General features: G+C 68.8%; 56 protein-coding genes and 2 tRNA genes (2 of these 58 only partly in view). 22 read left to right on the top strand and 36 right to left on the bottom strand.

Annotated features, from left to right (window positions below):
* The 5 genes from leuS to OL599_RS03540 all read right to left on the bottom strand — a co-directional run.
* Positions 1-1,898 carry the 5' portion of a leucine--tRNA ligase gene (leuS, locus tag OL599_RS03560; protein WP_264712224.1) on the bottom strand. Its footprint begins 796 nt before the window's first position, so 1,898 of the gene's 2,694 nt are visible here — the first part of the coding sequence; the start codon lies at positions 1,896-1,898; the stop codon falls past the left edge of the window.
* 165 nt (positions 1,899-2,063) lie between these two features.
* On the bottom strand, positions 2,064-2,582 hold the full coding sequence (locus tag OL599_RS03555) for a DUF3576 domain-containing protein (protein WP_264712223.1): 519 nt from the start codon (positions 2,580-2,582) through the stop codon (positions 2,064-2,066).
* Between the two features lie 179 nt (positions 2,583-2,761).
* Entirely contained in the window at positions 2,762-4,027 is a 1,266-nt protein-coding gene (locus tag OL599_RS03550) for a porin (protein WP_264712222.1), read from the bottom strand.
* A 457-nt stretch (positions 4,028-4,484) separates the two neighbouring features.
* A complete protein-coding gene (locus OL599_RS03545) occupies positions 4,485-5,756 on the bottom strand; it encodes a porin (protein WP_264712221.1) in 1,272 nt (423 codons plus the stop codon).
* A gap of 550 nt (positions 5,757-6,306) precedes the next feature.
* Positions 6,307-6,921: a thiamine phosphate synthase gene (locus OL599_RS03540; protein ID WP_264712220.1), complete on the bottom strand. Its 615-nt coding sequence runs from the start codon at positions 6,919-6,921 to the stop codon at positions 6,307-6,309.
* Here OL599_RS03540 and OL599_RS03535 point away from each other — a divergent pair.
* From OL599_RS03535 to OL599_RS03525, 3 genes are all read left to right on the top strand, one after another.
* Complete coding sequence (locus tag OL599_RS03535; RefSeq protein WP_264712219.1) at positions 6,920-7,639, top strand: YggS family pyridoxal phosphate-dependent enzyme; 720 nt, start codon at positions 6,920-6,922, stop codon at positions 7,637-7,639. The two genes, OL599_RS03540 and OL599_RS03535, sit on opposite strands and share 2 nt — an antisense overlap.
* 193 nt (positions 7,640-7,832) lie before the next feature.
* A complete protein-coding gene (locus tag OL599_RS03530) occupies positions 7,833-9,728 on the top strand; it encodes a potassium transporter Kup (protein WP_264712218.1) in 1,896 nt (631 codons plus the stop codon).
* A 13-nt stretch (positions 9,729-9,741) separates the two neighbouring features.
* The gene (locus OL599_RS03525; RefSeq protein WP_264712217.1) at positions 9,742-10,086 is read left to right on the top strand and encodes a hypothetical protein; all 345 of its coding nucleotides are present in this window, start codon (positions 9,742-9,744) and stop codon (positions 10,084-10,086) included.
* Positions 10,087-10,302: 216 nt separating this feature from the next.
* Here OL599_RS03525 and OL599_RS03520 read toward each other — a convergent pair whose 3' ends face one another.
* From OL599_RS03520 to OL599_RS03500, 5 genes are all read right to left on the bottom strand, one after another.
* Positions 10,303-10,788, bottom strand: a complete 486-nt coding sequence (locus tag OL599_RS03520; RefSeq protein ID WP_264712216.1) for a copper chaperone PCu(A)C — start codon at positions 10,786-10,788, stop codon at positions 10,303-10,305.
* 21 nt (positions 10,789-10,809) lie between these two features.
* Positions 10,810-12,606, bottom strand: coding sequence for a CopD family protein (locus OL599_RS03515; protein WP_264712215.1), 1,797 nt, complete (start codon positions 12,604-12,606; stop codon positions 10,810-10,812).
* Between the two features lie 20 nt (positions 12,607-12,626).
* On the bottom strand, positions 12,627-13,001 hold the full coding sequence (gene copC / locus OL599_RS03510; protein ID WP_264712214.1) for a copper homeostasis periplasmic binding protein CopC: 375 nt from the start codon (positions 12,999-13,001) through the stop codon (positions 12,627-12,629).
* Positions 13,002-13,083: 82 nt separating this feature from the next.
* Complete coding sequence (locus OL599_RS03505) at positions 13,084-13,461, bottom strand: DUF2946 family protein (protein WP_264712213.1); 378 nt, start codon at positions 13,459-13,461, stop codon at positions 13,084-13,086.
* A gap of 36 nt (positions 13,462-13,497) precedes the next feature.
* A tRNA-Ala gene (locus OL599_RS03500) sits at positions 13,498-13,573 on the bottom strand.
* Between the two features lie 93 nt (positions 13,574-13,666).
* On the opposite strand from OL599_RS03500, the gene OL599_RS03495 reads away from it, so the two are divergent.
* Positions 13,667-14,242, top strand: coding sequence for a hypothetical protein (locus OL599_RS03495; protein ID WP_264712212.1), 576 nt, complete (start codon positions 13,667-13,669; stop codon positions 14,240-14,242).
* Here OL599_RS03495 and OL599_RS03490 read toward each other — a convergent pair.
* From OL599_RS03490 to hemE, 10 genes are all read right to left on the bottom strand, one after another.
* Positions 14,208-14,864 carry a CoA transferase subunit B gene (locus OL599_RS03490; protein ID WP_264712211.1) on the bottom strand — a complete coding sequence of 219 codons (657 nt, stop codon included), beginning with the start codon at positions 14,862-14,864 and terminating at the stop codon, positions 14,208-14,210. The genes OL599_RS03495 and OL599_RS03490 overlap by 35 nt on opposite strands.
* A 15-nt stretch (positions 14,865-14,879) precedes the next feature.
* Positions 14,880-15,593, bottom strand: a complete 714-nt coding sequence (locus OL599_RS03485; protein WP_283949518.1) for a CoA transferase subunit A — start codon at positions 15,591-15,593, stop codon at positions 14,880-14,882.
* Between the two features lie 337 nt (positions 15,594-15,930).
* Positions 15,931-16,164: a hypothetical protein gene (locus OL599_RS03480; RefSeq protein WP_264712210.1), complete on the bottom strand. Its 234-nt coding sequence runs from the start codon at positions 16,162-16,164 to the stop codon at positions 15,931-15,933.
* A 196-nt stretch (positions 16,165-16,360) separates the two neighbouring features.
* On the bottom strand, positions 16,361-17,668 hold the full coding sequence (gene ahcY / locus OL599_RS03475; RefSeq protein WP_264712209.1) for an adenosylhomocysteinase: 1,308 nt from the start codon (positions 17,666-17,668) through the stop codon (positions 16,361-16,363).
* Between the two features lie 166 nt (positions 17,669-17,834).
* Positions 17,835-19,109, bottom strand: coding sequence for a transcription termination factor Rho (gene rho / locus OL599_RS03470; protein ID WP_264712208.1), 1,275 nt, complete (start codon positions 19,107-19,109; stop codon positions 17,835-17,837).
* Between the two features lie 278 nt (positions 19,110-19,387).
* Positions 19,388-19,846 carry a GNAT family N-acetyltransferase gene (locus tag OL599_RS03465; RefSeq protein ID WP_264712207.1) on the bottom strand — a complete coding sequence of 153 codons (459 nt, stop codon included), beginning with the start codon at positions 19,844-19,846 and terminating at the stop codon, positions 19,388-19,390.
* Positions 19,846-20,298: a protoporphyrinogen oxidase HemJ gene (hemJ, locus tag OL599_RS03460; RefSeq protein WP_264712205.1), complete on the bottom strand. Its 453-nt coding sequence runs from the start codon at positions 20,296-20,298 to the stop codon at positions 19,846-19,848. Before hemJ ends, OL599_RS03465 begins: the two co-directional genes overlap by 1 nt.
* On the bottom strand, positions 20,295-20,993 hold the full coding sequence (locus tag OL599_RS03455; RefSeq protein ID WP_264712204.1) for an HAD family hydrolase: 699 nt from the start codon (positions 20,991-20,993) through the stop codon (positions 20,295-20,297). The genes hemJ and OL599_RS03455 overlap by 4 nt, the downstream gene beginning before the upstream one ends.
* Positions 20,990-22,099 (bottom strand): ferrochelatase, encoded by a 1,110-nt coding sequence (hemH, locus tag OL599_RS03450; RefSeq protein ID WP_264712203.1) that lies wholly within the window; start codon positions 22,097-22,099, stop codon positions 20,990-20,992. The genes OL599_RS03455 and hemH overlap by 4 nt, the downstream gene beginning before the upstream one ends.
* Before the next feature lie 31 nt (positions 22,100-22,130).
* Positions 22,131-23,153: a uroporphyrinogen decarboxylase gene (gene hemE / locus OL599_RS03445; protein WP_264712202.1), complete on the bottom strand. Its 1,023-nt coding sequence runs from the start codon at positions 23,151-23,153 to the stop codon at positions 22,131-22,133.
* Positions 23,154-23,476: 323 nt separating this feature from the next.
* On the opposite strand from hemE, the gene OL599_RS03440 reads away from it, so the two are divergent.
* The 3 genes from OL599_RS03440 (at position 23,477) to OL599_RS03430 (ending at position 25,658) form a co-directional block, all read left to right on the top strand.
* The gene (locus OL599_RS03440; RefSeq protein ID WP_264712200.1) at positions 23,477-24,337 is read left to right on the top strand and encodes a pyruvate, water dikinase regulatory protein; all 861 of its coding nucleotides are present in this window, start codon (positions 23,477-23,479) and stop codon (positions 24,335-24,337) included.
* Entirely contained in the window at positions 24,334-24,948 is a 615-nt protein-coding gene (locus OL599_RS03435) for a Maf family protein (RefSeq protein WP_456306675.1), read from the top strand. The genes OL599_RS03440 and OL599_RS03435 overlap by 4 nt, the downstream gene beginning before the upstream one ends.
* 74 nt (positions 24,949-25,022) lie before the next feature.
* Complete coding sequence (locus OL599_RS03430) at positions 25,023-25,658, top strand: pyridoxamine 5'-phosphate oxidase family protein (protein ID WP_264712199.1); 636 nt, start codon at positions 25,023-25,025, stop codon at positions 25,656-25,658.
* Positions 25,659-25,668: 10 nt separating this feature from the next.
* Here the strand turns inward: OL599_RS03430 and chrA are convergent, their stop codons facing one another.
* The 9 genes from chrA to OL599_RS03385 form a co-directional block, all read right to left on the bottom strand.
* Positions 25,669-26,871 carry a chromate efflux transporter gene (gene chrA, locus OL599_RS03425; RefSeq protein WP_264712197.1) on the bottom strand — a complete coding sequence of 401 codons (1,203 nt, stop codon included), beginning with the start codon at positions 26,869-26,871 and terminating at the stop codon, positions 25,669-25,671.
* Between the two features lie 158 nt (positions 26,872-27,029).
* Entirely contained in the window at positions 27,030-27,431 is a 402-nt protein-coding gene (locus tag OL599_RS03420) for a helix-turn-helix domain-containing protein (RefSeq protein ID WP_264712196.1), read from the bottom strand.
* A complete protein-coding gene (locus OL599_RS03415; protein ID WP_264712195.1) occupies positions 27,428-27,988 on the bottom strand; it encodes a Smr/MutS family protein in 561 nt (186 codons plus the stop codon). Before OL599_RS03415 ends, OL599_RS03420 begins: the two co-directional genes overlap by 4 nt.
* Positions 27,969-28,667, bottom strand: coding sequence for a LutC/YkgG family protein (locus OL599_RS03410; RefSeq protein WP_264712194.1), 699 nt, complete (start codon positions 28,665-28,667; stop codon positions 27,969-27,971). Before OL599_RS03410 ends, OL599_RS03415 begins: the two co-directional genes overlap by 20 nt.
* 22 nt (positions 28,668-28,689) lie before the next feature.
* Positions 28,690-30,117: a LutB/LldF family L-lactate oxidation iron-sulfur protein gene (locus OL599_RS03405; protein ID WP_264712193.1), complete on the bottom strand. Its 1,428-nt coding sequence runs from the start codon at positions 30,115-30,117 to the stop codon at positions 28,690-28,692.
* Between the two features lie 46 nt (positions 30,118-30,163).
* The gene (locus OL599_RS03400) at positions 30,164-30,946 is read right to left on the bottom strand and encodes a (Fe-S)-binding protein (RefSeq protein ID WP_264712192.1); all 783 of its coding nucleotides are present in this window, start codon (positions 30,944-30,946) and stop codon (positions 30,164-30,166) included.
* Between the two features lie 4 nt (positions 30,947-30,950).
* Positions 30,951-31,784: a DNA-methyltransferase gene (locus OL599_RS03395; protein WP_264712191.1), complete on the bottom strand. Its 834-nt coding sequence runs from the start codon at positions 31,782-31,784 to the stop codon at positions 30,951-30,953.
* Complete coding sequence (gene mltA, locus OL599_RS03390; RefSeq protein WP_264712190.1) at positions 31,784-32,935, bottom strand: murein transglycosylase A; 1,152 nt, start codon at positions 32,933-32,935, stop codon at positions 31,784-31,786. Before mltA ends, OL599_RS03395 begins: the two co-directional genes overlap by 1 nt.
* A 56-nt stretch (positions 32,936-32,991) precedes the next feature.
* Complete coding sequence (locus tag OL599_RS03385) at positions 32,992-33,681, bottom strand: Tim44/TimA family putative adaptor protein (protein ID WP_264712189.1); 690 nt, start codon at positions 33,679-33,681, stop codon at positions 32,992-32,994.
* Between the two features lie 150 nt (positions 33,682-33,831).
* Between OL599_RS03385 and OL599_RS03380 the strand changes: the two genes are divergently transcribed.
* Positions 33,832-34,386, top strand: coding sequence for a histidine phosphatase family protein (locus OL599_RS03380; RefSeq protein WP_264712188.1), 555 nt, complete (start codon positions 33,832-33,834; stop codon positions 34,384-34,386).
* 84 nt (positions 34,387-34,470) lie between these two features.
* On the top strand, positions 34,471-34,968 hold the full coding sequence (secB, locus tag OL599_RS03375; RefSeq protein ID WP_264712187.1) for a protein-export chaperone SecB: 498 nt from the start codon (positions 34,471-34,473) through the stop codon (positions 34,966-34,968).
* 160 nt (positions 34,969-35,128) lie between these two features.
* On the opposite strand, the gene OL599_RS03370 is transcribed toward secB, so the two are convergent.
* Together OL599_RS03370 and OL599_RS03365 are read right to left on the bottom strand one after the other, a co-directional pair.
* Positions 35,129-36,016: a Kdo hydroxylase family protein gene (locus OL599_RS03370; RefSeq protein ID WP_264712186.1), complete on the bottom strand. Its 888-nt coding sequence runs from the start codon at positions 36,014-36,016 to the stop codon at positions 35,129-35,131.
* A gap of 14 nt (positions 36,017-36,030) precedes the next feature.
* Positions 36,031-36,693 carry a beta-lactamase hydrolase domain-containing protein gene (locus OL599_RS03365; RefSeq protein ID WP_264712327.1) on the bottom strand — a complete coding sequence of 221 codons (663 nt, stop codon included), beginning with the start codon at positions 36,691-36,693 and terminating at the stop codon, positions 36,031-36,033.
* Between the two features lie 209 nt (positions 36,694-36,902).
* Between OL599_RS03365 and OL599_RS03360 the strand changes: the two genes are divergently transcribed.
* Positions 36,903-37,397: a CBS domain-containing protein gene (locus OL599_RS03360; RefSeq protein ID WP_264712185.1), complete on the top strand. Its 495-nt coding sequence runs from the start codon at positions 36,903-36,905 to the stop codon at positions 37,395-37,397.
* A 24-nt stretch (positions 37,398-37,421) separates the two neighbouring features.
* On the opposite strand, the gene polA is transcribed toward OL599_RS03360, so the two are convergent.
* Positions 37,422-40,229, bottom strand: a complete 2,808-nt coding sequence (polA, locus tag OL599_RS03355) for a DNA polymerase I (RefSeq protein WP_264712184.1) — start codon at positions 40,227-40,229, stop codon at positions 37,422-37,424.
* 1 nt (position 40,230) lies between these two features.
* Positions 40,231-40,437, bottom strand: coding sequence for a zinc-finger domain-containing protein (locus OL599_RS03350; RefSeq protein WP_264712183.1), 207 nt, complete (start codon positions 40,435-40,437; stop codon positions 40,231-40,233).
* 63 nt (positions 40,438-40,500) lie between these two features.
* Between OL599_RS03350 and OL599_RS03345 the strand changes: the two genes are divergently transcribed.
* The 6 genes from OL599_RS03345 (at position 40,501) to OL599_RS03320 (ending at position 45,155) form a co-directional block, all read left to right on the top strand.
* Positions 40,501-41,532: a lysophospholipase gene (locus tag OL599_RS03345; RefSeq protein WP_264712182.1), complete on the top strand. Its 1,032-nt coding sequence runs from the start codon at positions 40,501-40,503 to the stop codon at positions 41,530-41,532.
* Positions 41,533-41,579: 47 nt separating this feature from the next.
* Positions 41,580-41,656, top strand: a tRNA-Arg gene (locus OL599_RS03340).
* Positions 41,657-42,042: 386 nt separating this feature from the next.
* Positions 42,043-42,321, top strand: a complete 279-nt coding sequence (locus OL599_RS03335; RefSeq protein ID WP_264712181.1) for a hypothetical protein — start codon at positions 42,043-42,045, stop codon at positions 42,319-42,321.
* 1 nt (position 42,322) lies between these two features.
* The gene (locus OL599_RS03330; RefSeq protein ID WP_264712180.1) at positions 42,323-43,132 is read left to right on the top strand and encodes an ABC transporter ATP-binding protein/permease; all 810 of its coding nucleotides are present in this window, start codon (positions 42,323-42,325) and stop codon (positions 43,130-43,132) included.
* A gap of 158 nt (positions 43,133-43,290) precedes the next feature.
* Positions 43,291-44,295 (top strand): ABC transporter permease, encoded by a 1,005-nt coding sequence (locus tag OL599_RS03325; protein ID WP_264712179.1) that lies wholly within the window; start codon positions 43,291-43,293, stop codon positions 44,293-44,295.
* Positions 44,292-45,155, top strand: coding sequence for an ABC transporter permease (locus OL599_RS03320; protein WP_264712178.1), 864 nt, complete (start codon positions 44,292-44,294; stop codon positions 45,153-45,155). Before OL599_RS03325 ends, OL599_RS03320 begins: the two co-directional genes overlap by 4 nt.
* 61 nt (positions 45,156-45,216) lie before the next feature.
* On the opposite strand, the gene OL599_RS03315 is transcribed toward OL599_RS03320, so the two are convergent.
* Both OL599_RS03315 and OL599_RS03310 read right to left on the bottom strand, forming a co-directional pair.
* Positions 45,217-46,782, bottom strand: a complete 1,566-nt coding sequence (locus tag OL599_RS03315; RefSeq protein ID WP_264712177.1) for an ABC transporter substrate-binding protein — start codon at positions 46,780-46,782, stop codon at positions 45,217-45,219.
* A gap of 198 nt (positions 46,783-46,980) precedes the next feature.
* Positions 46,981-48,309 carry an NAD(P)/FAD-dependent oxidoreductase gene (locus tag OL599_RS03310; RefSeq protein WP_264712176.1) on the bottom strand — a complete coding sequence of 443 codons (1,329 nt, stop codon included), beginning with the start codon at positions 48,307-48,309 and terminating at the stop codon, positions 46,981-46,983.
* A gap of 264 nt (positions 48,310-48,573) precedes the next feature.
* On the opposite strand from OL599_RS03310, the gene OL599_RS03305 reads away from it, so the two are divergent.
* Genes OL599_RS03305 through OL599_RS03285 form a run of 5 tightly spaced genes read left to right on the top strand, consistent with a single transcriptional unit; the run spans position 48,574 to position 54,126 of the window.
* Entirely contained in the window at positions 48,574-50,193 is a 1,620-nt protein-coding gene (locus OL599_RS03305) for a peptide ABC transporter substrate-binding protein (protein ID WP_264712175.1), read from the top strand.
* A gap of 45 nt (positions 50,194-50,238) precedes the next feature.
* Positions 50,239-51,189 carry an ABC transporter permease gene (locus OL599_RS03300; protein ID WP_264712174.1) on the top strand — a complete coding sequence of 317 codons (951 nt, stop codon included), beginning with the start codon at positions 50,239-50,241 and terminating at the stop codon, positions 51,187-51,189.
* A gap of 4 nt (positions 51,190-51,193) precedes the next feature.
* Positions 51,194-52,099: an ABC transporter permease gene (locus tag OL599_RS03295; protein ID WP_264712173.1), complete on the top strand. Its 906-nt coding sequence runs from the start codon at positions 51,194-51,196 to the stop codon at positions 52,097-52,099.
* Positions 52,096-53,094: an ABC transporter ATP-binding protein gene (locus OL599_RS03290; RefSeq protein WP_264712172.1), complete on the top strand. Its 999-nt coding sequence runs from the start codon at positions 52,096-52,098 to the stop codon at positions 53,092-53,094. The genes OL599_RS03295 and OL599_RS03290 overlap by 4 nt, the downstream gene beginning before the upstream one ends.
* Before the next feature lie 3 nt (positions 53,095-53,097).
* On the top strand, positions 53,098-54,126 hold the full coding sequence (locus OL599_RS03285) for an ABC transporter ATP-binding protein (protein ID WP_264712171.1): 1,029 nt from the start codon (positions 53,098-53,100) through the stop codon (positions 54,124-54,126).
* A 43-nt stretch (positions 54,127-54,169) separates the two neighbouring features.
* Here OL599_RS03285 and OL599_RS03280 read toward each other — a convergent pair whose 3' ends face one another.
* Positions 54,170-54,799: a sulfotransferase family protein gene (locus OL599_RS03280; RefSeq protein WP_264712170.1), complete on the bottom strand. Its 630-nt coding sequence runs from the start codon at positions 54,797-54,799 to the stop codon at positions 54,170-54,172.
* Between the two features lie 183 nt (positions 54,800-54,982).
* Here OL599_RS03280 and OL599_RS03275 point away from each other — a divergent pair, with 183 nt between their 5' ends.
* Positions 54,983-55,642 carry the 5' end (the start) of an ABC transporter ATP-binding protein gene (locus tag OL599_RS03275; protein ID WP_264712169.1) on the top strand. It continues 870 nt past the right edge of the window, so 660 of the gene's 1,530 nt are visible here — the first part of the coding sequence; its start codon is at positions 54,983-54,985; its stop codon lies beyond the right edge, outside the window.

Genomic DNA, 55,642 nt, shown 5'->3' with positions numbered 1-55,642 from the left:
TCGCCATGCACGACCGTGCCGTCCGGGCGCTTCTCGATCTCCTCCGGATACAGCCACCGGCCGTCGGTTCCGCGATAGCTCTCGTGGGTCACCATCCCTTGCGTGAACAGGCCCAGGAACGGCTCCTCCACGCAGACATGCCCGGTCTCCTTCATCGCGCGGGTAAAGAAGCGCGAATACAGCAGGTGCAGGATCGCATGTTCGATGCCGCCGATATACTGATCGACCGGCATCCAATGATCCACCGCCGGGCGCAGCACCGGCGCGTGCGCCTGCGGGCTGCAGAACCGGGCAAAATACCACGAGCTGTCCACGAACGTGTCGCAGGTATCGGTCTCGCGTCGTGCCGGCTTGCCGCAGGACGGGCAGGCCACGTGCTTCCAGGTCGGGTGGTGGTCCAGCGGGTTGCCGGGCTTGTCGAACGTCACGTCCTCCGGCAGGCACACCGGCAACTGCTCGTCGGGCACGGGCACCACACCGCAGCCGTCGCAATGGACCACGGGAATCGGGCAGCCCCAGTAGCGTTGGCGGCTCACGCCCCAGTCACGCAGACGCCAGTTCACCACGCCTTCGCCCGCGCCCAACCGCTCCAGCGCCGCGATCGCCGCCGACTTCGCCGCGTCGGGCGCCTGCAACCCGTTCAGGAAGCCCGAGTTGATGATCGCCCCGGTGCCGTCATGCGCCTTGTCGCCGATACTGAATGCGGCCGGATCCTCGCCCGGCGGCAGCACCACCGGAACGACAGGAAGGCCGTATTTCCGGGCGAACTCCAGGTCGCGCTGATCATGCGCGGGGCAGCCGAAGATCGCGCCCGTGCCGTATTCCATCAGCACGAAATTGGCGATCCACACCGGATAGGTGGCGCCTTCGATGAACGGATGCGCCACCCGCAGGCCGGTGTCGTAGCCTTTCTTCTCCATCGCCTCGATCACGGCCTCGCTGGTGCCCATGCGCCGGCATTCGGCAACAAAGGCCGCAGCGCCAGGGTCGCGCGCCCCCGCCGCCGCGGCAAGCGGATGCTCGGGCGCGATCGCCAGGAACGACATGCCGAACAACGTGTCCGGTCGGGTGGTATAGACCTCGACCTCGCGGATCGGTCCGGCCGCGCTCTCTGCGGGCGACGTCAGCGCGAAGCGCAGCTTCGCCCCCTCGCTGCGGCCGATCCAGTTCGCCTGCATCAGCCGCACGCGCTCCGGCCAGCGGTCCAGCCGGTCGAGTGCCGACAACAGCTCCGGCGCGTATTTCGTGATCTTGAAGAACCACTGGGACAGCTGCTTCTTCTCGACCAGCGCGCCCGACCGCCAGCCGCGCCCGTCGATCACCTGCTCATTGGCCAGAACGGTGCCGTCAACCGGATCCCAGTTAACCCAGCTTTCCCGCCGCTCCACCAGGCCCGCGCGCATGAAATCCAGGAACAGCTTCTGCTGGTGGCCGTAATAGGCGGGATCGCAGGTCGCGAACTCGCGCCGCCAGTCCAGCGACAGGCCCATGCGCTGCAGCTCCGCGCGCATGTTGGCGATGTTCTCCCAGGTCCATTTGGCGGGATGGATGCCGCGCTCGCGCGCCGCGTTCTCCGCCGGCAGCCCGAATGCGTCCCAGCCCATCGGGTGCAGCACGGAAAATCCGCGCGCCCGTTTGTAGCGGGCCACGACGTCGCCCAGCGTGTAGTTGCGCACATGCCCCATGTGGATCTTCCCGCTGGGATACGGGAACATCTCAAGGACGTAGTATTTCGGCTTGCCGTCGGTCGGCACGTCCTCCACGCGGAAGCAGTTGCGCTCCGCCCAGGCTTGCTGCCAGCGCGGCTCGGCGGCGCCGAAATCGTATCGCGGCTCGGCCGGCGTCGTGGCGGCGCGCGGCGCGGCCGCGACAGGCGTGTCGGTGGTGGGGATGTTCATCAGGCTCTCGGGGCGCATTTTGACGGAAACGGCGGGATGCCTGTATCCGTCAGATCAGCGCCAACGGCAACCCGCGACAACGCCGGCCCCTCTCGACGCAGGCCCGATCGGCCCGCGCCGCCCGAATCACGTGAAGGCTGCGGCCCCCCGGCGGAAGCGCCGGGATCAGCCGCCGGCGGACTGCGCCCGCAATTCGCGGGCCCGCGCCAGCACCTTGTTCTCGATTTCCGACACCACACCGGGGCTGACCGGCGCATCGACCCACTGCCCGCCCTGCAGCACCTGGCGGAAGATCGACACCTTCACGCCGTCGGCACGCAACTGCCGGCCCAGGATGTATGCGGTCGCCTTGAAGCGCTCGCCGCTGCTGGCCGGCTGGTACCAATCGGTGATGATCACCCCGCCGAACGGGTCGGCGGATGCCAGCGGCATGAACGACAGCGTGTCCAGAGTGCCGCGCCACAGATACGCGTTCACGCCCAGCGCGCCGCCCTGGTCCTGCTGCCCGCTGTTCTTCTGGCCAATCGAGAACAGGCCAGCATCGCCGAAGGCCACCCCGCGCGCCGCGCCGGAATAGCGCGGATCGTTGTATTCGTCGTCCTGCACGGGGCGGGAGTTGGCGCAGGCCGACAGCACCACCATGGCGGCGAGCAGAGCATACGCGGGACGCAAGCTGGAGATCATGTTGAGCCTGTTCAAGCCTGTGCGAAGAAGGCGCCTGTCGTGGGTGGAACCTTTAGCCGAGCCCCGAGGCTACGCCAAGTACTACCCGATGCCAGAGAGCATCGCCCGGCACAACCGGAAATGAAAAGGCGGCGGGGAAGATCCCCGCCGCCCGTTCAGGCCTTGGATAAGACTGGGTCTTACCAGTTCATCAGGGTGCCGACGCCGAAAGCCTGCGCCTGCACATTGTTGCGGACATTCGTGCCGGTCGCGCCGGTGCCGAAGTCGAAGCCGCTCTCGTGACGCTGGCCGTAGATGTAGGAGGCGAACAGCGACACGCCCGGGGTCAGCTGATACGTCGCGCCGACGGCCACGCCGGATTCGTTACGCATCCCGGTGGTCGCGGCGGTGCTGCCGCCCGTGTAGCTCCTGAAGTAGTGCGAGCCGACCGTGATCGCCCCGGTCTGGTACTGGGCACCCGCGATCCACGCCGTGGCGTTCGGCTGGCCGACCGGCTTCAGGCCGAAGCCGCTGCCATTGTACGAACCGTTCTGGACGTTACCGCCGAAGCTGAAGCCGGCATAGCGGATGGTCGCACCGAGGTTCAGGATGTCCTGGTTCTTGAAGTTGGTGGCAACGATGCCGCCGTTCTTCACGTAGCCAGCACCGATGTAGCCACCGGCAACCTGCACGCCGACGCCGCTGAACGTGCCGCGATAGCGGATCTGGGCCTCGATCATGTTGGTCTTGCGGCCGATGTCGCTGGCGAGGACCGACGAGGACTGACGATCGCACCCGCCGGCGCCGGTGGTGCAGCCGCCGCCGTTGTTTTCCAGCGCCGAGGTGTTCGGCGCGTAGCTGACGCCGAAGTCAAAGCCGTAGAACGACGGCGACAGATAGACGACCTTGTTGCTGCCGTACAGCGCGCTCTGGCTCGGGAACGGATAGCCCGGGGCGGCGTTGCCGGGGATGAAGCCGGGCATGTCGCCGTTCCAGCCGCCGTCGTCGAAGCCTTCGAACGTGCCCGTCAGGAACAGGGTGGCGGGGCCGTCGGTCTGGCCGAAACGGAACGTGCCGAGCTGGTCGCTGCCGATATAGCCGGTGGCGCGGCGAACGTACAGCGTGCTGGCGGTGGTGTTGCCGCCGACGCTGGCGCCGACCGGCGAGGCGTAGTTCTGGCGGAACTCAAGCAGCGCGCCATACTTCATGCCGTTCTGCAGCACGCCCTCGAAGCCGGGGTACAGACGGACATAGCCCTGCATGGACTGCGGGGCGAGCTTGCCGCCGCCGAAATTGTCCAGGCTGCTGCTGGCAACGCCGGCATACCACACGAAGCGGCCGTTCAGGCGGACGGTCAGGGTGCCAGGCGTCGTCGTTGCGGCGGGAACGGTCGCCAGATAGGCCGCATCGGCCATTCCGGTCGACAGACCCAGCGCAGCGAAGCTGGCCAACATTAGCTTACGCATGAAAGTCTCCTTGCATGCCGGAAAACCGGCGACGTACCAGATCCCGCCTCCTGTCCCATGGAATGCTCTGTCGTTCCTCTAACAGAAGCATTCCCATGGGATGAGGCAGCCGGATCGGGCGCGGATATTGGCGGCCGTCGCACGGGCCGGCAATCGCCAGAACGTGAGCGGCATGGCAATTCCGAAACACTGTGGCGTAATCGCCACAGTCCTTCTCTATTCGTTATGAAATGGAGTGGCGGGGTTTCGGCTTCCCGGCCGGCGCGCCGATGGACCGTGATGCCGGAGCGCCTGGCGCTCGGGGGATACCCGTCGAGCGGGTCGCGCATCTTGCGGCGAACTCGGGGCGCAACCCGCCCCGGTCAGATCCGCCGTATCGGCGATGCGCCCTGCCTGAAATGAAAAGGCGGCGGGGAAGATCCCCGCCGCCCGTTCAGGCCTTGGATGCGACTGGGTCTTACCAGTTCATCAAGGTGCCGACCGCGAAGGCCTGGCCCTGCACGTTGTTGTGGGCAGAGCCGGGCAGGCCGGTGGCGAAGTCCAAGCCGGTCTCGTGGCGGTTGCCGTAGATGTAGGAGGCGAACAGCGACACGCCCGGGGTCAGCTGATAGGTGCTGCCGACGGCCACGCCGCCTTCGTTGCGCATGCCGGTGGTCGAGGCAGCGCTACCGCCGGTGTAGTTCTTGAAGTAGTGCGCGCCGACCGTGATCGGCCCGGTCTGGTACTGGGCGCCCGCGATCCACGCCGTCGCATTCGGCAGGCCGGCTTGCTTCGCACCGAACGAGCCGCCGTTGTACGACCCGGTCTGCGCGTTGCCGCCGAAGCTGAAGCCGCCGAAGCTGATGGTCGCGCCGAGGTTCAGGATGTCCTGGTGCTTGAACTGGCCAACCAGGGGGTTGCCGCCGTTCTGGACGACGCCGGCGCCGATATAGCCGCCGGCGACCGCGAGGCCGACACCGCTGAACGTACCGCGATAGCGGACCTGCGCTTCGACCATGTTGGTGCGACGGCCGATGTCGCTGGCAGCGAGCGATGAGGTCTGACGATCACACCCGCCGGCCAGGCCGCCGGTGGCGCACCCGCCGCCATTGTTCTGCAGCGCCGAGGTATTCGGCGCATAGCTGACGCCGAAGTCGAAGCCGTAGAACGACGGCGACAGGTAGACGACCTTGTCGCTGCCGTACAGCGCGCTCTGGCTGGGGAACGGATAGGCCGGCTGCGCGTTGCCGGGGAGGAAGGCCGGCAAGTCGCCGTTCCAGCCACCGTCGTCGAAGCCTTCGAACGTGCCCGTCAGGAACAGGGTGGCGGGACCGTCGGTCTGGCCGAAGCGGAACGTGCCGAGCTGGTCGCTGCCGATGTAGCCGGTGGCGCGGCGAACGAACAGCGTGCTTTGCGTGGTGTTGCCGCCGACGCTGGCGCCGACCGGCGAGGCGAAGTTCTGGCGGAACTCAAGCAGCGCGCCATACTTCATGCCGTTCTGCAGCACGCCCTCGAAGCCGGGGTACAGACGGATATAGCCCTGCATTGTCTGCGGCGCGAGCTTGCCACCGTTGACATTGTCCAGGCTGCTGCCGGCGACACCGGCATACCACACGAAGCGGCCGTTCAAGCGGACGGTTAGCGTTCCAGGCGTCGTCGTCGCGGCAGGCACGGTGGACAGATACGCCGCCTCCGCCATTCCGCTCGACAGGCCCAGTGCCGCCATACTGGCCAGCAGGAGCTTGCGCATTTGATCCTCCAAAAATCATCGGACGTAACGTCACCGGGCAAGCCGGCGGACTTAGCAGGCCCCGCCCCGTCTCCGACCTGATGCTTCGTCACCGCCGATGCATTCCGTAACGGGTGGGGGCAGCCAGACCGTGACGAATTATTGGCCCCCGGCGCGTCAGCCCGCAATCGTCAGAACGGGGATGACATGGCATTTCCGAAACAGTGTGCTACATTTGCCACAGACACGTTACCGATGGCATGTACTGCCGTGGCGTTGGAGGTCGGTAGATCGAACCCACGGCCTCTCCCGAGGACCCCGACGGCACGATCGCTCTCTGTTTCGTGAGCCACGTTCATCGGCTCGCCATCACGAAACCGCGAGTACTTGCAGAGGACTCAAGTTCCGGGATTTCATTCCCAACTCTACCTGTCCGCTTTCGGTCAAAACCCTTCGGCAACGATGCTGCCAAGCCACATGGGCAGGCCAAGGCGTTTACACATCATGTGTCATATTTCGCCTTTATGCGCTTTTTTGTAACACACCCCCGGCCCTTTTCGGCAGGGCGAGCCTATGTTCGTTGGTTCAACGCACCGATTGCGCCGGCGCCGGCGCATCGTCCGCGACCCAGGCGGCGCACCGTGCCGCCGTCGATCCCGCCCAGGGCGGCAACGGCAAAGCGTGCCCGGCCCGCGAGGGCGCTCCAACGCAGCGGCCCCAGCGCCGCCGCCCCGGGATGACTCGCCGTGGCGAAGGCCGGCGACAGGAACACAAGATCCGCCTTCGCGCGGGCCGCCCGCCGCAGTTCCACCCTGTCATGCGCCGAGCTGGTCACGATCGGCCATGCGCGCGGCATGCCCGGCAGATGCCGCCCGCCGCGCAGGTGCAGCCCGGCCTGCAACGCCGCCGCCAGCCGCCAGTCGCCCGCCACGACCAGCACCAACCGGCGCTGCCGGCAGATCGCCGCCAGCCGCCGCCCGAGCGCCGCGCGCCCGGCATCGCCATCGTGGCGCAGCACCACCCCGCACAACCCGCGCGGCAGCCGGGCCACCGCGGGGCAGGGGTCCGGCAGGCGCCGCTCATCGGTGAACAGCCACAGCGGCGGCAGTGCCGCGCCCCCGCCCTGCAGGCGATGCCGCTGTCTTGCCTTGACCGAACGCGCCCAGGCGACAAGCCTATGGTCCATGAACATCCCTCTTGCCGCCGCTCCGCACGCCGTTCCAGCCGAAGCCGACGCCTATAAGCACGTCGCCGGCAATCTTCGCACAGTCCTGGACCGCATCGCCGCCGCCGCCCGGCGCGCGGGCCGGCGGCCGGAGGAGGTCACGCTGGTCGCGGTTTCCAAGACCCACCCGGCCGCAGCCGTCCAGGCCGCACTGGCCGCGGGCCAGCTCCATTTCGGCGAGAACCGCGTGCAGGAGGCGGCCCAGAAATTCCCTGCCCTGCGCGCCGCCCATCCGTCGCTGCGCCTGCACATCATCGGGGGCCTGCAGACCAACAAGGCACGCGACGCCGTGCGCATCGCCGACGTGATCGAGAGCCTGGACCGGCCCCGCCTGGCCGACGCCATCGCCGACGCCATCCAGAAGGAAGGCCGCGCGCCCGCGCTGCTGATCCAGGTGAATGTCGGCGACGAGGCGCAGAAATCCGGCATCTCCCGCGCCGACACCGACCGTTTCGTCGAGGCCTGCCGCGGCCGCTTCGGTGCCGCCCTGGCCGGGCTGATGTGCATTCCCCCCGCCGACGCCGACCCGGCCCCGCACTTCGCCTGGCTGGCCGGGTGCGCGGCACGGCACGGCCTGCCGGTCGTCTCGATGGGCATGTCCGGCGATTTCGAGACAGCGATCGCCCACGGCGCCACCCATGTACGCGTCGGCACCGCCGTGTTCGGTGCGCGCGGCTGACCGGAAGGGGGCGGCTCGCCCCGGCCGCTTTACTTGCGCGCCGCAACACCGCGGCGTATCGGGCGAATCTGACGCGGCAGAGGTTGGCGGTGATAGAAAGCTGGGCAAGGCGAACCCTGGGCACTGCGGGCCAGTGTCATGCAACGCGGTCTTATGCAACTCCGGGCCATGAGCGCCCGGCCGGGAGCGGGTCATGACGGTTGCGACAGCCGGTGTCGTCGGCACCGCCCGCCCGGGCGTCCGGGTGGCCACCCTGCTGGGTGTCCTCGGGGTGGTCTACGGCGATATCGGCACCAGCCCGCTCTACGCCTTCAAGGCCGCCCTGGAACATTTCAAGGACGGGGGCGTTCACGACTGGGAGGTGCTGGGCCTGCTGTCGCTGATCTTCTGGGCGCTGGTGCTGGTGGTCACGGTGAAATACGTGCTGTTGGTGATGCGTGCCGACAATCGCGGCGAGGGCGGCATCCTGGCGCTGATGGTGCTGGCCCAGCGCGGCGTCACCGGCGCGCGCATGCGCAGCGTCCTGGCGCTGGTCGGCATCGGCGGCGCCTGCCTGTTCTTCGGCGATGGCGCGATCACGCCGGCGATCTCCGTGCTGTCGGCGGTCGAGGGGCTGGAAATCGTGACGCCGAGCCTGCAGGAGTTCGTGCTGCCGCTGTCCGCCGTGATCATTGTCGGACTGTTCGTCATCCAGTGGCGCGGCACCGGCAGGGTCGGCAGCCTGTTCGGGCCGGTCATGGCGGTGTGGTTCTGCGTGATCGGCCTGCTCGGCCTGATCCAGGTCGTGCAGAAGCCCTACGTGCTGCTGGCGATGTCGCCCAGCTACGCCATCGAAGTGATGGTCCACGACAAATGGGTGGCCTTCGTCGCCCTTGGCGCGGTGGTCCTGGCGGTGACCGGCGCCGAGGCCCTGTATGCCGACATGGGCCATTTCGGCGCCCGGCCGATCCGCCAGGCCTGGCTGCTGTTCGTGCTGCCGTGCCTGGTGCTGAACTATTTCGGCCAGGGCGCGCTGGTGCTGGCCGACGCGAAGGCGGTCGAGAACCCGTTCTTCCTGCTCGCTCCCGCCTGGCTGCGCCTGCCTTTGGTGTTCCTGGCCACCGCGGCGACGGTGATCGCCAGCCAGGCGCTGATCTCCGGCGCCTACTCGGTGGCCCGGCAATGCGTGCAGCTCGGCTTCCTGCCGCGACTCACCGTGCGCCACACCAGCGCCACCGAGGAAGGCCAGATCTACGTCCCGCAGGTGAACACCGCCCTGATGATCGGCGTGCTGATCCTGGTCTTCGCCTTCCGCACCAGCGATGCGCTCGCCGCGGCATACGGCATCGCCGTCACCGGCACCTTCATCTGCACCTGTGTCCTGGCCATCGTGGTGTTCCGGCGCCAGTTCCACTGGTCGCGCACGGCGACTCTCGCCGCCTTCGGCGGCTTCTTCGTCATCGATGGGGTCTTCTTCGCCGCCAACGCGCTGAAAGTGCCGGAAGGCGGCTGGGTGCCGCTGGTGCTGGGGCTGGCGCTCATGGGGCTGATGACGTCGTGGAAGCGCGGCCGCGACCTGCTGTTCGACCGCTGGAAGCAGGACAGCCTGCCGCTGGCCTCGTTCCTGGTCAGGCTGCCGCAGTCGCGCACCATCCGCGTGCCGGGGATGGCGATCTTCCTGACCGGCAATCCCGACTACGTGCCCGGCGCGCTGCTGCACAACCTGAAGCACAACAAGGTGCTGCACGAGCGCGTGCTGTTCGTGACCGTGCAGAACCAGGACGTGCCCGAGGTGCCCACCGAGGAGCGCGCGACGGTCAACGAGTTGGCGCCGGGCATCCATCGCGTGGTCATCCGCTACGGCTTCATGGAAAGCCCGAACCTGCCGCGCGACCTCGCCGCCCTGCGCACCGAAGGCGTGAGTTTCGAGCCGATGCAGGCCAGCTATTTCCTCGGCCGCGAAACCCTGGTGCCGGCCAGCGTGCCGAAATTGCCGGTCTGGCGGCTATGGCTGTTCCTGGTGATGGCGCGCAACGCCGTCCCGGCGACCGAGTTCTTCCGCATCCCCAGCGACCGGGTGGTCGAGCTGGGCGCACGCGTGGCGATCTGAGGGAACGCAGCGAATGGCACGGGTGGTCATGTTGCTTGCCTTCGCCCCAGGCCTGCCGGAAGGCGACCTGTCCGACCGGCTGGAATTGTCGGTGCCGCTGACACCGCAGGGGCACCTGGACGAGAGCACCGCCGATCTGCCGCCCTGGAGCGTTTGCCGCACCGAGCCCGACGGACGCCGGCAGGCGGCGGAGCTGTTGCGCGAAGGGGAAAGCTGGGTGCTGCGCCGGACCGACGTTCAGGATGCGCCGCTGTGGAATTTCGAGAGCCAGGTGCTGCGCCCCGGCGAATACGTCACGCTGCGCCGCCCGACCGGGGACGAGCTGGTCTTCCGCATCGTCGACGTGCAGGACGACTGATACCAACGGCCCTTGACGATGACCCTTCCATCGTCAAGGGCCGTTGGTATCGCGCGCCGATCCGCTTGCGGCACGCAAGCGCGTGCCTGTCGCGGGCTTGGTGGGCGGCGGCGCGCAAAATAACGACTCGTACCAGCGGTCATTATTCATGGCCGCTGGTATGACGCAATTCCGGGGCGGATCGGGCGGGCTGCCCGATACCGCTCCAGCCGGCTGCTACGGCTTGGTCATGTGTTGCATGTGCTGCATGTCGTGGTCCATCGCCTCGGGACCGGATGCGCCGGCCTTGCCGACCGTCACCGTCGCGGTCACCGGTGCGGCCTTCTCGAAGGTCAGCGTGATCGGGAAGCTGTCGCCGGGCTTGAGCTGCCGCTTCAGGTCCATCAACATGATGTGGTAGCTGCCGGGCTTCAGCTCGACCGGCTTGCCGGCTTCCAGCGGCAGGACCGGCACCGCCCGCATCTTCATTATGCCCTGGTCGTTGACCGTCTCGTGCAGTTCCGCCGTCGCTGCCACGGGCGAAGCCACGGACACCAGCCGATCGGGACCCCCGCTGTCGATCAGGGTCAGGAACACGCCGCCAACCTTGGCACTCGGCGCGGTGGCGCGGGCCCAGGCATTCTGCACCTGCATGGTGGACGCCTGGGCCAGCGCGGGGCCGGCCATCAGCAGGGTGGCAGCAAGAACGATATGTCGCATCATGGTTCCTCTCCGTATCGCATATCAGTGATGGTGGTGGCCGGCGGCCGGTGGTGCCGCGGCCGTTGTGGTCGCCAGACGCTCGATCGCCGCCGCGATGGCGCGTCCATCGAGGCCGGGGTCCAGGCGCTGGCGCAGCCAGCCGGCGCCATCGACCAGGAAGGCGGCGCCGCGCTGCGCCTGCGGTTCCAGGCCGGCCACGATGGCGTAGGCATCGCGGACCTCCCGCCCCGCGGCCACGCACGCCCCGGCAGGCGGCTTGCCGTCGTCGAGGAAGATGGTGGCGACTCCTTCGGTCGGCGCCGGCGGTCCGATCACAATGACAACCGGCTGGCCGCGCAAATCGTCCGAAGCAAGATTGCGCCCGTCGCCGCAGACCGCTTGCAGCGCCGGCGCCGGAATCGGCCGAGTCCACGTGCCGTCGTGGCGTATCGCCCGTCCCGCATTGTTGGCCCGGACGAAATCGATCAGCGCCCAGCGTGCGTCGGCGTCGAGCCGGTCGGCAAAGCCGGGCATGGACAGGCCGCCGCGAGGGGACTCGATGCCATGCGTCAGCCACCAGTACATCTCGCCGTCCGGATGGTCCCAGAGATGTTCGGCGGTGAGGTCGGCTGGCGGGATGTCCAGGCCTTTCGCCAGCACCCCGTCGCCACGTCCGTGCGCGCCGTGGCAGGCGGCGCAATGGTGCGCGAACAGGCCGGCGCCCCGCGCGATGCCCACGGCGGCGAAGCCGGTGGGCGAGGTGTAGAAGCTGGTCGGCGTCGCCGGCACCAGCAGCAGGTCCAGATGGGGCGCGGCGGCCATGGTGATCGCCGCCGCGACGGCCAAAGCGGGCCAGCGCAGCCGGCGCGCGCACGCGGCCAGCACCAGGATCGCGCCGACCGCGCACAGCGCCAGCAGCGCGCCGACGACTTCACGGCGAAGATCGGGATCCTGCATCGCGACCAGGCTTGGCTGCCGCGAGAACGGCCAGTCCGGCTGCTCGTGGGCGCCGGGGGGCAATCCGGTCATCGCCGCCGCCGCCGCCACCACGCACAGGCCGAGAATGAGTTCGGCGGCGATGCTGGCGCGCAGCCGGCGAACGGCGGAGTCCGCCTGCGCCACCGCCGGGGTCAGCACGAAGCGGTTGACCGCGGCCAGTCCCAGCATCGCAAGGAACAACCCGGTCTTGGCCAGCGCACTCCAGCCATAGGGCGTGCCGACCAGACCGGCCGCGCCGCCGGCCAGGACCGCGCCCTGCTCCACCGCCGTCGCGGCGATGACGACGACTGCCGCGATCCCCAGCCATGAAAATCGCTGCGCCACCAAGGCGGGCGTCGGTCCGCGCAGGGCGAGCCACAGCGGCACCAGGCCACCGAGCCAGGCCGCCGCCGCCAGCAGGTGCAGCGCCAGCGATGCGACCAGAACCGGGTCCTCGCTGGCGGCCGCGTGCCCGACCGTCGCCTGCAACGCAACGGCGGCCATCGCGCAAACCAAGCCCGCCAGCAACCGCAGCCGTCGCGCGCCCGAGCCGGCCAGCAACACGGCCGCAACCAGCAACCCGAGCCGCAGCAGCAACATTCGGCCGAACCGCGTTTGCAGCGTTGCCGGCACCAGCGCCGCCAGCGTGCCCGCGACATCGGATGCGCCGGCCAGCGCCCCGGCCTGCAACGCCAGCCACGCAGCACCGGCGATCGAGGCTACGGCCAGGCTCGGCCGCAGCACACGCGCCAGGGCGAGGGGGCCGATCAGCAGCCGGAAGGCAAGTGCCCCGGCCAGCGACATCGTCGCCGCCAGGTGCACCGCCCGCACGGCCGCCAACAGGGCGTCCGCGGCACTCATGTCAGCGAACGCCGGTCACCTCACGGCGCCACGGTGAAGGTGTACCGCCCCTCGGTCCGGTGCGTATCGACCGAGGTCGCCTGCCAGATCACGGTGTAGACGCCGGCCCCCAGCTTCGGCACCCCCACCACCATCCGCTTGGCGTCGCCGGGCGCCAGGTGCATGTCGCCGGCATCGACGCGCTTGCCGTTGGCGTCCTGGACTTGCAGGGCCGAGAACCGAGGCTCGAGCGCCTCGCTGAAGGTGCACTCCACCGCATCCGGCGCGGTGGCGACCGTGCTGCCGGCGGCAGGGGTGGCGCTGCGCAGATGCGCATGCGCGAAGGCGGGGGAAATCAGGGCGGGAGAAAGGCTGACGGCCGCGATCAACGCGGCTTGGACGAACAGGCGATGCATGGAACGCTCCACAGGATCGGCACGTGCGCGCCCGGTCGGAACCGGCGCGGCGCACGCAGGAAGTCGGACGAGGAGTCTGGCTTCAGCCGAAAAGGGGCGGGGCGCGCGATGCGTAGGCAAGCCGGATCGTGCCGGTCGGAACCGGCGCGGGCAGGCGCATGACCGACGCCACGGCAACGAATGGCTGCCACAATGCCGACCCAGGCTCCGGCGGCAGGAAGACCACCGCCCCGAGCTGGCACAGCGCGCAATGCTCATGCTGGTGCTTCGTGGCCGGCTGCGGCGCGCCGTCGGGCTCGTCGCCGCCGGCATGGCAGATGCTGCCCAAGGCAAACAGCGGATCGACAGGCCCCGCGAAAGCGGACGCCTGCGGCACGGTCACCTGCAGCAACAGGCCCAGCGCCACCACCATCGCGATGGGCAGGCGCAGCCATGGAAAACGGGACCGTACGAGCCGCATGACCGCAACCTACAGGATGCAAGCCGGTGAGCGGGGTGGTGGAGCCAAGCGGGATCGAACCGCTGACCTCCTGAATGCCATTCAGGCGCTCTCCCAGCTGAGCTATGGCCCCACGCAGACCCGTCATCTTCGCCCTGGCTGCGAAGAGGGGCGCATATAGCCCTCCCGAGGCGCCATGATCAAGGCCCGGAATCGCAGGATCCACATGACCCCGACCGCATGGCACCCATTCGACGAAACCGCCGCCGCCAGCACCCTCGCCACGTTCATCGAATGGCTACGCGCCAGCGGCCGCCTGGCGGATGCCGATCCCGCGTCCGTCGACACCTGGCGCCGGGCAGACCCGGCCGGATTCGGCGCCGCGATCGCCGCGTTCGCCGGGCTGGACCCGGATCGAAGCCCAGCCGCCAACCTGCTTCGATTCACCGGGGCGCGTGAGGCCCTGGTGCTGCACCATGCCGGTCAGCGGCGGGTCTGGTCCCGCGATGCCCTGCATTCCGGCACGCCTCCCCTGCCCGCATGTATCGCGGACAGGCTGCGCGCCCTCTCCTGGCCCGCCCTTCTCGATCTCGCCGCCGGCCACCTGCTGGACGCCAACACCCGCCCCGATGACCGGCTGCTGTGGACCGGCGGTGCCGCCGACCCATGGCCCTTCGGCGCCCTGATCGTCGGCGCCACCGTCATCCTGGCCGGCGACAGCCCACTCGATCCGCGCGCCCTCGCCGCCGCGGAGCGCGCAATGCTGCTCAGGCCGCGATCTTCAGATCCGGATGCAGGCTGAACGCCGCCTCGGTGCAGCCGCGCAGCTCGTCGATCGTCACTCCCGGCGCCACCTCCAGCAGCGTGACGCCACCGCCCTTGCGATCGACCGAGAACACGCCGAGATCGGTCACCACCATGTCCACCACGCCCGCGCCGGTCAGCGGCAGGGTGCAGTGCTTCAGCAGCTTCGGCTTGCCGCCGGCGGTGTGTTCCATCAGCACCACCACGCGCCGCACGCCGGCCACCAGGTCCATCGCGCCGCCCATCCCCTTCACCATCTTGCCGGGGATCATCCAGTTGGCGAGGTCGCCGTTCTCGGCCACCTGCAGCGCGCCCAGGATCGACAGGTCGATATGCCCGCCGCGCACCATGGCGAAGCTGGCCGCGCTGTCGAAGAAGCTCGTCGTCGGCAGCTCCGTCACCGTCTGCTTGCCGGCGTTGATGAGGTCCGGGTCTTCCTCGCCTTCCCATGGGAACGGGCCCATGCCGAGCATGCCGTTCTCGCTGTGCAGCTGCACCGTGATCCCCTCGGGGATGTGGTTGGCCACCAGCGTGGGAATGCCGATGCCGAGATTGACGTAGAAGCCGTCGTGAATCTCCCGCGCCGCGCGGGCCGCCATTTCGTCACGAGTCCAGGCCATGTCCGCTCTCCTGTCTCAGGCCGCGACGCGCTTGCGCACGGTCCGCTGCTCGATCCGCTTGTGCACGTTCACCAGCGGCACGATGCGTTTGACGAAGATGCCAGGGGTGATGATGTGGTCGGGATCGATCTCGCCGGCATCCACCACGATCTCCACCTCGGCCACCGTCACCTCGGCCGCGGTCGCCATGACCGGGTTGAAGTTCCGCGCCGTCTTTCGGTACACAAGATTGCCTTCGGTGTCGGATTTCCACGCGTGCACGATGGCGAGGTCGGCGCGCAGGCCGGTCTCCATCACGTAGTCCTGCCCGCCGAAGCCGCGCACCTCCTTGCCCTCGGCGATCTGGGTGCCGACGCCGGTGCGGGTGAAGAAGGCCGGGATGCCGGCGCCGCCGGCGCGGATGCGCTCGGCCAGGGTGCCTTGCGGGTTGAACTCGATCTCCAGCTCGCCGGCCAGATACTGCCGGGCGAAAGTCGCGTTCTCGCCAACATAAGAACTGATCATCTTGCGGATCTGGCGCGTCTGCAGCAGCAGGCCAAGACCCGCATCGTCGATGCCCGCGTTGTTGCTGACCACCGTGAGGTCCTTCACCCCGGACTGCCTGATCGCCTCGATCAAGGCCGTGGGAATGCCACACAGGCCGAAGCCACCGGACATGATGGTCATCCCATCGCGCAATACCCCGGCCAACGCCGCCACGGCATCCGGATAGATCTTGTTCACCGCCATCCCGCCCTCCCCATCGAACACTGCATCCTGTGCCACCGGACCGCAGCGCGCGCAAGGAAGGGCGGAGGGCCTTCGGCCCCCCTACACCCCCCGACCAGGGCGCTGCCGTCGTCGCGCAAGCGGCGCGCCGGATAGCCCCGCAAAGGGGCAGAGGCCCCTTTGATCCCGTTACCTTAAGTGGTTTGGGGAAGGGGGGCTTAGGTACTGTCGGAAACCGCTCCTCAGGCTCCCTTCCCCAAACCACTCATGTCTGGGGTTCTAAGGGCTCCGCCCTTAGCGGGATCCAAGGGCGGAGCCCTTGGTCAGGGGGCGCAGGGGGGCCGAAGGCCCTCCGCCCTCACTTGCCTGCCGCCGCGACTTCGGCGCGGATGGCGGCGGCGAGTTCGGGGTTGGCGCGGCGGATCTGGCTGACGCGCAGGGCGGTGGCGGCGCCGGGTGACGGGCTGATTTCCCAGCGTTCGAGGAACAGCAGGTCGGCGGTAGAGGCGTGATCGCGGATTTTCGCCAGCACCCGGCGCAGGGCGACGGTGCAAGGCATGGCAGGATTGTACGGGATTGTCCGAACGGTCATTGCAACTCCCCCTCAAAGGAGCAGGCCGGCGCGGCGCCGGTGGTCTGCCTCTTTTTGCAGGGTATGGTTTACGACCGGTTGCGGGTTCTGTCCCGGCGCCGTCGATGATGTCTCGGTGACATCACGGGCAAGTTACAGTCTGCAATAAACCATCCGCGCCACGGCCGGGGGCGCCCCCGGCCGCGCCGTCCGGAGGTCAGTAGCGGTAGAGGTCGTGCTTGAACGGCCCGTTGACGGGCGCGCCGATATAGTCGGCCTGCGCCTGGGTCAGCCTGGTCAGCTTGGCGCCGACCTTGGCCAGGTGCAGGGCGGCCACCTTCTCGTCCAGGTGCTTCGGCAGCGTGTAGACTTGGCAGGCATATTTGCCCTTCGGCGCGGTCCACAGCTCGATCTGCGCCAGCACCTGGTTGGAGAAGCTGGCCGACATCACGAAGCTCGGGTGGCCGGTGGCGTTGCCCAGGTTCACCAGGCGGCCTTCTGACAGCACGATCAGGCGCTTGTTGTCGGGGAACACCACCTCGTCCACCTGCGGCTTGACGTTGTCCCAGGTGTAGTTGCGCAGCGCGTCGATCTGGATCTCGCTGTCGAAGTGGCCGATGTTGCAGACGATGGCGCGGTGCTTCATCCGGCGCATGTGGTCGATGGTGATGACATCGACGTTGCCGGTGGCGGTCACGAAGATGTCGCCGATGGGGGCGGCGTCTTCCATGGTGGTGACCTGGTAGCCTTCCATCGCCGCCTGCAGCGCGCAGATCGGATCGACTTCGGTGACCATCACGCGGCAGCCGGCGTTGCGCAGCGAGGCGGCCGAGCCCTTGCCGACGTCGCCGAAGCCGTTCACCACGGCGACCTTGCCGGCCATCATCACGTCGGTGCCGCGGCGGATCGCGTCCACCAGCGATTCACGGCAGCCGTAGAGGTTGTCGAACTTCGACTTGGTGACGCTGTCGTTGACGTTGATGGCGGGCACTTTCAGCGTGCCGGCCTTGGCCATTTCCCACAGCCGGTGCACGCCGGTGGTGGTCTCTTCCGACAGGCCGCGGATGTCTTCCAGCAGTTGCGGATACTTGTTGTGCAGCAGCGCGGTCGCGTCGCCGCCGTCGTCCAGGATCAGGTTCGGCGTCCAGCCGTTCGGGCCGCGCACCGTCTGTTCAATGCACCACCAGAACTCGTCCTCGCTCATGCCCTTCCAGGCGAAGACCGGGGTGCCGGAGGCGGCCACGGCGGCGGCGGCGTGGTCCTGGGTCGAGAAGATGTTGCACGACGACCAGCGGACGCTCGCGCCCAGGTGTTCCAGGGTCTGGATCAGCACGGCGGTCTGGATGGTCATGTGCAGGCAGCCGACGATGCGCGCGCCTGCGAGCGGCTTGGTGTTGCCGTATTCCGCACGGATCGCCATCAGGCCGGGCATCTCGTCCTCGGCCATGGAGATTTCCTTCTGACCCCATGCGGCGAGGGAAATGTCCTTCACCTTGAAGTCCTGGGTCGTGGCGGTATCGGGCATGGCAATGGCTCCTGAGGGGTCGCTGGGCGTATATAAGGATATCTGCATGTTCGCAATCCGCGGCGGAAACCACCCCGTATGAAACGAGGGGGCATATGCCCCCTCGTCCGCCAGCCGCACGACTGATCGGGGAACGGCGCCTTTACTTGGCCGGCGCCGCCACTACTCAGGTATTCATGGCGTCGAAGAAGTCCTGGTTGGTCTTGCTGTATTTCAGCTTGTCCAGCAGGAAGTCCATCGCGTCCATGGTGCCCATCGGGTTGAGGATGCGGCGCAGCACCCACATTTTCGAGAGCGTGCCGCGATCCACCAGCAGCTCTTCCTTGCGGGTGCCGGACTTGGTGATGTCGATGGCCGGGAAGGTGCGCTTGTCCGACAGCTTGCGGTCCAGGATGATCTCGGAGTTGCCGGTGCCCTTGAACTCCTCGAAGATCACTTCGTCCATGCGGCTGCCGGTGTCGATCAGCGCAGTCGCGATGATGGTCAGCGAGCCGCCTTCCTCGATGTTGCGGGCGGCGCCGAAGAAGCGCTTCGGCCGCTGCAGGGCGTTCGCGTCCACGCCGCCGGTCAGCACCTTGCCGGAGCTGGGCACCACGGTGTTGTAGGCGCGCGCGAGGCGGGTGATGGAGTCGAGCAGGATCACCACGTCACGCTTGTGCTCGACCAGGCGCTTGGCCTTCTCCAGCACCATCTCGGTCACCTGCACGTGGCGGGTGGCCGGCTCGTCGAAGGTGGAGGCGACGACCTCGCCCTTCACGGTGCGGGCCATGTCCGTCACTTCCTCGGGCCGCTCGTCGATCAGCAGCACGATCAGGAAGGCTTCGGGATGGTTGGCGGAGATCGACTTGGCGATGCTCTGCAGCATCATGGTCTTGCCGGTGCGCGGCGGGGCCACGATCAGGGCGCGCTGGCCCTTGCCGATCGGCGCCACCAGGTCGATCACGCGCGGGATCATGTCGCGCGCGGCGCCCTTGGTCGGCGGCTCGTGGTATTCGACTTCCATCTTCAGCCGCTGGTCGGGATAGAGCGGCGTCAGGTTGTCGAAGTTGATGCGGTGGCGCACCGCTTCCGGCTGCTCGAAGTTGATCGTGTTGACCTTGAGCAGGGCGAAATACCGCTCGCCGTCCTTGGGCGCGCGGATCTGGCCTTCCACCGTGTCGCCGGTGCGCAGGCCGAAGCGGCGGACCTGGCTCGGCGAGACATAGATGTCGTCGGGCCCGGGCAGATAGTTGCTCTCCGGGCTGCGCAGGAACCCGAAGCCGTCCGGCAGGATCTCGAGCGTGCCTTCGCCGTTGATGGCCTGCTCATTCTCCGCGAGGTTCTTCAGGATCGCGAACATCATGTCCTGCTTGCGCAGGCTGGATGCGTTCTCGATCTGCAATGATTCGGCGAAGCTCAGAAGGTCCGCCGGGGATTTAGCCTTGAGTTCGGCGAGGTGCATCAGGTCGCCTCGAAAGAAGCCGGCCACTGGTACAGGCCGGTCATGAGATCGGGACAGGACCAGGCGGCAGAGGGCAATGACGCCCGGTGGCTCGGTCGCCGATCACCTGGTCGATGGGCCAGCAACGTGCTGGATCGATCGGGGGACCGGCACTGTCCCAGGGGGGAGGGGGTCTGCGGAATGCGAGGCCAGGCAACGGAACCGCCGCTGCTCGCTCGTACAAGCTATGCGGGCGGCTCGTGCCCGTCAACCCGCAGATATGCGGAATTCGGCAGGATTCAAGGGCAATTCGCTCCCCCCTGGCCGGACACGACCCGCACCATCTGGGTCTGCGGGTCCGGATGCGGGGTGAAGCCGAAGGCGGCATACAGCCCGTGCGCGTCGCTGGTGGTCAGGGTCCAGCGCCGCACCGTCTGCAACTCGGGATGCGCCAGCACGGCCGCGACCAGCGCCTTGCCGAGCCCACGGCCACGATGCGCCGGCAAAACGAACACGTCGGCCAGATGCGCGCTGGTGGTCAGGTCGGAGACGATGCGCGCGAAACCGGCCTGCGACCCGTCGGGAGCGTACAGGCCGAAGCACAGGCTATGCGCGAGGCTGCGCTCGGTGACGGCCCGCTCGCGGCCCCGGGCCCAATAGCTGTCCTCGGACAGATAGCGGTGGATCACGTCGATATCGAGCCGCGCGGGGTCGTCGCTGACCACGTAGCCGCCGGGAAGGGTCAGGTCGTGCGGCATCAGAACGGCCTCACGATGACCATGACGACGATCACGACCATCAGCAGCGTCGGAACCTCGTTGGCGATGCGATAGAAGCGCTGCGGCCGGGTGTTGCGGTCATCGCGGAAATCGCGCCGCCATTTCGACGCCGCCCCATGGAATCCGGACATGAGAATCACCGCCGTGAGCTTCACATGCCACCAGCCGGCATGCCAGTCGATGATGCCGGGCGTCAGCGCCAACAGGATCCCGAACGCGAAAGTGGCGATCATGGCGGGGTTGATGATCTGCTTCAGCAGGCGCCGCTCCATGACCTTGAAGCGCTCGCTCTCGGCCGATCCGCGCGGCACCGCGCAATGATAGACGTAAAGCCGCGGCAGATAGAGCATGCCGGCCATCCACGCGATCATGCTGATGACGTGGAGGGCCTTGATCCACGGATAGGCCGGCGCCAGGAAATCGAGGGTCACGCGGCCACTCCGTTCGCGGCGGCGATCAGGCCAGGGAGGTCGAACATCGACCGGAACGGCACCGCACCGGCCGCGCGCAGATGCGACCCGTCGGAATGCGGGGCATAGCCGAGGCAATCCATGGCGGCCGCGGCGGCGGCGCGGGCGCCGGGCAGGCTGTCCTCGATCACGACGCAGGCCGCCGGCGGGATGCCCTCTGCGGCAGCGGCGGCCAGGAACAGGTCGGGTTCCGGCTTGCCCCGCCCCACGTCGCGATGGCTGTGCACCCGGCCGGCGACGAGGTCGGAAATGCCCAGGCAGGCGAATTTCGCCCGCATCTCCTCATGCGAGGAGTTCGAGGCCACCCGCCAGGGCAGGCCAAGCGCGGACACGGCCCGCAGTGCCTCGACCGCACCGGCGATCGCGGTGGCCTCGCGGCCCAGCGTGTCCACCATGGTGGACATCAGACCCTGCTTCCAGCCGTCCGGCAGCCTTTGGCCCAGCCTGGCTTCGATCACCGGCACCATGTCGGTGAGCGTCATGCCCAGGAAGTGGCGGTCGGCGTCGGCGGGCGTCATCGACCAGCCCAGCCGGGTCAGCGCCTCGGCCACCAGCCGGTTCGCCACCGGCTCGCTGTCCACGATCACGCCGTCGCAATCGAAGATCACCAGGCGCAGGGGGGCCCGGCGGCCCGTCATCAGATCCAGGGGGGTCATGCGGCTCTCGGCACGGTTTCGATATCGGTCGCGGCATCCGTCGCGGCGGCCCGGGCGTGCGGGCAGTCGCCATGCGGCCGCGGGCAGGTACGCCCCCCGGCGAAACTGCACAAGCCCGGTCCACGCGCGCGTGCCCCGCGCACCAGGCTCGCCAGGGCGGCGATAAAGCCGGGATCGGCGCTCTGCGTGGGGGCCCGGAAATAGCCGGGCAGGCCAGCCTTCTCGGCCAGATGGCGGTATTCGACGTCGAGCTCCACCAGCGTTTCGGAATGCTCGGACACGAAGGCGATGGGCACCACCAGCACCGCGACCTTGTCGTGCGCCGCGCGGTGCAGTTCCTGCTCGGTCGAGGGGCCGATCCATTTCTGCGGCGTGGCGCGGGACTGGTAGCAGATCGTCGTGTCGAGCCCGTCGACGCCGAGCTGGCGCGTGACCGCGGCGACCGTGCGCTCGATCTGGAACTGGTAGGGATCGCCGCGTTTGACGATCGTCTCCGGCAGGCCGTGCGCGGAGAACAGCACGCGCAAAGGCACGTCCGCAGCGAGGTCCGCCCTGGCCTCGTCGTAGCTGCGCCGGACGATCGCTGCCGTGGCCGCGGCGAAGCCGGGGTCGGAGTGGTAGCAGCACAGCGAGGTCACCGGCTTCACCAGCCCGGCCTGCGCCGCCGCCTCCCGCCACGCAGTCAGCGAGCTTCCGGTCGTGGTCGTGGAATATTGCGGATAGAGCGGCAGCAGCACGACCTCGTCGGGATCCCAGTCCCGCACCGCGCGCGCGACCGCGTCGCTGAACGGGTGCCAGTAGCGCATCGCCACGAAGCAGCGCGCCTGCAAGTCCGGCAATGCCGCTTCCAGGGCGCGGGCCTGCTGCTCCGTCAGCTCCAGCAGCGGCGACTTGCCGCCCAGCAGCGCGTAGTTGGCCGTCGCCGGTTTGGTGCGGGCATAGGCGATGATGCGGGCGAGCCAGGGGCGCACGAAGAACGGCACGCGCAGGATCGCCGGGTCGGTGAACAGGTTGACCAGAAAGGGACGCACCGCCTCCGGCTTGTCCGGGCCGCCAAGGTTGAACAGGACGATCGCGACCTTGGGCGCGGCTGTCGGAATGCTCATGCGTGCAGAGGTGGCCGGTTGCCGGGCATCGTCAAGCCGCGCGGATCATGTGCAGCAGCGCCGCCACGTGCTCGGGCGGCGTCTGCGGCACGATGCCGTGGCCGAGATTGAAGACATGCGGGCGCCCACGCGCCGCCGCCAGGATCGCCCGGGTCTCGGATTCCAGCGCCGCGCCGCCGGCGACCAGCGCCATCGGGTCGAGGTTCCCTTGCAGGGCGATCCCGTCCGGCACCAGGCCGCGCACCAGGGACAGATCGGCCGAGGTGTCGATACCGACGCCCTGCACGCCCGTTTCGGCCGCGTATTCCCCCACGAGCATGCCCGCCAGCCGCGGAAAGCCGATCACCTGGATGTCCGGATGCAGCGCCTTGAGCGCGGCGACGATCCGCCTGGTCGGCGCGGTCACGTGGGCGCGAAACAAAGTCGGCGACAGCACCCCGGCCCAGCTGTCGAACAGCATCACGACTTCGGCGCCGGCCTCGATCTGGGCCGCGAGGTAGACGACGGTCGCTTCCGTCAGCAGGTCCAGCAGCCGCGCGAACAAGGCGGGATCGCGATAGGCCATGCCCCGCACATGCGCGAAGTCCTTCGAGCCGCCGCCCTCGATCATGTAGCAGGCCACCGTGAACGGGCTGCCGGCAAACCCGATCAGCGTGGCCTCGCCGACCTCGGCGCGCACCCGGCGCACCGTCTCCAGGATCGGCGCGATGGCGCCGGGCAGGCGTGCGGGATCGAGCGCGGCGACTCCTGCGGCGTCGCGAATCGGCGGCAGCACCGGCCCTTCGCCTTCACGAAAGGCCAATCCCTGCCCGAGCGCCCATGGCAGCACGAGGATGTCGCTGAACAGGATGGCCGCGTCCATCCCATAGCGCCTTACCGGCTGCAGGGTCACCTCGGTGGCCAGCTCGGGCGTGGTGCACAGGCTGATGAAGTCGCCCGCATGGGCCCGCACGGCCCGGTATTCCGGCAGATAGCGCCCGGCCTGGCGCATCAGCCATGTCGGCGGCGGCCAGACGGCCTCGCCGGCCAGCACCCTTTGCAGTCGTTTCGTCATCGTCGGTCTCGTTGGTTCGTTGGCCAGCTACTTAACAGAGAAGAGAAGGTAAGGAGTCGGTTGGAGTCCTAAGAGGGCCTGTGGATATCGGGGTACACAATTCCTCCACGGCGCCGCGCCCGTTCATCCACAGCAAATCTGGCCGACAAGTCCTTGAACGTAAACGCGGCCGCGCTTTCATCCACGCCGTCCCGGTCCAAGTACGGCGAATCGCCCACCGTACCGCCCGGCCGGGGTGTTATCCCCGCTACCGGCCGCGCCCCAATTCGCCGGGGCTGCGAACCGCAGTTATCCCCGCTATCCTCACAAGCATGCCGAACCGCATGAACCTGCATCTGGTCTCCGACGCCACCGGCGAGACGTTGAATTCCATCGCCCGTGCCACGGTGGCGCAGTTCGAGCACGCGTCCATCACCTATCATCGCTGGAGCCTGATCCGGACGCGCTTCCAGCTGCACCGGGTCATCGAGGGCATCGAGGCCGAGCCGGGCCCGGTGCTGTCCACGCTGGTGGAGAAGGGGTTGCGCGGAGACATGGAAACGGCCTGCCAGCGCATCGGCGTGCCGGTGGTGCACGTGCTGGACCCGACGCTGACGATGCTGCAGGAGCAGTTCGGCGAGAAGGCGGCGTCCCGGCCGGGCCGGCAATACGTGCTGGACGCCGATTATTTCCGCCGCATCGATGCCATGCATTACGTGCTCGCCCATGACGACGGTCAGGCGCAGCCCGGCATTGCCGAGGCCGATGTGGTGCTGGTCGGCGTCTCCCGCAGTTCGAAGACCCCAACCTCGTTCTACCTGGCCAATCGCGGCATCAAGGCGGCCAACATCCCGCTGGTGCCCGGCCTGCCGGATGCGCCGGCCTTGGACGATCCGAAATGCCCGGTGATCGGCCTGACGCTCGATGCCGAGGCGCTGATCGAGATCCGCCGCCATCGGCTGCGCATGATCGGCGCGGCGGGCACGGCCATGGCTGCTCGCCAGGACAGCGGCGACTATGTGGACCTGGAATCCGTGAAGGCCGAGCTGCTCTGGGCCCGGCGGCTGTGCGCGCGCCGCGGCTGGCCGGTGATCGACGTCACTCGCCGCTCGATCGAGGAAACCGCGGCGACGGTGCTGAAGCTGATGGAGGCGTGGCACGACCGAAGGCGCAAGGCCGCCGAGACGCCGGCGACATCGGCATGAGCCTGCAGGCCGCCGCGCCGCGGGTCATCCTCGCCAGCGCTTCCCCGGCTCGTGCCGCGCTGCTCACGGCGGCCGGCCTGGCGTTCGAGACGCGCCCGGCCGTGATCGACGAAGCCGACGTCAAGCGCAGCGCCCGCGCCGAGGGCGTTTCCGCCAGCGACACCGCAGTGCTGCTGGCGGAGCTGAAGGCACAGCGTATCGCCCGGCAGGCACCGGACGCGCTGGTGATCGGCTGCGACCAGCTTCTGGTCTGCGAGGACCGCTGGTTCGACAAGCCGGCCGACATCGCCGAGGCGCGGACACAACTGGAGGCGCTGCGCGGCCGCACCCATACGCTGGTGACGGCGGTGCTGTGCCAGCGCGGCGACCAGCATCTATGGCACCACATCGCCCGGCCGCGGCTGACCATGCGCGATTTCTCCGACGCGTTCCTGGCCGACTACCTCGCCCTGGAAGGCGAGACGGTCACCACCACGGTCGGCGGCTATCGGCTGGAAGGGCCCGGCGTGAACCTGTTCGACAGCATCGCCGGCGAGCACGCCGCCATTCTCGGCCTGCCGCTGTTGCCGCTGCTGGGCTTCCTGCGTCAGAACGGCGTGCTGGCGCACTGAATCGGACCAATGTAAGTCCCGCGAATCGGTCTTTGCGGTCAGACCAATTTCGGCCCAGCGTTGCGCCTATGGACATGAACCCTGCTTCCGACTTCACCCGGCTGCGGCGCATGCATGAGCGTGGGCACTACGACCGCGCCACCGTCCACGCCGTGCTGGACGCGGCCCCGCTGTGCCATGTCGGCCACATCATCGCGGGCCGCCCGGTGGTGATCCCCACGCTGCACTGGCGCGAGGGCGACGCCGTGTACTGGCACGGCAGCGCCGCCAGCCGCATGCTGCGCGACAACGCCGGCGGCGGCGAGGCGTGCCTGACCGCGACCCTGATCGACGGCTATGTGCTGGCGCGCTCGGCGTTCCACCATTCCATCAACTACCGCTCGGTCATGTGCTTCGGCCGGCCCCGGCTGGTGGCCGATCCCGAGGAGAAGCTGGCGGCGCTGGCGGGCTTCGTGAACCGCCTGTTCCCCGGCCGCTGGGACGCGCTGCGCCCGGTGACGGAGCAGGAGATCAAGGCGACCTCGGTGCTGGCAATGGAGCTGACGGAAGCCTCGGCCAAGATCCGCTCGGGTCCGCCCGGAGATGACGAGGACGACCTAACCTGGCCGATCTGGGGAGGGGTACTGCCGGTGCATCTGGCGGCGGGGGCGCCGGAGCCGGATGCGCATATGACCGGCGGATGGGCGCCGCCGCCGACGCCGGGATGCTGAGGCGCCGGGATCAGAGCGCGGCCAGGACGGCGCCGCCGATCGCGCTCAGGGCGACCACCGCCCAGGGCGGCGTTTTCCACAGGAACAGCAGCAGGAATGCGGTGATGGCGAGGGCGAAGTCGCCGGCGCCCAAGATGCCCGCGGTCCAGACCGGGTGATAAAGGGCGGCGAGCAGAAGGCCGACCACGCTGGCGTTGACGCCCCGCAGCGCGGCCTGGGCAAGCGGCCGGCGCCGCAGCTCTTCCCAGAACGGCAGCGCGCCGATCACCAGCAGGCTCGACGGAACGTAGATGGCCACTAGGCACAGCGCGGCGCCCGCCCAGCCGTTCGGCGCCGGCCCCATGACGGCGCCGAGATAGGCGGCGAAGGTGAACAGCGGCCCGGGCACCGCCTGCGCCGCGCCGTAGCCCGCGAGAAACGCGTCGTTGCCGACCCAGCCGGGCGGCACGATCGCGGCCTGGAGCAGCGGCAGCACGACATGGCCGCCGCCGAACACGAGGGCGCCGGCCCGGTAGAAGGCGTTGAAATACTGGATTGCCTGGTTCGTCGTCCCGGCCGCCAGCAGCGGCAGCCCCAGGAGCAGGCCGAAGAACAGGATCAGCGCCGCGACCGCCACGCGGCGGCTGACCGACAGCGGCAAGGACACGTGGTCGGACGGCGCGCCGCCGCGCAGGAAGGCGATCCCGGCCGCGCCGCCAAGCAGGATTGCGCCTACCTGCCCCACTGCGGAGGGAACGGCCAGGGTGATGACCGCCGCCAGGACGGCCAAGGTCGCCCGCGCCCGGTCCGGCGCCAGCGAGCGCGCCATGCCCAGCACCGCGAGCGCCACCACGGCGACGGCCGCGACCTTGAGGCCGTGCAGCCAGCCGGAGCCGAGCGCGTCGCCGGCCGTGGCCATGCCGTAGGCGAACAGCACGAGCGCGATCGCCGAAGGCAGCGTGAACGCCGTCCAGGCCGCGAGCGCGCCGAGATATCCGGCGCGGGACAGCCCGATCGCCATGCCGACCTGGCTCGATGCCGGCCCGGGCAGGAACTGGCAGAGCGCCACGAGGTCGGCATAGGCGCGCTCGTCGAGCCACTGGCGGCGCACGACGAATTCGTTGCGGAAATAGCCGAGATGCGCGACGGGGCCGCCGAATGAGGTCAACCCCAGCTTCAGGAACGCCGCGAACACCTCGGCGGCGCTGCCGCCGGCCAGTGCGGGTCGAGTCACTGACTCTGCATCATCGGCTTTCGCGTGCGGCTGCATGGCGGAATTTGTGCAGCCCGATCAGGCCGCTGGCAAGCCCGCAGCCCGCGCAAGAAACGTAACGGTTTCCAAAGGCCTTGTGGCCTTTGGCGGGTCGAAGGCAGCGCCCTCGCCTTGCCTTCTCACGCCCCCCTCCCCGCCGCCCGCCGCAGCCGCGGCTTCGGCTGCGGCGTTGTCGCGTCCAGCAGCGCGTGCAGGGCGGCGATCGTCTCGGGGGGCAGGCGGCGGATCGACTGGGCCAGGCGGTTGGCCAGCGCCGTCTGTTCGGGCGTGAGGCCGGCGGTGTCGACCACCACGCGGGGATGCGACAGGCGCGCGAGCTGCGCGAGGTCTTCGGCCTGGTCCCAGATCAGGCCGAAGGCGTCACAGACCTGGTGCACCAGTCCGGGACTCGGCGCGCCGCGCTTGCCGTGTTCCAGGGCGGAGAGATAGGCGGCGGAGACCTGCAGCTGGGCGGCGAGTTGCTTGAGGGTGATGCCGCGTTCGGCGCGCAGGGCGCGCACGCGGGCGCCGAACGGGGTCATTTCGGGCGCCGCAGCAGCAGGCGCACCGAGCCGGTGTTGGCGGCGTGCGGGTGGCTGGCGGCCAGCACCAGGGGGCGCAGGGCCGGCAGGTTGAGCCATATCGGCAGCTCGCGGCGCAGGATGCCGCCGCCTTCGCCGGAGCCGCGGCCGGTGATCACCTCCACGCAGCGGACATGGTCGGCGTGGGCGGCGTGCAGGAAGGCGTTCAGCGCGTGGAAGGCGCGCTGGGCGGTGCGGCCGTGCAGGTCGAGCGTGCGCTGGGGCGCGAGCTTGCCGGTGCGAAAACGGCTCCAGCTCGCGCTGTCCAGTCCGCCCGGCTGGAGGCCGACCGAGAGCGTGGGGGCGCGGGGCGCCGGCACGCGCGGCGCCGCCGGCGGCGGGGCCGGGCGGATCAGGGCTTCGGGTGGGGGCTCCGGTTGCGGCTCGGGTGGTGCGTCCGGCACCGTGCGGCCGGGCAGCGGGGCGACGCGGCGGACATAGCTTGCCCAGTCCGCCTTGTCGGCGTCGGTCAGCGACTTCCGGCGCGGGGCGGACACATCACGACGCTGCGGGATCATCGTCGACGAGCACGACGTGCAACCGCCTTGGGCCGTGCGCGCCGAGTTCGAGCGTGGATTCGATGTCGGCCGAGCGCGACGGCCCGGTCACCAGCATGACGTTGCGCGGCATGAAGCCGTTGCTGACGGGGTCGTTGCGTTCGGCGCGCAGGAGGTCCCAGGCTTCCTCGTAGGCGCCGACCACGCGGCTGGCGCGCAGCACCACGATCGCGGTGTCGCTCAGCAGATTGAGCGTGGTTGGGCGCTCGGGCGCGGCGGGCAGCACCAGCGTGCCGGTTTCGGCGACGGCGGCGTAGCCGTGCTGGACGCTGACGAGGTCGGTCGGCTGGGCGCGGCCGACGCGCATCTGCAGCATCGGGCGCAGGTGCCAGGGCAGGGCCTGCAGCTCGGGGTGCGGCGCCATGGCGAAGTCGGTGGGCAGGTTCTGGGCAGCCAGATAGTCGGCGATGGCGGCCGGCACGTCCGCGAGGCCGGCGACGTGGGCGACGGTGCCATATTCCTTCTCGACGTTGCGCACGAACAGGGCCAGCTGCTCGGGCCGGGGCACGCGGCTGCGGGCGGGGATCAGGTGGCGCGGATGCGCGGCGAGGCGGGCGCGCAGCGCCATGGCCTGATCCTCGGGCAAGGGGCCGCGTTTCAGGCCCCGGCGGATTTCGCCGAGGATTGCGTCTTTGCTCATGGGCGTGGGTCCGGTCGGTTGGTCATACGCGCCCTGCCCGCTGTTCACGCGCATAGCGGGCGAAGAACGTGTCGCCTTCCGGCGCCGGCAGGTCGCGCCCGTCGGTCCAGCCGCCGGCCAGGGGCAGCGAATGGAACCGGCCCTTGCGCCGCCCCATCCAGCCCAGCATGGCTGCCGCGGCGCGGGTGGCGACGCGGTACAGGCCCGGCCGGCGTGCGAACCAGGCCCACAAAGCGAGATTGCTCCGCACCGCCTTCGGTGTCAGGTGCCGCTCGAACTCGCGCTCGCGCCAATGGCGCATCAGCATGGGCAGCGGGATCTTCACCGGGCATACGCTCTCGCACTTGCCGCAGAAGGTGCTGGCGTTGGGCAGGTGGCCGGCCTTGTCGATGCCAATCAGGCTGGGCGTCAGCACCGCGCCCATCGGGCCCGGATAGACCCAGCCATAGGAGTGGCCGCCGACGCTGAAATAGACCGGGCAGTGGTTCATGCAGGCCGAGCAGCGGATGCAGCGCAGCATGTCCTGGAACTCGGTGCCGACCATGGCCGAGCGGCCGTTGTCGACCAGCACCACGTGGTATTCCTCGGGCCCGTCGAGGTCCCCGGGCCGGCGGATGCCGGTGGAGAATGTGGTGTAGACGGAGAAGTCCTGGCCGGTGGCCGAGCGCGCCAGCAGGCGCAGCAGGCTGGTGGCGTCCTCCAGCGTCGGGACCATTTTCTCGATGCTGGCGAGCACGATGTGCACGCGCGGCAGCGTCTGGGTCAGGTCGCCGTTGCCCTCGTTGGTGACGATGACGCTGCTGCCGGTCTCGGCGATCAGGAAGTTGGCGCCGGTGATGCCCACGTCGGCGGCGAGGAATTTTGCGCGCAGCTCGTTGCGGGCTTCCGACATGATGTCGCGCCGCTCGTGGAACACGCGGTCGGCGGGCAGGTCGGTGTGGGCCTTGCGGAAGCTTTCCTCCCAATCCTCGCGGTTGAGGTGGAAGGCCGGGCCGATGATGTGGCTGGGCGGTTCGTGGCGAAGCTGCAGGATGTATTCGCCCAGGTCGGTCTCGACCGGGGTGATGCCGTGCTGCTCCAGGTGCTCGTTGATGCCCAGCTCCTCGCTGATCATCGACTTGCCCTTGGTGACCGTCTTGGCGTTGACGCGGTTGCAGATCTCGAGCACCGCGGCGCGGGCGTCGTCGGCGGTGCTGCACCAGTGCACCTTGCCGCCGGCGCGCTCGACATTGCCGGCCCAGGTTTCCAGGTAGAAATCGAGATGCGCGATGGTGTGGTTCTTGATGTCGCGGCCGATGTCGCGCAGCTGCTCGAACTCCGGCAGGGCGGCGACGGCGGCGGCGCGCTTGGCCGGATGCTGCGGCCGGGTCCGCGTCAGCGCCTTCTGCAGGCCAGCATTGGCCAGGGCCTGGGTGGCGTTCTCCTTGAAGGCGGGACTGGTGGCGAGCATGCGGTGGTCTCCGGGGCCGGAAGTTCAGCGCGGGCGGGGTGCGGGGTCAGCCGCGGCCCTCGCCGATCGGCGGCACGTCGTTGGTCATGCCGGCCAGCACCTCGGCGACATGGCGCACCTTCACCGGGCTGCCCTCGCGCTTCAGGCGTCCGGCCATGTTCAGCAGGCAGCCGAGGTCGCCGGCCAGCAGCGTGTCGGCGCCGGTGGCGGCGATGTCCCTGGTCTTGTCGCTGACCATGCGCACCGAAATCTCCGGGTATTTCACGCAGAACGTGCCGCCGAAGCCGCAGCACACCTCGGGGTCGGTCATTTCCGTGAGCTTCAGCCCGGCCACGCCGGCCAGCAGGCGGCGCGGCTGCTGCTTCAGGCCCAGCTCGCGCAGGCCGGAGCAGCTGTCGTGATAGGTGACGGTGCCGGGATAGGCGGCCTGCACTTCCGTCACGCCCATGACGTCGGTGAGGAAGCCGATCAGCTCGTAAGTTTTGGCGGCCAGCGCCTCGGCCCGGGCCTTGATGTTGGGATCGTCGTCGAACAGATGCGGCAGGTGGTGGCGCAGCATGCCGCCGCAGGAGCCGGACGGCACCACCACGTAGTCGTAGCCGCCGAAGGCATCGAGGATGCCCATCGCGAGGTCGCGGGTGGTGGCGCGGTCGCCGGTGTTGTAGGCGGGCTGGCCGCAGCAGGTCTGCGCCCGCGGCACCTCCACCTGGCAGCCTGCACGCTCCAGCAGCCGGATCGCGGCGAAGCCGATGGTCGGCCGGTGCAGGTCCACCAGGCAGGTCACGAACAGGGCGACGCGCGGCTTGGAAGCGGGGGCGGTTTGGGACATGGGGTTATTCTAGGCCGTCGGACGGAAAAGACGAGGGTTCGGCCGCGAGCCGGTCCCGCGCGATGGCGACGTAATCGGGGTCGAGCTCGATGCCGATTCCCTTGGCACCCTCGCGCAGGGCGGCGACCAGGGTCGTGCCGGTACCCATGAACGGGTCGAGCACCACCGGCTTCGGCCGGCCGTGCAGGCGGATGCACCAGCGCGGCAGGTCCACCGGGAAGGTGCCGGGATGGTGCCATTTCTGCGCCTTGCTGCGCACGGTGTCGTAGGGGATGAACCAGGTGTTGCCGCGGCAGCGCAGGTCCTGGGCGTGGCCGCGGCGGGCGATGTTGGACTTATCCTTGAATGGCACGCCGACAGCCAGCCGGTTCAATCGCACATCGCCGGTCTGCGTCAGGTGGAAGATGTGCTCATGCGCGTGGTTCAGGAAGCGCTGGCCGCCGACCGGCTTGTAGTGGCCGACGGAATCGGTGCCGGTGGCGATCGACTTGATCCAGGTGATGTGGTTCTGCAGCATGAACAACGGCCGCAGCCGCACGATCAGCTCGAACGGCAGCCAGGGCCGCGAGGACGAGCCGGAGATGTTGAGGAAGAACGACGCATCCGGCTTCATCACCCGCCGTACTGCGGCGGCCACGGCGACCATCCAGTCGAGGTAGTCGCCTTCCTCCTTGCGGTCGCGGTAGCGGCGGTAGCGCAGGTCGAGGTTGTACGGCGGCGAGGTGACCACCACGTCGACGCTTTCGGGCTTCAGCGTCGCCAGCACGTCCAGGCAGTCGCCGCAATGCAGCACCGGCGCGGACTTCCGCCCGCGCGCTTGCGTGCAGCCGCGCGCCATCAGCGCGCGGCGGTCTGGGACGCCTTCGGCAGGAACAGGAAGGCGATGCCCTGCTGGCGCATGCGTCCGGCGCGTTCCTCGGCCTCCTTGCCCCAGCCGAAGAAGATGTCGGCGCGCACCGGGCCGCGGATGGCCCCGCCCAGGTCCTGCGCCACCATCACCCGCCGCATCTTGCTGCCGTCCAGCGGATCCAGCGTGTCGATCCACAGCGGCGCACCCAGGGGAATGTAGCCCTTGTCCACGGCAACCGACCGGCCCGGCGCCAGCGGTGCGCCCAGCGCGCCGGGCGGCCCGACATCGGCGCTGACGCCGTTGACCTCGCGGAAGAACACGTAGGAGGGGTTCTGGTTCATCACCTCGCGCGCCTGCTCCGGGTGGGACACCAGCCAGCCCCGGATGGTCTGCATCGAGACCTGGTCCAGCGTCATCTCGCCGCGATCCACCAGAACGCGGCCGATCGGCACGTAGGTCTGGCCGTTCTGGCCGTCATAGGACACGCGCACGATCTGCCCGTTCGGCAGGCGGATGCGGCCGGCGCCCTGGATGTGCAGGAAGAACACGTCGATCGGGTCGGCCAGCCACAGCAGTTCCAGCCGCTTGCGGTTCAGCGCGCCGGCCTCGATGTCGGCGCGGCTGAAATACGGGGTGGCTCTGCCCGGCGGGAGATCGGCCGGGCGGCGATAGATCGGGTATCTGTAGATCCCGCCCGGCGCCCGCGCGCCCGCCACTTCCGGCTCGTAGTAGCCGGTGAACAGGCCCTGGGCGCTGCCGTCGGAAGAAAGGCCGAAGGGTTGGAACGCCGCTTCGAAGAAGCTGCGGGCCGCCGCGTCGTCGCCCGGCGGCACCGCGCGGGCGGCGGCGCAGGATGCCTGCCACTGCGCGGGCGTGCCACCGCGCGCGGCGGCCTCGCCCTGCCCGCCAAGCTGTTGCGCGGGTGCGGAGGCCATCTGGTCGCAACTCGCCAGGAAGGCCGGCAGCGCCTGGGCGGCCTTGTCGGTGGTCCAGCCCGGCACCTGGGCAAAATCCACCGGCGTCAGCGCCGGCCCCGGACCGGCGGGAACGGACCAGGTGGCGGCCTCGACCGGAGGCTGGGCGCCCGGCGGCACCTGGGCGCAGCCGGCCAGCGCCGCCGCGCCCGCCAGCACGGTCATGGCGAGGCCGCGGGCCAGGGCTGAGCCGGCGCTTACGCGCCGCAGACCGCCCCGCATCAGGCGCTGCGCGCCGAGACGAGACGCCAGGTGGGATCGCCCGATGTCAGGTTGCGTTCGAAGGTCCAGAGGTCGGTGATCTCGGTCACCGCGTCGGCGCCGGCCACCGGCAGCCCGTCGCGGCCCAGCGTGACGTTCACCTGGTCGGAGACGAAGCGCACGGCGATGGAGGCAAGGGTGCCGCGCAATTCGGCATGCTCGATGGCGGTGGAGGCGAAGCCGCGGATCTCGGTCCGCTGCACCTCGCCCGCGGCCTCGCGCGCGGAAATCGCGGCCTCGAAGGCGCGGAACGTGTCGTCGGACAACAGCCCGCGCAGGGTCTCGCGTTCGCCTGCGGCGAAGGCGGTCACGATCATGCGAAACGCCGCCTCGGCGCCGTCCAGGAAGCGCGCCGGGTGGAAATTCGGGTCCACCTGCTGCATGCGCGCGAACGCCTGGCCGACGGGGCTGGCGGGGTCCGGCAGAACCCGGTTCGGCGCCGGCTCGGCCACGGCGTCGATCACCCTGGCATCCTGCGCCCTGGCGTCGGGCGCGGCGGCGGGCATGCCTTCGCGGGGTTGCGGCTGCGGCTCGGTCGGCCGCTCGAAACCCTGGCGCCGGCCCAGCACGCTGCGCAGGCGCAGCACCAGGAATGCGGCAATCATGCCAAACAGAATGAGATCGATGGGGAAGCCGCCAGTGGCACCCATATGTGGTCTCCCTCCCCGCGGGTGTCGCGGGCGCGCCAGACATAAGCATCTCCGGGCCGTCGCACAACAAAGTCCGAGTACGGATCGCGTGCCGCGCGCCCGTCCCGCACCCCATTGCCTCCGGCGCGCCGTCCCGCTAATGCGGCTTACATGATCCTGCTGCGTCACGGCCAGAGCGAGTTCAACCTGCATTTCACGGCCACGCGCCGCGACCCCGGCATCGTCGATCCCAGGCTGACGAAGCTGGGGCACGAGCAGGCAGCCCAGGCTGCCGAGGCCATTCGTGCCGAAGGGATCCGCCGCATCATCGTCTCGCCCTACACCCGCGCGCTGGAAACCGCGGCGCCGGTGGCGCGCGCGCTCGGCGTGCCGATATTCGTCAACCCGATCGTGCGCGAGCGCTATGCGTTCACCTGCGACGTGGGCTCGCCGCGCACCGAGCTTGCCATGGCCTGGCCCGACCACGATTTCTCGGCCATCGACGAGGTCTGGTGGCCGCCGATCGAGGAGCCGGCGCAGTCGGTGGTCGACCGGGCCGCGTTGTTCCGTGCCGAGATGGCGGCGCTGCCGGACTGGTCGGACACGCTGGTGGTGAGCCATTGGGGCTTCATCCTGGCCATGACCGGCACCAAGGTGACGAACGGCCAATGGCTGCGCTGCGACCCGACCGCCGCGGCGCCGGCGGAGATCAGCTGGCGGCACTGAGGGACGCAGGCGGCCGCGGCTTTCGCTGGGGCCCGGCCTGTGCTACCGCCGCGACGGCCCCCTTGATGTCACGGAGTGAAGACGATGTCCGATAGCAATCCAGCCCAGCCGCAGGCGGGTGCCCAGACTCCGCCGCTGGTGGTGAACGTCCAGTACATCAAGGACCTGTCCTTCGAAGTGCCCGGCGCCCCGGTGATTTACACCACGCTGAAGACGGCGCCGCGGGTGGACATCAATCTCGACGTGCAGGCCCGCCGCGTGCAGGAAGGCCAGAACGTGTTCGAGGTGACGCTGGCGATCCGCGCTGAGGCCACCGAGCCGGCCGCGAACGGCGGCTCCGCCGGCGCGCGCGTGTTCCTGGCCGAGCTTGCCTATGCCGGCGTGTTCACCCTCACCGGCGTTCCGGACAACACGGTCGAGCCGGTGCTGCTGGTGGAGTGCCCGCGCATCCTGTTCCCGTTCGCCCGCAACATCCTGTCGGACGTGACCCGCGACGGCGGCTTCCCGCCGGTGCTGCTGCAGCCGATCGACTTCCTGTCGCTGTGGCAGAGCCGCCGCCAGCAGCCCGCCGCCACCGCCTGACGCCATTGGCGGCCGGGGAGCGATCCCCGGCCTCATACCAGCGGCCATGAAGAATGACCGCCGGTATGAGTCGTTATTTTGCGCGCCGCCGCCCACCAACCCGGCGCGCGATACCAATGGCCCTTGACGATGGAAGGGTCATCGTCAAGGGCCATTGGTATCAGACCAGGGTCGAGCCGGACAGGCGTTCCAGCACGCGCAGCGGCGACTTTTCCGGGTTCGCCATGGCCTGCACCGGCAGATGGAATGTCTGCTCCAGCGCGCAGCGCCCGGCCAGGGCGGCGTGCAGCACGCTGTCCGTGAAGCACATCCAGGTGGTGCCCGGCGCGAAGGACAGCGATGCCCGCGGCGCGCCCGCCTGGTAGGCGGCGTCGAGCTTGCCGGCATCGTGCAGGCCCAGCATCGCGTGGTCGTAGGCGCTGCGCCGCCCCTTGGTCAGGCCGAGCAGGTCCATGGCCCAGAACTGTCCCGGCAGCGGCCGGCGCAGCCGCGGCAGGAAGCTTGCCGCGAAATCCGGGAACGGCTCGCCGACCTGCCATTCCCGCTTCACCCCGTCCGGCGCGACATTGCAGAACACGCGCAGGATCCGCCGGCCGCGCATCGGCCGGGTCGGGAAGGCATCCACATGCAGGCGCCGGTCGTCGTGGCGCGGCGAATACTCCCGCCCCTGGATCTCGGCCGGCCGGAAACTGGTGCGCGCCCGGTCCAGCGCCGGGGCATAGGCCGGGAACAGCTCGCGCAGCAGCCCCTCGGCCTGGCGGCCGAAGCGGTCGAGCATCGCCGTCAACGCGGCGAGATCGGCGCCGGTGTAGTCGCTGCCGTGGCAGCGGCCGGTGGCGGGATCGAGGCTGATGTTCTTGCGGCTGTTGTCGAGCGTACCCGGATCCAGGAACCGGGCCTCCTCCGGCGCCAGCGCGAAGGGCAGATGCGGCAGGCTGACGACCCGTCCCGCCTCCAGTGCGGCCAGGGCCTGGGCCCGGACCTCCGGGCTGAACGGGCCGGTCCAGCGGTCGATCGGCAATTCCTCCAGAACGTCGTGTGCGTCCACGGCTCTGCCTCCGCCTATTCGCGTGCGAGGATACGCTCGGTCAGAAAGCTCGCAAAATGACCGGCCCGGTAGCTTCGGGTCAGGTCGGCGGCATCATACTCCTCGCGCACCCAATCGAGGAATGATTTGCGCCCTTCCGCCTCGGCCGCGTAGCGCAGCAGCAGCGCGTCCAGCACCCCGGCGCGCGAGCGACGCAGATGGCCGAAGCGCAGCGACAGGTGGCGCAGGGCCTGGGCGGTGGTGCCGCCTTCCAGCAGCACGAACACGGATGCGGCGAAGCCGGCGCGGTCCGCACCCGACTTGCAGTGCAGCAGCACCGGCGCCGGTGCGGTCCGCAGCGCCTCGGCCAGCGCCAGCAGGCGCTCGCGCGACGGTGCGTGGCCGCTGGACATCGGCACGTCGAAGAAGGCCAACCCGAGCCGTCCGGCCTGCTCGCGCGACAAGGCGTCCGAGCCGCTGCGGGTGGCGCCGCGCAGGTTGATCACGCTGCGCAGGCCATAGCGCCGCGCCGCCCGGGCCAGGCGGCCGGGCGTGGGATGGTTGCAGCGATACAGGCGGCCCGGCACCACCACGCCCCAGTTGCTCCAGACCAGGCGGAGCGCGCCATGGTCCACGAGCATGCTGTCGAGCCAAGCCAGGGCCCGGCCGCCAGGGGATGCCAAGTCGCCGCGAAAGATCGAGTCCATGCACCTCTCGTCGCGGGGTTCGTCGTTGGTCGCATAGATGGCGCGCCCGGCGCCGTTGCACCAGCCCCGCGCCACCCTGGTCCGGCCTGCGACGTTGATCCACCTCAAGGGCGCAGACGCCGGAATGGCTTAATAGGCGCTATAGTGCGGTGCGCGGCACCCGTGCGACGTGCAGTACGAGAAGTGAAGGAAGCCAGCCCATGCTCGATCAGTCGATGGCGTCTGCCGAAGACCTCATGACCCGCGAGGTCGTGGTTGTTCATCCCGACACCAAGCTGGCCACGGCGGTGAAGCTGATGGCGGAACACGCGATCAGCGGCATTCCCGTGGTGGACGCGGCCGGAATGCCCGTCGCCATGCTGACTGAAGGCGACCTGCTGCGCTGGCATGGCGAGTTCACGGAGAAGCAGGCCTGGTGGCTCGAGCATCTCGCCGATGGCTACGATCTCGCCCCCACGTTCCTGGGCGCCCTGCGCTCCCAGAGTCGCAAGGTGAGCGCGATCATGTCGAAGGACGTGACCTACGTGTCCCCCGAGACGCCGGCGCGCGAGCTTGCCAGGCTGTTCTATGAGAAGAAGATCAAGCGCGTTCCCGTCGTGCGGGACGGCAAGATGGTCGGGCTGGTGAGCCGGGCCGACCTGGTGAAGGCCCTGGCGAAGGAGCTGGCGGCGGAACAGGCCGCGGAGAAGGCCTGAGTCCGCCCTCCGGCCGGGAGCGCTTCAGTGCGCCTCGGCCCAGTTGTGGCCGATGCCGGTTTCCACGACCAGCGGCACCGACAGGCTGGCCGCGTTCTGCATGACCTCGCGCGCCACGCCGGCGGTTGCCGCGGCCTCGGCGTCCGGCGCCTCGAACAGCAATTCGTCGTGCACCTGCAGCAGCAGCCGCGCGGTCAGTCCCGCCGACCGCAGCGCCGCGGGCAGGCGCACCATGGCGCGCTTGATGATGTCGGCGGCCCCGCCCTGCAACGGCGCGTTGATGGCCTGCCGCTCGGCATAGCCGCGCCGCGCCGGGTTCTTGTCGGCAATCCCCGGAATCCAGCAGCGCCGCCCGAGCGGGCTCACCACGTAGCCGTTGCTGCGCGCCTCCTCGCGCGCCGCGTTCATGTAGGCGCGGATGCCGGGATAGCGGGCGAAATAGGCGTCGATATAGCTGCGCGCCTCGCCCGGCTCGATCTGCAGCTGGCGGGCGAGGCCGAAGGCGCTGATGCCGTAGATGATGCCGAAATTGATCGCCTTGGCGCGCCGCCGCGTCATCGGGTCCATCCCCTGCATGGGGATGCCGAAGACCTCGCTGGCGGTGCGGGCGTGGATGTCCTCGCCGCGGGCGAAGCTTTCCTTCAGCGCCGGGATGTCGGCGACATGGGCGAGCAGCCGCAGCTCGATCTGCGAGTAGTCGGCGCTGACCAGCACATGGCCGGGCTCGGCGATGAAGGCGCGGCGGATGCGGCTGCCTTCCTCGGTGCGGACCGGGATGTTCTGCAGGTTGGGGTCGGTGGAGGACAGCCGCCCGGTGCTGGCGATGGCCATGGCGAAGCTGGTGTGCACCCGCCCGGTCTCGGGGTTGATCTGGCCCACCAGGGCGTCGGCATAGGTGGATTTCAGCTTGGCGAGCTGGCGCCATTCCAGCACGCGGACCGGAAGATCGTGGCCCTGTTCGGCAAGGGTCTGCAGCACCGAGGCGTCGGTGCCCCAGGCGCCGGTCTTCATGCGCTTGCCGCCCGCCAGGCCCATGCGGTCGAACAGCACCTCGCCGAGCTGCTTGGCCGAGGCCACGTTGAACGGCTCGCCGGCGAGGCGGTGGATGTCCTTCTCGATCGCCGCCATGCGAATCTCGAAATCTTTGGACATCGCGCGCAGGTCGTCGGCATCCACCTTCACGCCGGCGCGTTCCATCTCCATCAGCACCGGCGTCAGGCGGCGGTCGATCTGCTCGTACAGGGCCAGCGCCTTGTTGGTGCGCAGCCGCGGCCGCAGCACCTCCCACAGACGCAGGGTGACGTCGGCGTCCTCGGCGGCATAGGGGGTGGCGCGGTCCAGCGGCACCTGGGCGAAGGGCACCCGCCCCTTGCCGGTGCCGGTGACGCTGTCATAGCTGATGGGAGTGTGGCCCAGATGCAGGATGGACAGCTCGTCCATGCCGTGCCCGTGGGCGCCCGCTTCCTGTGCGTAGGAGATCAGCATGGAATCGTCGATCGGCCCGGCGACCGGCGCGCCCGCGCGCGCGAGGATCAGCTGGTCGAACTTGGCGTTGTGGAACACCTTCAGCACCGCGGGGTCGCGCAGCAGCGGCGCCAGCGCGGCGAGGGCCTGGTCGGGCGGGATCTGCCCGGCCACCCCTTCGTGGCGCAGCGGCACGTAGCAGGCGCGGCCGGGGGCGGTGGCGAGCGAGAAGCCCACGATATCCGCCCGCATGGCATCGAGCCCGTCGGTCTCGGTGTCCAGGCCGACCACACCGGCCGCGGTCGCTTCGGCGATCCAGGCGTCGAGCTGGGCGGGCGTGGTGACGGACTCGTACGTGCCGAACGCGTCGCCCGGCGCGAGGGCGGGCTGGGCCGGCGGGTCGGCGAACAATTGTCCCTGGGGGCCGCGGTTGGCGCTCGCCGGCGCAGCGCCGTTGGCTGTGGGTGAAGCCGCCGGCTGGGCAGCAGCGGCGCCCCCCTCCTCCAGCCCAAGGCGCAGCAAGGTGGAGCGGAAGCCCTGCTCCTTCAGCCATGCGCCGAGCTTCGCCCGATCCGGCTCGCGCGCCACCAGCGCGTCCAGCGGCAATGGCTGCGGTGCGTCGTCGCGCAGGGTGACCAGCTCGCGGGAGATCCGGGCGGCGGCGGCGTGCTCGATCAGGGCGTCGCGGCGCTTGCTCGGCTTCATCTCCGAGGCGGCGCGCAGGATCCCCTCCAGGTCGCCGTGCTCCTGGATCAGCTGCGCCGCGGTCTTGGGCCCGATGCCCGGCACGCCCGGCACGTTGTCCACCGGGTCGCCGATCAGGGCCTGGGCCTCGATCATCTTCCCGGGCGGGACGCCGAACTTCTCCATCACCTCGGCGAGGCCGATCGGCTTCTGCTTGATCGGGTCCAGCATCTCCACGCCGGGCCGAATGAGCTGCATCAGGTCCTTGTCGGAGGAGATGATGGTGGCTCGGCCGCCGGCCTCGGTGGCCGCGCGGGCATAGGAGGCGATGAGGTCGTCGGCCTCCCAGTCGGCAAGCTCGATCGCCGGCACGCCGAAGGCGGCGGTGGCGTCGCGCACCAGGCTGAATTGCGGGATCAGCTCCGGCGGGGGTTCGGGCCGCTGGGCCTTGTATTTGTCGTACAGCCGGTTGCGGAAGGTCGTCCGCCCGGCGTCGAAGATCACGGCGATATGGCTGCCGGCATGGTCCTTCAGCAGCCGCGCCAGCATGTTGGTGAAGCCGAACACGGCGTTCACCGGCGTGCCGTCGGGCCGCGTCATCGGCGGCAGGGCGTGGAAGGCGCGGAAGATGAATCCCGAGCCGTCGATCAGGATCAGGTGGGGCGCGGTGTCCGGCTGGCCCACGCTAGTGACCGTGGTCGTCGCCGGCGCCCTCGTTCAGCACGTAGAGGCGCGAGCAGTAGGGGCACATCACCTGCCGGTCGGCGATGCGCAGGTAGACGCGCGGATGGCCGAGCGCGCTGTTGCCGCCATCGCAGGCGACCGTCCGGTCATCGACGTGGATGATCTCGGTGGGTTCGGGGGCGGTGGTGGAAGCGGCGCCGTCCGGCATGGCCTGTCCTTGATATTGTCGGGGGTGCCCGGATGGGCCTGTGCCATGATACCGATGGCGGTCATGCTTTCAACCTCGTCCCCGCGCGCCCGTGGTCCCGCTCGCCGTGCCCTGCTGCTGGGTGCGGCCGCCGCGCTGTCGGGCTGCGCCTCGGCGGCGACGCCACCTGGGCCTGCCGTGGTGCCGCCCGCGCTGCATGACGACGCGTTCGTGATGCCGGACGGGGCGCGGCTGCCGCTGCGTGCCTGGCTGCCGGACGGCAAGCCGCACGCGGTGGTGCTGGCCCTGCACGGCTTCAACGACAGCCGCGACGCCTGGGAGATCCCGGGCCCGGATTTCGCGGCCGCCGGCATCGCTGTCTATGCGCCCGACCAGCGCGGTTTCGGCGCCGCCCCCGGGCGCGGGCTGTGGCCGGGCGTGGATGGGCTGGTGGGTGACGCGGCGGCGATGACCGCCCTGCTGCGCCAGCGCCATCCGGATGCGCGGCTGGTGCTGATGGGCGAGAGCATGGGCGGCGCCGTGCTGATGTGCCTGGCCACCTGCGCCACGCCGCCCCCGGTGGACGGCTATGTGCTGGTGGCGCCGGCCGTATGGGGGCGGGCGCGGATGAACGTGTTCATGCGCAGCGGGCTGTGGCTGGCGGCCACGCTGGTGCCGGGCATGGAGGTCAGCCGCCCGCCGCCGCCGGTGCGGGTGCTGGCCAGCGACAACCGGGATGCGCTGATTCGCCTGTCACGCGACCCCCTGACCATCCGCAGCACGCGGTTCGACACGCTGCGCGGCCTCGTGGACCTGATGGACGCCGCCCTGGACGCTGCCCCGCGCTTCCGTGCGCCTGGGCTGTTCATGTATGGCGCGAAGGACGAGCTGGTGCCGAAGGCGGCCACGCTGGTGACATGGCAGGCGCTGCACCAGGAAGCGCCGACGACGGCGCCGCGGCTGGGGTTCTATCCGAACGGCTGGCATCTGCTGATGCGCGACCTGGGGCGTGCCGCTCCGATCGGCGACGCGATCGCCTGGATTGGCGACCGGTCGGCGCCGCTGCCGTCGGGCGCGGACATGGCGGCGGGAAGCTGGCTTGCCGCCCAGGCCTGACACCGCACTTTCGTTCATCGATCTTTCGCGCTATGTGTCCGCCTGTTGGACCCGTAGCTCAGCTGGATAGAGCGTCGCCCTCCGAAGGCGAAGGTCGCACGTTCGAATCGTGTCGGGTCCGCCAATCACGCCAGTGAGCCAGACATGCGGCGGCCAGCCGGCTGCAAGAGTTGGCTGGCCATATGGCAGGCAACACGCGGCGGGTCGGCGCCCTGCGGGTCGATGGCGGCCTCCGCCCGATGCTGGAATTCCACGGCAGCCGCATCATCTCCGGTATTGGATTGCACGCATGCCGCGATGCCCGGCCGCAGATTTCGCCGCACGGTCCTCACCTCCCTGCGGCTGTCGCTGCACCCGAAGCGCGAAGACGCCGAAAGCAACCCTCGGAACACCGAACATCCAGGGAAGCCCTGCTTCATGGAATTAGCCATGGGGGGCCGGCCTCTGTTGCTGGCTCGTCATTCCTCTCCTGATCCTGTTTGCGGCCGCCGGCGGCGTGGCGTGGTCCGCGTGCCGAACCAGACGCTGCGCTACGCACCCGGCGGGCTTGCCGACGCCGTGGCTTCCGAGGCGCCGGGCGCCGGCACGGCGAAAAGCTCGGGCGAAGGGTCGCGTGTCTGGGTGTTGCGCGACGGCCAGCCGGTTCCACTCTCCGTCGTGCCCGGCCTCGACGACGAGACGTATACCGACGTCGTCAAAGGCGACCTCCATCCCGGGGACCCGATCATCGTCGCCGAGGAGCGCAGCCCGACCGGCAGCCAGTCGGGACTGGCGCAGCCGCGCCTCTGAGATGCCGCAGCCGGTCATCACGGTCGAGCATGTAACGCGGACCTTCGTCATCGGCGATGTGCAGGTGCAGGCGCTTCGCCGCGTCAATCTTGCAGTCGAGGCTGGCGCGTTCGTCGCCATCATGGGGTCGTCGGGATCGGGCAAGTCGACGCTGGTGTCCATCCTCGGCTGTCTCGACCAGCCGACAGGCGGTCATTACTTCTTCGAAGGCGTCGATGTGGCGGCGCTGCGCGAGCCGGACCTCGCGCGCATCCGCAGCGAACGCCTCGGCTTCGTATTCCAGAGCTTCAACCTGCTTGCACGCACGAGCGCCATCGAGAATGTCGGCCTGCCACTCTACGACGCGGCCTCAAGGCCGGCGCACTGCGCGGCGCGCGTCGAGCGGGCGCGTGCGGCGCTGAGCTTCCTTGGCCTCGGCGATCGCGAGCGCAACACGCCGGGTCAGCTCTCCGGGGGCCAGCAGCAACGCGTCGCCATCGCGCGGGCGCTGATCAATAATCCAAGGCTGCTCCTTGCCGACGAGCCGACCGGCAATCTCGATACAAAAACGTCCCATGCAATCATGGAGACTCTCGTCTCGCTCAACCGCGAACAGGGTGTCACCATCATCGTTGTCACCCACGAAGCCGACATTGCCGCCTATGCGGACCGCATCGTGACCATGCGCGACGGCGAGATCGTTTCCGACGAGCGGGTTGTGAAGCCGGAGCCGCCGCCTGCTGCCGCACCCGCCGTCGGCGTCTTCGTCGGCTACTACCCCGCCCGCAAGGCCGCCGGCCTCGATCCCATCGAGGCGCTACGCTACGAGTGACGCACGCATGCTGCGGTTGGTGGCGGTGACGCGGCAATGACGGGACGGGCTCGGCCTCACCACGTAACCCCGCAGTTGAAAGCGCTCCGGCGGCGGCGCAGTGTACGTGGTGTTCCAGCTTGGCGGCCGGGTTCGGGCCACCGTCGTGGAGACCGCCGTTGGCGCAATATGTCGCCCATCGCCTGATCCAGTTGGTGATCGTGCTGTTCGGCGTCAGTGTCGTGGTGTTCGTGACCATGCACTTGCTGCCGGGTGACGTGGCGCAGCTGCTACTGGGCGATCACGCGACGGCCGAGCAACTGGTGCGGCTGCGCACGCAGCTGGGCCTGGATCAGCCGGTATGGGTGCAATACTTGCGGTTCGTGGAGGACGCGACGGGCGGGGACCTTGGCACCTCGATCCAGAGCGGGCATCCGGCGATGAAGGACGTGCTGACCGCGTTTCCGGTGACGCTGCAGCTGACCTTGTTCTCGCTGGCGCTGGCCTCCCTCGCGGGCGTGCCGCTCGGCGTGCTGACGGCGATGCGACAGGGTTCGCGATTCGACGGGGTGGTAATGACGCTGACGCTGTTCGGCGTGTCCATGCCGATCTTCTGGCTGGGGCTGATGTTGCTGGTGCTGTTCGCGGCGGCGCTGGGCTGGCTGCCGGTCGGCGGGCTGATGCCTGTGGGGCTCGATCCGCCGCGCGTGACCGGCATGAGCGTGTTCGACAGCCTTTGGTCCGGCAATGAGAGGATGGTCGTGGCGAGCCTGCGGCACATGTTGCTGCCCACGGTCACGCTCGCCAGCGTGCCGCTGGCGCTGATCACCCGCATCACCCGCGCCGAGGTCATGGCGGCGGCAACGCTGGACCATGTGCGCACCGCGCGGGCGAAGGGGCTGGATACGGCGCGGGTGGTGCTGCGGCACATCCTGCGCAATGCGGCGATCCCGATCGTGACCGTGATCGGGCTGCAGCTCGGCCTTCTGCTTTCGGGCGCCGTGCTGACCGAGACGATCTATTCGCTGCCGGGGCTGGGACGGCTGATGGTTGATTCGATCCTGTCGCGCGACTACCCGGTGGTGCAGGCGGGGGCGATGTTCATAGCGACATTGTTCGTGCTGGTGAATCTGCTGGTGGATCTGAGTTACGCCGCACTCGATCCGCGGATCAGCCGGGCATGAGCGCGAGCACCATCGCACCGCCGGTGCCGCAAGGTGCGGTACGGCGTGCGTTGCGCGGCGCCGGTGCGCGCGTGGGATTGTGCATCGCCGCAGTGTTCCTGCTGCTGACGGTGGCCGCGCCCGCGGTGGCGCCGTACGACCCGTACGACCAGGATCTGTCGAGCGCGCTGTCGCCGCCTTCGGCCGCGCATCCGTTCGGGGCGGACCAGTATGGACGGGACATGCTGAGCCGGGTGATCTACGGCACGCGCACCGCGCTGCTGGCGATCGTGATGGCAGACGGGCTCGCGCTGGTTGTGGGTGGCGGACTTGGGTTGATCGCGGGGTTCACCGGCGGGCACATAGACGCCGTGATCATGCGGGCGGTGGATGTGCTCCTGTCGTTTCCGTATCTGCTGCTGGCGCTGATCATCGTGGCGGCGCTGGGACCGAGCCTGACGAATTCGGTGATCGCCATCGGCATTATCTATACGCCGCAGTATGCGCGGCTCATGCGCGGGCAGGTGCTGAAGGTGGAGACGCTGGACTACGTGACGGCCGCGCGGGCGATTGGCGCGAGCAGGCTGCGGGTGATGCTGCTGCACGTGCTGCCGAACAGCTTCACGCCCGTGCTGGTGCTGGCGACCCTTCAGTCCGGTGCGGTCGTGGTCGAGACGGCGGGGCTGTCGTTCCTTGGGCTCGGCGCGCAGCCGCCCTCGCCGGACTGGGGCGCACTGTTGGCCGATGGGCATGGGTATTTCCTGACGGCATGGTGGATCGCAACCTTCCCGGGACTTGCGATCTTCGCGGTGGTGGTGGGGTTCAATCTGCTGGGCGACGCGTTGCGCGACCAGTTCGATCCGAAGATGCGGTCGCTATAGGGCAAAGCTGAAGGGCCAGGACAAAGGCCCTGGCCCTTCATTTCGCACAAAGGACGTGGCGCTACTGCTGCAGCGACACCTGCTCCATGTCGAAGAACATCTGCGTCGGGTTCAGCTGGAAGCCTTTCACCTCGTTGCGGATGGCGCGAACCTGCAGCGTGGAGTTCACGAATACCCACGGCGCGTCGTCCATGATCTTCTGCTGGATGATCTTGTATATGGCCAGGCGCCTGGCGGGATCGCTGACGGCGGCGGCCTCGTCCATCATCTTGTCGACCTCGGGGTTCTTGTAGTGGACGGTATCGCTGATCGGCATGCCCTTGGAGTTGAACAGCGCGCCGACGAAGTTGTCGGGGTCGCCGTTGTCGCCGCTCCAGCCGGTCAGGAACATGCCCGGGTATTTGCCGGATCGGACGGTGGCAAGGAAGGCGCCCATGTCGAGCTTGCGGACGTCGGCCTCGATGCCGACTTTCCTCAGGTAGGCCTGCAATGCGACCGCGAGGTCGGGGCCCGCGGGGTTGTAGCCGCGCGGCGTGCTGTATGCGAGCAGCTCGACTTTCAGGCCGGGCTTCACGCCTGCCTCGTTGAGCAGCTTCTGCGCCATTGCGACATCATAAGGATAGCCTTTGGTGTCCTTGTCGTATCCCCACTGCGATTCCGGCAAGGGCGAGATCAGGGTGGCGGCCATGCCCTGGTACAGCGCCTTGTTGATGGCATCCTTGTCGACGGCGTAGTTCAGCGCCTGGCGAACCCGCTTGTCGTTGAACGGCGGGACTTCGTTGGGCAGGCCGAGACCGCTGACCGTCAGGCCGGGCTGGGTCAGCAGGGTGAGGTTGGTGTCGCTGCGGATCGAGGAGATCACCGACGTGGCCACGTCGCCCATGATCTGCACTTCGCCGCGCCTCAGTGCGAGCAGCGCCGCCTGCGCGTCCGGGTACTCCTTGAAGACGAGGTGATCGACTTTCGGCTTGCCCTTCCAGTAGTCGGGATTGGCGTCGAGCGCGACCTGGTCGCGTTGGCGCCATTCGCGGAAGATGAAGGGGCCGGTGCCGACCGGGTGGTTTCGGTATTCCTTGCCGTATTTCGCGGCGGCCGGATAGCTGACCACGCCGTTCCACACCATCGCCAGGCTGGCGAGCAATGCGGCGGAAGGCTGCTTCATCTTGAACTCGACCGTGTCGTCGTCGACGGCACGGTAGGAGGCGAGGGACTCGAAGGTGAAGTCGATGTAGCTCTCGACCGGGCCGGTATTGTAGATGTAGTTGGGATCGTTCTTGTTCAGCTGGCGATCGAGAGTCTGGATGTAGGTCGCCGCGTTGAAGGGCGTCCCGTCATGGAATTTCACGCCCTTGCGCAAATGGAACGTGTAGGTCAGCCCGTCCGGCGCGATGTCCCAGCTTTGCGCGAGGCCCGGTGCGACCTCGACGGTGCCAGGCTTGTAGCTCGTCAGGGTATCGTAGATGGTGGCCATGACGAAGCCGGAGGTATTGTTCTCCACCGCTTCAGGGTCGAGGCCCGTCGGGTCGGCCGCCATGCTGATCACCAGCGTGGTATCGGCCCGGGCGCCGCCGATGGCGGGGGCGAGCGCCAGACAGGCGGCGCAGGCCAGGATAAACCTGTGTCTCATAGCGGACCCTCCTTGTTCTGGTTTGTCGGCACGCTACGCGGTTCGAGCGGCGCCCGGCGACGATCCCACTCCGGACATCGCGGAGTCAGGCTCCGCGAACATCCATGCTGGCAGCCGTTGATGCGCCGATGTGCGAAGGGAGCATATCAGGCGACATTCCCGCCTTTCAACGTCCGCTGGGCAGCCCGGACCGGTCGGCTACAATCCGGCATGCGGCCGCGGTCGCGGCCTGTCGGCAAACCGGGAGAGCCGGAACGGGCTTGGGTCGACGACCGGCGCGTCGCCGGTCACCAGATCGGCCATCAACCGCCCGGCGCCGGGGCCAATGCCGAAACCATGGCCCGAGAACCCGGTGGCGACGAAGAAGCCGGGCAGTGAGTCCACCGGCGAGATGACCGGAACCGCATCCGGCGTGACGTCGATCAGCCCCGCCCATTGCTGGGCGACCGCCACGTTGGCAAAGGCGGGGAAGGCGTTGGAGAGGGCTGACCGCGCTTGCGCCAGGTCGCCCTCGACCGGCGCCGGATCCAGCATGCGCACCGCCTCGAACGGCGTTGACTGGTCGAGCGGCCAGCGCCGCGGTGTGCGCCATTCCTCGATGAAGCGCTCGCCGAGGCGCAGGTGCAGCGTCTCCCATTCCAGCCGCAACGCCGGCAGGAAGTCGAAGAACAGGCGGAAGCTGTCGGGGACGATCTCGGCATAGGTGCTGAACCCGTTGGCAATCGTGTAGCCGCCGTCCAGCCGCTTACGGAACGCGAAGCGGTGCCCCACGGCGGCAACGTCCGGCGCCCCCTGCAGCGGAGCCGTCCGCATCACCGACGACCGGACCTTCAACTGCGGCAACGCCACGCCGAGATTGCCGCAGAACAGGCGCGACCAGGCGCCGCCGGCCAACACCACGGAGTCGCAGGCGATCCGCCCCCTCTCGGTCACGGCAGCGGCCACGCGCCCGCCGGCGGTCTCGATGCCGCGAACGGCGCATTCGGCGAACACCAGGGCGCCGGCCCGGCGCGCGGCCTCGGCGATGGCCGGCGTGGCCTTCTGCGGTTCGGCGCGTCCGTCGCTCGGCGTATACAGCCCGGCCTTGTAGCGCCGCGTGGCGCCTGGCACCAACGCGTCGACCTCGTCGGGTCCGATCATGCGGGTGTCCAGCTGGTGCAGCCGGGCATATTCCAGCCAGGCTTCTCGCTCGGCCACGTCCTTGTCGGTCTCGCACAGATACAGGATGCCGGTGGTGCGGAACCCCGTCTCCGCCCCGGTGGTGGCGTTCATGCCTTGCCACAGACGCAGGCTTTCGATGATCAGCGGGAGCTCCCGGGGATCACGGCCCTGCTTGCGCACCCAGCCCCAGTTGCGGCTGGACTGCTCGCCGGCGATCTGCCCTTTCTCGCACAGCACCACCGGAACGCCTTTGGCGGCCAGGAAATAGGCGGTGCTGGTGCCGATGATGCCGCCGCCGACGACCACGACGCCGGTGCGGGAGGGAAGCTGCGCGTCGGACTGCACCGGATCGACCTGCGGGCCCATGCTTGCCTCGTGTCAGAACCTGGCGTCAGGAAAGCCCGATAACGCCGCGCGGCGCAATCAATTCCGTGAACCACCCAGGTGTCCGGCAGATAGTTCTTGGCTCCGCCGCAGCGTCTACGTCATTGTGACCGCCTGCCCGACGTGCCTGGACCGCGAAAATGCAGGGGGTTCACGATGGGACGCGATCGGCTATGCCTGCCGGGTTTCGGCCGCAATTCCACCGATCCATTTGGCGCCAGTCCGTATCTTTCCCGACGCGCCGTCATGTCGCTCAGCCTCGGCGCTGGCGCCGCCGGACTGCTGGGCCGGCGGGCCTGGGCGCAGGCTGCCGGCGGCGCGCCGCCGTCGAAGCCGACGGGACAGGTCGTGATCGGCCTGTCCCAGGAGCCGACCGTCTTCCATCCGCTGATGATCGCCATCGAGGTCGACCAGGGTGTGTGGTGGAGTCTCTACAACCCGCTTTGGGGCGTCGATCCCGACGGCAACTTCACCCCGCAGCTCGCGTCCGAGGTGCCGAGCCTCGAGAACGGCGGCATCTCCGCCGACGGGCTGATGTGGCGCATCAAGCTTCGCGGCGACGTGAAGTGGCACGACGGCGCGCCTTTCACCGCCGATGACGTGAAGTTCAGCCTGGAACTCAACAACAATCCGAATTTCCGCGCCGGCCGGCGGACCGGCCATGAGCTGATCCGCGACGTGAAGGTGGTCAGCCCCACCGAGATCACCTGGCGCATGGAACGCCCATACGCGCCATACATGTCGATCCTGGCCTGGACGTTCATGGTTCCGCAGCACCTGCTGGCCAATGCGTCCGACCCGAACACCACGCCGTTCAACAACGCACCGGTCGGGACCGGCCCGTTCCGCTGGGGCGAGCGCCAGTCCGGCGATCACATCACGCTGCTGGCCAATCCGAACTACTTCGGCAAGGGGCCGTACCTGGAGCGTGCGACCTATAAATACATCCCCGACCTGACGGTGCTGTTCACCCAGTTCCGCACCGGCGACATCGACTATATCGGCATCCAGGGCATCACGCCGGACCACTACAACGAGGCGAAGGGGCTGGCGGACCGCGTTGTCTCGCCGATCGCGCAAGCCTTCGTCGAGAGCATCACGATGAATCTCGGCCGCCCGGTGTTCCAGGACCGGGCGGTCCGCGAGGCGTTGTACTACGCCATGGACAAGAAGAGCATCATCGACGAGATCTATTACGGCCTGCCGAAGCCGACGGACAGTTACCTGCCCAAGCAGTCCTGGGCCTATAACCCCAATCTTCCCGTGCAGGACTACAACCCCGACAAGTCGAAGCAGATCCTCGACGCCGCGGGCTGGAAGCCCGGCGCCGGCGGCGTGCGCGAAAAGAACGGCCTGCGCCTTGAGTTCACGAACTCGACCACGGCCGGCAACCACGTGCGCGAGCAGGCGCAACAGCTTCTGCAGCAGAACTGGCGGGACATCGGCGCAGCGATGACCATCAAGAACATGCCGGCCGCCGTGATCTGGGGCGACTATTTCTCCATGTCGAAATACGACTCCGTGATGGTCGGCGAGGATTTCCTGGTCGGGCCGGATCCCGACGTTGCCTATTACTTCGACAGCAATAACGTGCCGGCCAAGGGTGGTGCGGGCAACAACACCATGCAGTACGCCAACCCGGAAGTGGACAAGTTGCTGCAGGAAGGCGCGTCGACCCCCGACCAGGCAAAGCGCAAGGCGATCTATCAGCAGGTGCAGACGATCATCCGCAATGACCTGCCGATCCTGCCGATCTTCCAGTACACGACGGTAGAGGGGACGAAGGCAAAGCTGAAGGGCTACCGCCCCAACATCAACACCCAGACCAATTGCTGGAATGTCAACGAGTGGTACTGGGCGACGTGACGCCGGGCGCGGCCGGGATCTGATCACGCCGCCAGGGATGGAGCATTGACGCGCTACCTCGTGCACCGGCTCGGCCAGAACCTGATCCTTCTCTGGCTTGTGTCCGTCATCGCCTTCACCGTGCTGCATCTGGCGCCAGGCGGGCCGCTGGCCCAGTTCGCGCTCGTGCCCGGGCTGACGCAGGCCGATCTCGCGCGCATTGCCCACCAGATGGGGTTGGACCGGTCGCTGCCGGTGCAATACTGGGAGTGGTTCCGCCGCATGCTCGTGGGCGACTGGGGCCGGTCCTACCGCGACACCCAGCCGGTCCTGCTGGTGATCGGCTCGCACCTGTTCGCCACGCTGGAGCTGATGGTGAGTTCCACCATCATCGCGGTCCTGCTGGGAACATGGGTCGGCGTGCTGGGCGCAATTCGCCGCTATTCCCTGTTCGACTACCTCGCCACCGTGGGCGCGATGATTGCCCTGTCGATCCCGACCTTCTGGTTCGGCCTTGTCGTGATCTACATCTTCTCGGTGAAGCTGGCCTGGCTTCCGGCGGGCAACCTGTACACCGTCGGCGACGGCTCGTTCCTGGACTTTGCCCACCACCTGATCGCGCCCTCCCTGGTGCTGGCTTTGGTCACGGTCGCGATCTGGAGTCGGTACATGCGGTCCTCCATGCTCGAAGTGATCAACCAGGACTACATCCGCACCGCCCGCGCCAAGGGCTTGCGGGAGCGCAGCGTCCTGATCGACCATGCCTTCCGCAACGCCCTGCTGCCGATGATCACCATTGCCGGCCTGCAGCTCCCCACGCTGCTCAGCGGCGCCCTGGTGACGGAAACGGTGTTCACGTGGCCCGGCATGGGGCGCCTGTTCCTCGACTCCATCGGCTACCGCGACTATCCGATGGTGATGGGCGTTCTGATGTTTTCGGCCGTGCTCGTCTTGCTGGGCAACCTGATGGCGGACCTGCTCTACGCCGCCTCCGATCCGCGTATCAGATTGGACTGACGCCATGAGCGATGTCGCTGACAGCCCGAGGGAGATTGCCAGGGCGGCGGATGAGGCGCCGTCGAGACGTGCGCGCAGCCGGGCGCTGCGCCGCTTCATGCGGCACCGCCTTGCCATTCTCGGGCTCGTCGTGATCGTGCTGCTGGTGTTCTTCACGGCGGTCGGGCCGCACCTGATCGCGTTCGACGACCTGCATATCGATGTCCGCAACCGCTTCCAGCCGCCATTCGCGGGGCCGCACATCCTCGGCTCGGACCCGCTGGGCCGCGACCAGCTTGCCCGCCTGCTGATGGCCGGGCGCGTTTCGCTGACTGTCGGCTTCGCGGCGATGGCGCTCAGCACGCTGGTCGGCACGCTGGTCGGCGCGGTCGCCGGATATTATGGCGGTCTGGTCGGCGTGGCGCTGATGCGCTTCGTCGACGCCGTGCTGTGCTTCCCGACGATCTTCCTGCTGCTCGCGCTCGCGGCGTTCGTCACCCCGAGCGTGGTGTCGATCACCCTGATCGTTGCCGCCACCGCCTGGATGGAGGTGGCGCGCGTCGTGGAAGGTCAGATCCGGGCATTGCGGGACCGTGATTTCGCCATCGCCGCGGAAGTGCTCGGCGCGTCCGATCTCCACATCATGCTGCGCGAGCTGATCCCCAACGCGATGGCGCCGATCGTTGTCGCGGCCACGCTCAACGTCGCGCGGGCAATCCTGCTGGAATCCTATGTCAGCTTCCTCGGCTACGGCATCCAGCCACCCACGCCGAGCTGGGGCAACATGCTGGAGAATGCGCAGGAATACCTGGGCACCGCGCCATGGCTCGCGATCATCCCGGGCATCGCCATCACCCTGGCGGTGACCAGCTTCAACTTCGTGGGTGACGGTCTGCGCGATGCGCTCGACACGCGCCTGGATATCGCATGACGCCGCTGCTGCAGGTCGAGGACCTCCGCGTTCGCTTCCGGACGGACACCGGCATCATTCCTGCCGTCAACGGCGTCTCGTTCGTCGTGCGCCCGCGCGAGACCTTGGCGCTGGTGGGCGAGTCCGGTTCCGGCAAAAGCGTCACCGGCCTGTCGATCATGCGCCTGACGCCCCGCGGCGGCGGCTGCCGGGTCGAGGGTCGCATCCGGTTCGGCGCGGCGGATCTGCTCGCCCTGCCGGAAGAAGACATGCGTGCCATACGCGGCAATCGCATCTCCATGATCTTCCAGGAGCCGATGACCTCCCTCAATCCAGTCAAGACCGTGGGCGAACAGATCGCCGAGGCCATCCGCTGCCACCGCCAGATTGGCCGGCAGGCTGCACTGGACCGGGCAGCGGAGCTGCTCCACACCGTCGGCATCCCCGATGCGCGCCAGCGGCTCGCCAGCTATCCGCACCATATGTCCGGCGGCATGCGCCAGCGCGTCATGATCGCCATGGCGCTGTCCTGCGAACCCGACCTGCTGATCGCGGACGAGCCCACGACGGCGCTGGATGTCACGGTGCAGGCCCAGATCGTCGAGCTGCTGAAGCGCCTGCAGCAGCAGACCGGCATGTCCGTGATCTTCATCACCCATAATCTCGGCGTGGTCGCCGATATCGCCGACCGCGTGATGGTGATGTATGCGGGGCGCATCGTGGAGCAGGCCGGCACCGTCCCGCTGCTGACCAGCCCGCTCATGCCGTACACCCAGGGCCTGCTGCGCTCCGTGCCCCGCCTGCCTGCCGGGCAGCACCAAAGGCGCCGGCTCGACGCCATACCCGGCAACGTCCCCGATCCTGCGGAGCTGCCCGCCGGCTGCTCGTTCCGGCCGCGCTGCCCGCATGCCGTCGCCGGCGTTTGCGACACGACGTTGCCGGAGCTCGAAGACACGGCACCGGGCCACTTGGTTCGCTGCCGGCGCTGGCGCGACATCGCGCCCGCAGGGGCTTGAGCGATGCCTCCTGTCGAAGAGATCCTGACGGTCCACGACCTGCGCTGCTGGTACCCGGTCCGGGCCGGTCTGTTCGGCGGCATCCATCAATACGTGAAGGCCGTCGACGGCGTGTCCTTCGCCGTCCGCAAGGGCGAGGTGCTGGGCCTGGTGGGCGAATCCGGGTCCGGCAAGACCACGATCGGGCGAACCGTCTTGCGGCTGAACGCCCCTACCGGCGGGTCCATCGTCTTCCGTGGCCAGGACATCACCCATCTCACGCGCCGGCGGATGCGCCCGATCCGCCAGGCGATGCAGCTCATCTTCCAGGACCCGTTCGCATCGCTCAATCCGCGCATGACCGTGGAGCGCATCCTGCTGACTCCGCTCGCCATCCACGACCGGACCATGCCGCCGGCCGAACGGCACCGGCAGGTGGAAGCGGCGCTGCAGATGGTCGGGCTGTCATCCGCCCATGCCAGCCGCTACCCGCATGAGTTCTCCGGCGGCCAGCGCCAGCGTATCGGCATCGCCCGCGCGCTGATCCTGCGGCCCGCCTTCCTTGTGGCCGACGAGCCCGTCTCGGCGCTCGACGTCTCGATCCAGGCGCAGATCGTCAATCTGTTGCTGGACCTCAAGGAGCAGCTTGGCCTCACCATCCTGTTCATTGCCCACGATCTCGCGGTGGTCGGCCACATCTCCGACCGGATTGCGGTGATGTATCTGGGGCGGCTGATGGAATTTGCCGACACGGATGCGCTGTTCGCCAACCCGCAGCACCCGTACACGGAGGCGCTGTTCTCGGCTGCCCCGGATCCGGACCCGACCGTCCGCCGGCAACGCATCATCCTGCAAGGCGACATCCCCAGTCCGGTCGCCCCACCTTCGGGCTGCGTGTTTCGTACCCGGTGCCGCTATGCGCTGCCGGCCTGCGCGGAACAGCAACCGGCCTTCCGCGAAATTCGGCCTGGCCACTTCAAGGCGTGCATTCGCGATGATCTCGCGCTGCAGGGGGCTGGCGGACAGGCGCGCGAGCGCGTGCCATCAAGTTGAATCGCAGGTGAGCGGAAGACAAATAGCGGGTTCCACCACCGCGTCACGCCGCGCCGCGGACAAGCTCCCAGAACTCGTCGGCCGAGTTGGTGCGCGGGAACGGCGCATCCGGCACGGCCGCGCCCAGGAACGCGCATAGCGGCGCCCAGCCTTCGGCGACATCGAACACCAGCAGCCGGTCGGCGGGGATCGCGGCCTTCACGTCCTCGGTCCGCTGCCGGTAGGCGGACAGCGCTGCCTCGCGGTCGCCCGGCGGCGCGTTGAATGTCTGCTCGGCAATGATGGCGTGGGCCATCTCCAGCACGCCGCGCACATAGGGATTGGGAACGTCCTGGCGCATCTCCAGCAGGGCCATGATCGTCTTCGCGTAGCTCGCCCACCAGCTTTCCTCCGGCCGCACCGACAGGATCACGCGGGCCTGGGGGTAGGCGGCGGCCAGTTGCCGCCAGTAATGGCTGCCCGGCCAGTCCACCATCGCGCCGTAGCCGGCGAACACCTCGTCCCAGTCCACCGCCTGCCCCGCGACCGCGGCCTGCCACAGCGGAAGCTGCGACGGCGTCTTCAGCACCTCTTCCATGTGGTGGCACGGGCCGAAGCCGAGCCGCTCCAGCGCCTGCTTCAGCGACAGCGTGCCGGTCCGGCCGAAGCCCGCGCCGATGATGGACAAGGACATTGCGGCCTCCCTTCGTTCTCGTCGGCGACAAAGTAGCGTGGCGGCCATTGCATGCAAACGACCGGCCCCGGCTATTCCCTCCGGCATGGTCCTGCTGGTAGTGCTTCCCGCCATGACAGATGGCCCTGCCCTCAGGCCGTTCCGGCCGACCCTGCCGTTGTGCCGATAGGCGGCCGCCGCGCCATGAACCCAGTGCCTCCGCGGCTGCGATTGCGCGGCATCACCAAGCACTATGGCGCCACCATCGCCAATGACGGCATCGACCTTGCGGTGCTGCCCGGCGAGATCCATGCCCTGCTGGGCGAGAACGGCGCCGGCAAGTCCACCCTGGTGAAGATCATCTACGGCGTCGCGGCGCCGGACGCGGGCGAGATCCTCTGGCAGGGAAGGGCGGTCGCCATCTCCGATCCCAATGCGGCGCGCGCCCTGGGCATCGGCATGGTGTTCCAGCACTTCTCCCTGTTCGAGACGCTGACCGTGGCGGAGAACATCGCGCTGGGACTCGGCACGCGCCAGGACATGGCGGCGCTGGCCGCGCGCCTGCGCGACGTGGCCGCCCGCTACGGCCTCGCCGTCGATCCGGGCCGCCATGTGCACCATTTGTCAGTGGGCGAGCGGCAGCGCGTGGAGATCCTGCGCTGCCTGCTGCAGGACCCGTCGCTGCTGATCATGGACGAGCCGACCTCGGTGCTGACCCCGCAGGAGACCGAGGGGCTGTTCGCCATGCTGCGCCGCCTGGCCGGCGAGGGCTGCAGCATCCTGTATATCAGCCACAAGCTGGAGGAGATCCAGGCACTGTGCCACCGCGCCACGGTGCTGCGCGCCGGACGGGTGGTGGCCGAG

This window comes from Limobrevibacterium gyesilva (assembly GCF_025989185.1).
Classification (GTDB): domain Bacteria; phylum Pseudomonadota; class Alphaproteobacteria; order Acetobacterales; family Acetobacteraceae; genus Limobrevibacterium; species Limobrevibacterium gyesilva.
The sequence above is the reverse complement of the archived record's forward strand: the minus strand, read 5'-3'. Positions and strand labels throughout refer to the sequence as shown.

Bases quoted from the DNA above. Each gene is read 5' to 3' on its own strand.
- OL599_RS03555 (WP_264712223.1), bottom strand. From the start codon at position 2,582: ATGATCTCCAGCTTGCGTCCCGCGTATGCTCTGCTCGCCGCCATGGTG.
- OL599_RS03550 (WP_264712222.1), bottom strand. From the start codon at position 4,027: ATGCGTAAGCTAATGTTGGCCAGCTTCGCTGCGCTGGGTCTGTCGACC.
- OL599_RS03545 (WP_264712221.1), bottom strand. From the start codon at position 5,756: ATGCGCAAGCTCCTGCTGGCCAGTATGGCGGCACTGGGCCTGTCGAGC.
- OL599_RS03535 (WP_264712219.1), top strand. From the start codon at position 6,920: ATGAACATCCCTCTTGCCGCCGCTCCGCACGCCGTTCCAGCCGAAGCC.
- OL599_RS03540 (WP_264712220.1), bottom strand. From the start codon at position 6,921: ATGGACCATAGGCTTGTCGCCTGGGCGCGTTCGGTCAAGGCAAGACAG.
- OL599_RS03530 (WP_264712218.1), top strand. From the start codon at position 7,833: ATGACGGTTGCGACAGCCGGTGTCGTCGGCACCGCCCGCCCGGGCGTC.
- OL599_RS03525 (WP_264712217.1), top strand. From the start codon at position 9,742: ATGGCACGGGTGGTCATGTTGCTTGCCTTCGCCCCAGGCCTGCCGGAA.
- OL599_RS03520 (WP_264712216.1), bottom strand. From the start codon at position 10,788: ATGATGCGACATATCGTTCTTGCTGCCACCCTGCTGATGGCCGGCCCC.
- OL599_RS03515 (WP_264712215.1), bottom strand. From the start codon at position 12,606: ATGAGTGCCGCGGACGCCCTGTTGGCGGCCGTGCGGGCGGTGCACCTG.
- copC (WP_264712214.1), bottom strand. From the start codon at position 13,001: ATGCATCGCCTGTTCGTCCAAGCCGCGTTGATCGCGGCCGTCAGCCTT.
- OL599_RS03505 (WP_264712213.1), bottom strand. From the start codon at position 13,461: ATGCGGCTCGTACGGTCCCGTTTTCCATGGCTGCGCCTGCCCATCGCG.
- OL599_RS03495 (WP_264712212.1), top strand. From the start codon at position 13,667: ATGACCCCGACCGCATGGCACCCATTCGACGAAACCGCCGCCGCCAGC.
- OL599_RS03490 (WP_264712211.1), bottom strand. From the start codon at position 14,864: ATGGCCTGGACTCGTGACGAAATGGCGGCCCGCGCGGCGCGGGAGATT.
- OL599_RS03485 (WP_283949518.1), bottom strand. From the start codon at position 15,593: ATGGCGGTGAACAAGATCTATCCGGATGCCGTGGCGGCGTTGGCCGGG.
- OL599_RS03480 (WP_264712210.1), bottom strand. From the start codon at position 16,164: ATGACCGTTCGGACAATCCCGTACAATCCTGCCATGCCTTGCACCGTC.
- ahcY (WP_264712209.1), bottom strand. From the start codon at position 17,668: ATGCCCGATACCGCCACGACCCAGGACTTCAAGGTGAAGGACATTTCC.
- rho (WP_264712208.1), bottom strand. From the start codon at position 19,109: ATGCACCTCGCCGAACTCAAGGCTAAATCCCCGGCGGACCTTCTGAGC.
- OL599_RS03465 (WP_264712207.1), bottom strand. From the start codon at position 19,846: ATGCCGCACGACCTGACCCTTCCCGGCGGCTACGTGGTCAGCGACGAC.
- OL599_RS03455 (WP_264712204.1), bottom strand. From the start codon at position 20,993: ATGACCCCCCTGGATCTGATGACGGGCCGCCGGGCCCCCCTGCGCCTG.
- hemH (WP_264712203.1), bottom strand. From the start codon at position 22,099: ATGAGCATTCCGACAGCCGCGCCCAAGGTCGCGATCGTCCTGTTCAAC.
- hemE (WP_264712202.1), bottom strand. From the start codon at position 23,153: ATGACGAAACGACTGCAAAGGGTGCTGGCCGGCGAGGCCGTCTGGCCG.
- OL599_RS03440 (WP_264712200.1), top strand. From the start codon at position 23,477: ATGAACCTGCATCTGGTCTCCGACGCCACCGGCGAGACGTTGAATTCC.
- OL599_RS03435 (WP_456306675.1), top strand. From the start codon at position 24,334: ATGAGCCTGCAGGCCGCCGCGCCGCGGGTCATCCTCGCCAGCGCTTCC.
- OL599_RS03430 (WP_264712199.1), top strand. From the start codon at position 25,023: ATGAACCCTGCTTCCGACTTCACCCGGCTGCGGCGCATGCATGAGCGT.
- OL599_RS03420 (WP_264712196.1), bottom strand. From the start codon at position 27,431: ATGACCCCGTTCGGCGCCCGCGTGCGCGCCCTGCGCGCCGAACGCGGC.
- OL599_RS03415 (WP_264712195.1), bottom strand. From the start codon at position 27,988: ATGATCCCGCAGCGTCGTGATGTGTCCGCCCCGCGCCGGAAGTCGCTG.
- OL599_RS03410 (WP_264712194.1), bottom strand. From the start codon at position 28,667: ATGAGCAAAGACGCAATCCTCGGCGAAATCCGCCGGGGCCTGAAACGC.
- OL599_RS03405 (WP_264712193.1), bottom strand. From the start codon at position 30,117: ATGCTCGCCACCAGTCCCGCCTTCAAGGAGAACGCCACCCAGGCCCTG.
- OL599_RS03400 (WP_264712192.1), bottom strand. From the start codon at position 30,946: ATGTCCCAAACCGCCCCCGCTTCCAAGCCGCGCGTCGCCCTGTTCGTG.
- OL599_RS03395 (WP_264712191.1), bottom strand. From the start codon at position 31,784: ATGGCGCGCGGCTGCACGCAAGCGCGCGGGCGGAAGTCCGCGCCGGTG.
- mltA (WP_264712190.1), bottom strand. From the start codon at position 32,935: ATGACCGTGCTGGCGGGCGCGGCGGCGCTGGCCGGCTGCGCCCAGGTG.
- OL599_RS03385 (WP_264712189.1), bottom strand. From the start codon at position 33,681: ATGGGTGCCACTGGCGGCTTCCCCATCGATCTCATTCTGTTTGGCATG.
- OL599_RS03380 (WP_264712188.1), top strand. From the start codon at position 33,832: ATGATCCTGCTGCGTCACGGCCAGAGCGAGTTCAACCTGCATTTCACG.
- secB (WP_264712187.1), top strand. From the start codon at position 34,471: ATGTCCGATAGCAATCCAGCCCAGCCGCAGGCGGGTGCCCAGACTCCG.
- OL599_RS03360 (WP_264712185.1), top strand. From the start codon at position 36,903: ATGCTCGATCAGTCGATGGCGTCTGCCGAAGACCTCATGACCCGCGAG.
- OL599_RS03350 (WP_264712183.1), bottom strand. From the start codon at position 40,437: ATGCCGGACGGCGCCGCTTCCACCACCGCCCCCGAACCCACCGAGATC.
- OL599_RS03345 (WP_264712182.1), top strand. From the start codon at position 40,501: ATGCTTTCAACCTCGTCCCCGCGCGCCCGTGGTCCCGCTCGCCGTGCC.
- OL599_RS03330 (WP_264712180.1), top strand. From the start codon at position 42,323: ATGCCGCAGCCGGTCATCACGGTCGAGCATGTAACGCGGACCTTCGTC.
- OL599_RS03320 (WP_264712178.1), top strand. From the start codon at position 44,292: ATGAGCGCGAGCACCATCGCACCGCCGGTGCCGCAAGGTGCGGTACGG.
- OL599_RS03315 (WP_264712177.1), bottom strand. From the start codon at position 46,782: ATGAGACACAGGTTTATCCTGGCCTGCGCCGCCTGTCTGGCGCTCGCC.
- OL599_RS03310 (WP_264712176.1), bottom strand. From the start codon at position 48,309: ATGGGCCCGCAGGTCGATCCGGTGCAGTCCGACGCGCAGCTTCCCTCC.
- OL599_RS03305 (WP_264712175.1), top strand. From the start codon at position 48,574: ATGTCGCTCAGCCTCGGCGCTGGCGCCGCCGGACTGCTGGGCCGGCGG.
- OL599_RS03295 (WP_264712173.1), top strand. From the start codon at position 51,194: ATGAGCGATGTCGCTGACAGCCCGAGGGAGATTGCCAGGGCGGCGGAT.
- OL599_RS03290 (WP_264712172.1), top strand. From the start codon at position 52,096: ATGACGCCGCTGCTGCAGGTCGAGGACCTCCGCGTTCGCTTCCGGACG.
- OL599_RS03285 (WP_264712171.1), top strand. From the start codon at position 53,098: ATGCCTCCTGTCGAAGAGATCCTGACGGTCCACGACCTGCGCTGCTGG.
- OL599_RS03280 (WP_264712170.1), bottom strand. From the start codon at position 54,799: ATGTCCTTGTCCATCATCGGCGCGGGCTTCGGCCGGACCGGCACGCTG.